The sequence below is a fragment of the Bradyrhizobium pachyrhizi genome (assembly GCF_001189245.1).
Taxonomy (GTDB): domain Bacteria; phylum Pseudomonadota; class Alphaproteobacteria; order Rhizobiales; family Xanthobacteraceae; genus Bradyrhizobium; species Bradyrhizobium pachyrhizi.
In genome coordinates this window covers 15,678-69,759 of the sequence record NZ_LFIQ01000076.1, presented here as the reverse complement: position 1 = coordinate 69,759, position 54,082 = coordinate 15,678, and the positions used below count along the sequence as shown (strand labels likewise).

The 54,082-nt window shown below is 64.5% G+C and carries 52 protein-coding genes and 2 pseudogenes; 12 read left to right on the top strand and 42 right to left on the bottom strand.

Going from position 1 to position 54,082, the window contains the following annotated elements; genetic code table 11:
- From AKL29_RS44880 to AKL29_RS15395, 3 genes and pseudogenes are all read right to left on the bottom strand, one after another.
- Positions 1-399 (bottom strand): annotated as a pseudogene (locus AKL29_RS44880) (porin family protein); the annotation flags it as partial.
- Positions 400-759: 360 nt separating this feature from the next.
- Positions 760-1,185 carry a hypothetical protein gene (locus tag AKL29_RS15400; protein WP_050384775.1) on the bottom strand — a complete coding sequence of 142 codons (426 nt, stop codon included), beginning with the start codon at positions 1,183-1,185 and terminating at the stop codon, positions 760-762.
- Positions 1,186-1,415: 230 nt separating this feature from the next.
- Positions 1,416-1,736: a His-rich protein BRANT gene (locus AKL29_RS15395; RefSeq protein ID WP_038377671.1), complete on the bottom strand. Its 321-nt coding sequence runs from the start codon at positions 1,734-1,736 to the stop codon at positions 1,416-1,418.
- Between the two features lie 284 nt (positions 1,737-2,020).
- Between AKL29_RS15395 and AKL29_RS15390 the strand changes: the two genes are divergently transcribed.
- Complete coding sequence (locus tag AKL29_RS15390; RefSeq protein ID WP_050384774.1) at positions 2,021-2,569, top strand: tetratricopeptide repeat protein; 549 nt, start codon at positions 2,021-2,023, stop codon at positions 2,567-2,569.
- A 167-nt stretch (positions 2,570-2,736) separates the two neighbouring features.
- Here AKL29_RS15390 and AKL29_RS15385 read toward each other — a convergent pair whose 3' ends face one another.
- From AKL29_RS15385 to AKL29_RS15340, 10 genes and pseudogenes are all read right to left on the bottom strand, one after another.
- Complete coding sequence (locus AKL29_RS15385) at positions 2,737-4,692, bottom strand: acyltransferase family protein (RefSeq protein ID WP_050384773.1); 1,956 nt, start codon at positions 4,690-4,692, stop codon at positions 2,737-2,739.
- Positions 4,693-4,943: 251 nt separating this feature from the next.
- Positions 4,944-5,855: an NAD(P)-dependent oxidoreductase gene (locus AKL29_RS15380; protein ID WP_050384772.1), complete on the bottom strand. Its 912-nt coding sequence runs from the start codon at positions 5,853-5,855 to the stop codon at positions 4,944-4,946.
- 130 nt (positions 5,856-5,985) lie between these two features.
- Positions 5,986-7,168 (bottom strand): annotated as a pseudogene (locus AKL29_RS15375) (MFS transporter).
- A 118-nt stretch (positions 7,169-7,286) separates the two neighbouring features.
- The gene (locus tag AKL29_RS15370; RefSeq protein WP_038381721.1) at positions 7,287-7,565 is read right to left on the bottom strand and encodes a hypothetical protein; all 279 of its coding nucleotides are present in this window, start codon (positions 7,563-7,565) and stop codon (positions 7,287-7,289) included.
- A gap of 146 nt (positions 7,566-7,711) precedes the next feature.
- Positions 7,712-8,461, bottom strand: coding sequence for a cation efflux transmembrane domain-containing protein (locus AKL29_RS15365; RefSeq protein ID WP_050384771.1), 750 nt, complete (start codon positions 8,459-8,461; stop codon positions 7,712-7,714).
- 151 nt (positions 8,462-8,612) lie between these two features.
- The gene (locus AKL29_RS15360) at positions 8,613-8,915 is read right to left on the bottom strand and encodes a copper-binding protein (RefSeq protein WP_050384848.1); all 303 of its coding nucleotides are present in this window, start codon (positions 8,913-8,915) and stop codon (positions 8,613-8,615) included.
- Positions 8,916-8,944: 29 nt separating this feature from the next.
- Entirely contained in the window at positions 8,945-9,418 is a 474-nt protein-coding gene (locus AKL29_RS15355) for a cupredoxin domain-containing protein (protein ID WP_028335355.1), read from the bottom strand.
- A gap of 41 nt (positions 9,419-9,459) precedes the next feature.
- Complete coding sequence (locus tag AKL29_RS15350; RefSeq protein WP_050384847.1) at positions 9,460-10,815, bottom strand: multicopper oxidase family protein; 1,356 nt, start codon at positions 10,813-10,815, stop codon at positions 9,460-9,462.
- Positions 10,816-10,827: 12 nt separating this feature from the next.
- Positions 10,828-12,252: a TolC family protein gene (locus tag AKL29_RS15345; RefSeq protein ID WP_050384770.1), complete on the bottom strand. Its 1,425-nt coding sequence runs from the start codon at positions 12,250-12,252 to the stop codon at positions 10,828-10,830.
- A gap of 9 nt (positions 12,253-12,261) precedes the next feature.
- Entirely contained in the window at positions 12,262-12,486 is a 225-nt protein-coding gene (locus tag AKL29_RS15340; RefSeq protein ID WP_317247383.1) for a hypothetical protein, read from the bottom strand.
- Between AKL29_RS15340 and AKL29_RS43670 the strand changes: the two genes are divergently transcribed.
- Entirely contained in the window at positions 12,473-13,021 is a 549-nt protein-coding gene (locus AKL29_RS43670; RefSeq protein WP_193395220.1) for a hypothetical protein, read from the top strand. The two genes, AKL29_RS15340 and AKL29_RS43670, sit on opposite strands and share 14 nt — an antisense overlap.
- Before the next feature lie 210 nt (positions 13,022-13,231).
- Here the strand turns inward: AKL29_RS43670 and AKL29_RS15330 are convergent, their stop codons facing one another.
- The 6 genes from AKL29_RS15330 to AKL29_RS15305 all read right to left on the bottom strand — a co-directional run bounded on the left by AKL29_RS15330 (position 13,232) and on the right by AKL29_RS15305 (position 21,481).
- Positions 13,232-16,399, bottom strand: a complete 3,168-nt coding sequence (locus AKL29_RS15330; protein ID WP_050384768.1) for an efflux RND transporter permease subunit — start codon at positions 16,397-16,399, stop codon at positions 13,232-13,234.
- A complete protein-coding gene (locus tag AKL29_RS15325; protein WP_050384767.1) occupies positions 16,396-17,838 on the bottom strand; it encodes an efflux RND transporter periplasmic adaptor subunit in 1,443 nt (480 codons plus the stop codon). Before AKL29_RS15325 ends, AKL29_RS15330 begins: the two co-directional genes overlap by 4 nt.
- 11 nt (positions 17,839-17,849) lie before the next feature.
- Complete coding sequence (locus tag AKL29_RS15320; protein WP_050384766.1) at positions 17,850-18,251, bottom strand: FixH family protein; 402 nt, start codon at positions 18,249-18,251, stop codon at positions 17,850-17,852.
- A 99-nt stretch (positions 18,252-18,350) separates the two neighbouring features.
- Positions 18,351-18,752: a hypothetical protein gene (locus tag AKL29_RS15315; RefSeq protein WP_050384765.1), complete on the bottom strand. Its 402-nt coding sequence runs from the start codon at positions 18,750-18,752 to the stop codon at positions 18,351-18,353.
- An 86-nt stretch (positions 18,753-18,838) separates the two neighbouring features.
- Complete coding sequence (locus tag AKL29_RS15310) at positions 18,839-21,016, bottom strand: xanthine dehydrogenase family protein molybdopterin-binding subunit (protein ID WP_050384764.1); 2,178 nt, start codon at positions 21,014-21,016, stop codon at positions 18,839-18,841.
- Between the two features lie 3 nt (positions 21,017-21,019).
- Positions 21,020-21,481 carry a (2Fe-2S)-binding protein gene (locus tag AKL29_RS15305; protein WP_028335347.1) on the bottom strand — a complete coding sequence of 154 codons (462 nt, stop codon included), beginning with the start codon at positions 21,479-21,481 and terminating at the stop codon, positions 21,020-21,022.
- A 181-nt stretch (positions 21,482-21,662) separates the two neighbouring features.
- Here AKL29_RS15305 and AKL29_RS15300 point away from each other — a divergent pair, with 181 nt between their 5' ends.
- Together AKL29_RS15300 and AKL29_RS44875 are read left to right on the top strand one after the other, a co-directional pair.
- Positions 21,663-22,544 (top strand): LysR substrate-binding domain-containing protein, encoded by an 882-nt coding sequence (locus AKL29_RS15300; protein WP_028335346.1) that lies wholly within the window; start codon positions 21,663-21,665, stop codon positions 22,542-22,544.
- 371 nt (positions 22,545-22,915) lie between these two features.
- The gene (locus tag AKL29_RS44875) at positions 22,916-23,422 is read left to right on the top strand and encodes a hypothetical protein (RefSeq protein WP_244482053.1); all 507 of its coding nucleotides are present in this window, start codon (positions 22,916-22,918) and stop codon (positions 23,420-23,422) included.
- Between the two features lie 141 nt (positions 23,423-23,563).
- Here AKL29_RS44875 and AKL29_RS15285 read toward each other — a convergent pair whose 3' ends face one another.
- The 9 genes from AKL29_RS15285 to coxB form a co-directional block, all read right to left on the bottom strand.
- Positions 23,564-25,117, bottom strand: coding sequence for a winged helix-turn-helix domain-containing tetratricopeptide repeat protein (locus tag AKL29_RS15285; protein WP_050384762.1), 1,554 nt, complete (start codon positions 25,115-25,117; stop codon positions 23,564-23,566).
- A 154-nt stretch (positions 25,118-25,271) separates the two neighbouring features.
- Positions 25,272-25,709, bottom strand: a complete 438-nt coding sequence (locus AKL29_RS15280) for a DUF5658 family protein (protein ID WP_028335342.1) — start codon at positions 25,707-25,709, stop codon at positions 25,272-25,274.
- Between the two features lie 150 nt (positions 25,710-25,859).
- Positions 25,860-26,024, bottom strand: a complete 165-nt coding sequence (locus AKL29_RS43345; protein ID WP_167350399.1) for a hypothetical protein — start codon at positions 26,022-26,024, stop codon at positions 25,860-25,862.
- Between the two features lie 452 nt (positions 26,025-26,476).
- Positions 26,477-27,385 carry a heme o synthase gene (locus tag AKL29_RS15275; protein WP_050384761.1) on the bottom strand — a complete coding sequence of 303 codons (909 nt, stop codon included), beginning with the start codon at positions 27,383-27,385 and terminating at the stop codon, positions 26,477-26,479.
- A gap of 140 nt (positions 27,386-27,525) precedes the next feature.
- Positions 27,526-27,933, bottom strand: coding sequence for a cytochrome C oxidase subunit IV family protein (locus AKL29_RS15270; RefSeq protein ID WP_050384760.1), 408 nt, complete (start codon positions 27,931-27,933; stop codon positions 27,526-27,528).
- Positions 27,934-27,941: 8 nt separating this feature from the next.
- Positions 27,942-28,664: a heme-copper oxidase subunit III family protein gene (locus tag AKL29_RS15265; protein WP_050384759.1), complete on the bottom strand. Its 723-nt coding sequence runs from the start codon at positions 28,662-28,664 to the stop codon at positions 27,942-27,944.
- A gap of 14 nt (positions 28,665-28,678) precedes the next feature.
- Positions 28,679-29,383 (bottom strand): cytochrome c oxidase subunit 3, encoded by a 705-nt coding sequence (locus tag AKL29_RS15260; RefSeq protein WP_050384758.1) that lies wholly within the window; start codon positions 29,381-29,383, stop codon positions 28,679-28,681.
- A complete protein-coding gene (ctaD, locus tag AKL29_RS15255; protein ID WP_028335337.1) occupies positions 29,380-31,155 on the bottom strand; it encodes a cytochrome c oxidase subunit I in 1,776 nt (591 codons plus the stop codon). The genes AKL29_RS15260 and ctaD overlap by 4 nt, the downstream gene beginning before the upstream one ends.
- An 83-nt stretch (positions 31,156-31,238) precedes the next feature.
- Positions 31,239-32,072 carry a cytochrome c oxidase subunit II gene (coxB, locus tag AKL29_RS15250; protein WP_028335336.1) on the bottom strand — a complete coding sequence of 278 codons (834 nt, stop codon included), beginning with the start codon at positions 32,070-32,072 and terminating at the stop codon, positions 31,239-31,241.
- A 546-nt stretch (positions 32,073-32,618) separates the two neighbouring features.
- Here coxB and AKL29_RS15245 point away from each other — a divergent pair.
- On the top strand, positions 32,619-33,515 hold the full coding sequence (locus AKL29_RS15245) for a DUF2189 domain-containing protein (protein WP_028342674.1): 897 nt from the start codon (positions 32,619-32,621) through the stop codon (positions 33,513-33,515).
- Positions 33,516-33,890: 375 nt separating this feature from the next.
- On the opposite strand, the gene AKL29_RS15240 is transcribed toward AKL29_RS15245, so the two are convergent.
- The gene (locus AKL29_RS15240) at positions 33,891-35,501 is read right to left on the bottom strand and encodes a S10 family peptidase (RefSeq protein ID WP_050384757.1); all 1,611 of its coding nucleotides are present in this window, start codon (positions 35,499-35,501) and stop codon (positions 33,891-33,893) included.
- Positions 35,502-35,664: 163 nt separating this feature from the next.
- On the opposite strand from AKL29_RS15240, the gene AKL29_RS15235 reads away from it, so the two are divergent.
- The 3 genes from AKL29_RS15235 to AKL29_RS15225 all read left to right on the top strand — a co-directional run bounded on the left by AKL29_RS15235 (position 35,665) and on the right by AKL29_RS15225 (position 37,681).
- Positions 35,665-36,444, top strand: a complete 780-nt coding sequence (locus AKL29_RS15235) for an NAD kinase (protein ID WP_028336174.1) — start codon at positions 35,665-35,667, stop codon at positions 36,442-36,444.
- Between the two features lie 103 nt (positions 36,445-36,547).
- Positions 36,548-37,093, top strand: coding sequence for a response regulator (locus AKL29_RS15230; RefSeq protein WP_028336173.1), 546 nt, complete (start codon positions 36,548-36,550; stop codon positions 37,091-37,093).
- A gap of 9 nt (positions 37,094-37,102) precedes the next feature.
- Complete coding sequence (locus AKL29_RS15225; RefSeq protein WP_050384756.1) at positions 37,103-37,681, top strand: Hpt domain-containing protein; 579 nt, start codon at positions 37,103-37,105, stop codon at positions 37,679-37,681.
- Between the two features lie 68 nt (positions 37,682-37,749).
- Here the strand turns inward: AKL29_RS15225 and AKL29_RS15220 are convergent, their stop codons facing one another.
- The 10 genes from AKL29_RS15220 to folE form a co-directional block, all read right to left on the bottom strand.
- Complete coding sequence (locus tag AKL29_RS15220; protein ID WP_050384755.1) at positions 37,750-38,931, bottom strand: DUF2336 domain-containing protein; 1,182 nt, start codon at positions 38,929-38,931, stop codon at positions 37,750-37,752.
- Positions 38,932-39,094: 163 nt separating this feature from the next.
- On the bottom strand, positions 39,095-40,099 hold the full coding sequence (locus AKL29_RS15215; RefSeq protein WP_152977614.1) for a transglycosylase SLT domain-containing protein: 1,005 nt from the start codon (positions 40,097-40,099) through the stop codon (positions 39,095-39,097).
- Between the two features lie 92 nt (positions 40,100-40,191).
- Complete coding sequence (locus AKL29_RS15210) at positions 40,192-40,983, bottom strand: c-type cytochrome (RefSeq protein ID WP_028336169.1); 792 nt, start codon at positions 40,981-40,983, stop codon at positions 40,192-40,194.
- Positions 40,980-42,605: a b(o/a)3-type cytochrome-c oxidase subunit 1 gene (locus AKL29_RS15205; RefSeq protein ID WP_028336168.1), complete on the bottom strand. Its 1,626-nt coding sequence runs from the start codon at positions 42,603-42,605 to the stop codon at positions 40,980-40,982. Before AKL29_RS15205 ends, AKL29_RS15210 begins: the two co-directional genes overlap by 4 nt.
- Positions 42,595-43,158, bottom strand: a complete 564-nt coding sequence (locus tag AKL29_RS15200; RefSeq protein ID WP_028336167.1) for a cupredoxin domain-containing protein — start codon at positions 43,156-43,158, stop codon at positions 42,595-42,597. The genes AKL29_RS15205 and AKL29_RS15200 overlap by 11 nt, the downstream gene beginning before the upstream one ends.
- The gene (locus tag AKL29_RS15195) at positions 43,158-43,337 is read right to left on the bottom strand and encodes a hypothetical protein (protein WP_016843914.1); all 180 of its coding nucleotides are present in this window, start codon (positions 43,335-43,337) and stop codon (positions 43,158-43,160) included. The genes AKL29_RS15200 and AKL29_RS15195 overlap by 1 nt, the downstream gene beginning before the upstream one ends.
- 10 nt (positions 43,338-43,347) lie before the next feature.
- Positions 43,348-44,598, bottom strand: coding sequence for a c-type cytochrome (locus tag AKL29_RS15190; RefSeq protein WP_050384753.1), 1,251 nt, complete (start codon positions 44,596-44,598; stop codon positions 43,348-43,350).
- A 13-nt stretch (positions 44,599-44,611) separates the two neighbouring features.
- Positions 44,612-45,223: a c-type cytochrome gene (locus AKL29_RS15185; protein ID WP_082190604.1), complete on the bottom strand. Its 612-nt coding sequence runs from the start codon at positions 45,221-45,223 to the stop codon at positions 44,612-44,614.
- 202 nt (positions 45,224-45,425) lie between these two features.
- Positions 45,426-45,854, bottom strand: a complete 429-nt coding sequence (gene hisI / locus AKL29_RS15180; protein ID WP_050384752.1) for a phosphoribosyl-AMP cyclohydrolase — start codon at positions 45,852-45,854, stop codon at positions 45,426-45,428.
- A 28-nt stretch (positions 45,855-45,882) separates the two neighbouring features.
- The gene (gene folE, locus AKL29_RS15175; RefSeq protein ID WP_028336162.1) at positions 45,883-46,563 is read right to left on the bottom strand and encodes a GTP cyclohydrolase I FolE; all 681 of its coding nucleotides are present in this window, start codon (positions 46,561-46,563) and stop codon (positions 45,883-45,885) included.
- A 240-nt stretch (positions 46,564-46,803) separates the two neighbouring features.
- Here folE and AKL29_RS15170 point away from each other — a divergent pair, with 240 nt between their 5' ends.
- Complete coding sequence (locus tag AKL29_RS15170; protein ID WP_028336161.1) at positions 46,804-47,250, top strand: iron-sulfur cluster assembly scaffold protein; 447 nt, start codon at positions 46,804-46,806, stop codon at positions 47,248-47,250.
- A 74-nt stretch (positions 47,251-47,324) separates the two neighbouring features.
- Here the strand turns inward: AKL29_RS15170 and AKL29_RS15165 are convergent, their stop codons facing one another.
- Positions 47,325-48,257 carry a COG3904 family protein gene (locus AKL29_RS15165; protein ID WP_050384844.1) on the bottom strand — a complete coding sequence of 311 codons (933 nt, stop codon included), beginning with the start codon at positions 48,255-48,257 and terminating at the stop codon, positions 47,325-47,327.
- Positions 48,258-48,539: 282 nt separating this feature from the next.
- Between AKL29_RS15165 and yidD the strand changes: the two genes are divergently transcribed.
- Both yidD and AKL29_RS43340 read left to right on the top strand, forming a co-directional pair.
- The gene (gene yidD, locus AKL29_RS15160) at positions 48,540-48,851 is read left to right on the top strand and encodes a membrane protein insertion efficiency factor YidD (protein ID WP_028336159.1); all 312 of its coding nucleotides are present in this window, start codon (positions 48,540-48,542) and stop codon (positions 48,849-48,851) included.
- Between the two features lie 125 nt (positions 48,852-48,976).
- The gene (locus tag AKL29_RS43340; RefSeq protein ID WP_016843922.1) at positions 48,977-49,144 is read left to right on the top strand and encodes a hypothetical protein; all 168 of its coding nucleotides are present in this window, start codon (positions 48,977-48,979) and stop codon (positions 49,142-49,144) included.
- Positions 49,145-49,226: 82 nt separating this feature from the next.
- Here the strand turns inward: AKL29_RS43340 and AKL29_RS15155 are convergent, their stop codons facing one another.
- A complete protein-coding gene (locus AKL29_RS15155) occupies positions 49,227-50,363 on the bottom strand; it encodes an MFS transporter (RefSeq protein WP_050384843.1) in 1,137 nt (378 codons plus the stop codon).
- Positions 50,364-50,469: 106 nt separating this feature from the next.
- Positions 50,470-51,780 (bottom strand): COG3904 family protein, encoded by a 1,311-nt coding sequence (locus AKL29_RS15150; protein ID WP_050384751.1) that lies wholly within the window; start codon positions 51,778-51,780, stop codon positions 50,470-50,472.
- A 227-nt stretch (positions 51,781-52,007) separates the two neighbouring features.
- Here AKL29_RS15150 and thrS point away from each other — a divergent pair, with 227 nt between their 5' ends.
- Entirely contained in the window at positions 52,008-54,056 is a 2,049-nt protein-coding gene (gene thrS, locus AKL29_RS15145) for a threonine--tRNA ligase (protein ID WP_050384750.1), read from the top strand.
- Positions 54,057-54,082: the final 26 nt, after the last annotated feature.

Here is a 54,082-nt window from a genome sequence, read left to right as displayed (position 1 = left end):
CGGACCCCAGGTGTAGCCGAGGCGGCCGGTCACCGAACCGATCTGGTCGGTGTTGCCGGTCACCAGCGTTCCGCCCGGGAGCAGCACGCCATTGTTCGAGGAGTTGGGCAGCCAAGAATACTGCGCCTCGGCGCCCATCACCCAGTTCGGGGCGAACTGATAGTCGAAGCCGCCCTGCACACCACCCATGAAGCGCGCGTCGCTGCCCATCAGGTTGTTGCCGTCGGTGAACGCGCCGCCGACATGGCCGCCGATATAGAAACCGGTCCAGTTGTAGACGACAGCGGGGGCGGTATAGGGCGGCGGTGCCTTGGTATAGGTGCGGGCCGGCATGTCAGCCGCAAACGCAGGGCCCGCAAGAGCGGCCAGCGCGACTGTGCCGAGCAAAAACTTCTTCATTTCTGATCCCCGTTACTAACGCTGCGCTGTTAAGCCAAACAACGTGACCTCAATTAGGTTGCTTTGGGGCAATGCCGCACCCGTGATGTTTCCGAGCTGTGACAGGGTCGCAACAACGCCCGTTTGTTCCCTGGCACAGAAGGTTTTTTCACCGGTTAAGAAGCCGCATCTCGGCTGGATGTAAGTCGCAGACGGCTAAAGTGAAGTTCAACGCTCCCCGAAAAGTGATCGGAGTTCGCTAACGTTTCGATCAGGCTTGCGACAAGCGGCCGCGCAGAAGCGCAATCAGATCGCGCTTCTGCCACTTGTTCGGGCGTGATCTTTTCGGAGAAACCGCTTCACACTTTTCCGGATCATGCCTTAGCGCGACATCTTTTCCAGTTCCGGAAATGCCGCGTAGGACGCGCCGGCGCAGGGCTCGGCGGGGTTGTCGAGGATGCGGTCGAGCCGGCCGTCGACAAACAGGACACCGCGCTCGCGGGCGGCGCGATAATTGCCGTCGGTATCCTTCGCGCTGTAGCGCAGGCATACGACGTAGCGCAGTCGGCCGCCGACCGTGCGCTGCACCGGCTCGGCGATAGCAGCCTCGCGGACCCCGACCGGATTGTTCAGGTAGGTCCGCATGAAGGCGAGGATCTGGTCGCGGTAGCGGTCCGGGAATGGCTGGTTGGCGACGCCCCGGTCATCGGTGAAGGTGGTGGGCCCGCCGCCGTCGTCGCTGGTGAGGCAGCCGGCGAGCGGAAGCGAGAGCAGCAGGATGGCTGCCAGTTGTGATGAAATCCGCAAACGACGCTGTTCCCTGAGTCCCCGGAGGCGTCTCATAAACTGCCGGGCGGCCAAAGGGAATTCGCAACTCGGTTATTCTTCGCCCGGGTTCACAACCGGAGCCGGACGCACTCCGGCCCGTCGCCATTGGGGAAGCAATGGACGGACGGGCCGGGTCTGTATCCAAAGAGCGCAGCGGGGCAATGTGGATCGAAACTACGCCCTTCGGATCAGATTCAACCGCGCCTGGGTCAGCCGCGTTTGGCTGGCGCGACGTGCTTGGTCGCGACCTTTGCGTGGACGTGCTTGGTCGCATGCTTCGGAGCCTTCACCTTCAGCATGCCCATGTGCTTGTGGTGGCGGTGATGGCGATAGTGCTTGTGGTGCATCTTGGCGTTGGCGTTGCGCACCTTCGACGGCAGCTGCTCGCTCTTGATCACGGGAGCGGCCTTGGTCGCCGGGGCAGTCGTGGTCGCCGGCGCGGGCGTTGCGGCCTTGCCGGTCTCGGCGGCGAGCGCGGGCGCTGCGATCACGGACATGGCGAGCAGCGCGGCGGAAATCGTCTTCAGCATGATGGTCCTCCTCGTCGGGATCGAGAGGTCTCCGGCCGGATGGTCGGCCTCACCGATCAATGCACGTGACCTTATGGGTCGCGCACTGAACCCGTTCTGAAGGACCCTGACGGACTTCATTCATGTGCATGACATCTCTGTCATGTTCTCCTCTACCGCCGGAAAAGCAGGATCACGCAATCGTGGGATCGGCCGGGAATGTTCTGCACCCCTGGGTGTTCAAGTCATCAGGCTTCGGTGTAGGATTACCGAGCACGATCAGGAACGATCAGGAGCAACCAGGAATGAGCAGGAAGACGAAGTTTTTGGGCCTCGCAGTGCTCTCGATGACGCTCGCCTCCGGGCCGGTCATCTCGGCCTATGCCGCGGGCAGCGACAATCCCTCGCCGCCGGCTTCCGACAGCGGCAGCAGCAAGGGCAAGAAGGCGAAGAAGAACAAGAGCTCCGCGATCGACGATCAGAAGTTCCTGGCCGGCTATCGCGCCGCCTACACCACGATCTACGACAAGCACGACTATACCGCCGCGATCGAGCAGCTGAAGGCGCTCGGCCAGGATGATCGCGCCGACGTCGCCAACCTGATCGGCTACTCCTATCGCAAGCTCGGCGACTACAAGGTCTCGCAGATCTGGTACGAGCGCGCGCTGAAGGCCGACCCGGCCCATGTCCGCACCTGGCAGTATTACGGCCTCTGGCAGGTCGAACAGGGCAACCGCGATCAGGCGCAATATCACCTGAACCGCATCGCCCAGCTCGCCGGCACCAACAGTGACGAATATCGCTCGCTCGCCGCAGCGCTGGAGAAGCCCCCGGGCACCGGCCTGGTTTACTGAGTTAAGGCAACCGCTACATCGAGCCGGCGTGGTCGCGACGACTGCGCCGGCTTTTTGCTGTGTAGGATGGGTAGAGCCAACGGGTCCGCGCAAAGCGCGGCCCGACGATGGACTCCGCGAAACCCATCCTTCGCGCGATGGGCACAGACGATAGGTTTCGCTTCGCTCTATTGCAGGACCTGGTCGATGTAGGAGGCGCTAGATCGTACAAATGTCGGCCGAAGGTGCATGGCGTCTCGATAGATCGGATCGCCGGCCAGCGTCAGGGTCGGGCAGCTTTCCCTGTCACAAAGGCTAGGAATGGGGTCGATGATCTTCACACCGGCGGCCTCGAGTGCTGCGCGTAGTGTTTCTGTCAGGCTCAGGCCCTCGCGTTGGGTTGTGAGTTCGATTGGGCTGGGGACGATCTCGAAGGAGGTCAGCTTGCGTCGGATCATGCTCGGCGGGCTCATCAACCCGGAGAGAGGGATGTTCATGATGGCATAGACGGTTCGCCCTTCTTGGGTGAACTCTTTTGCCATCGCCGCCAGCGCGTTGATAGCGCCGGTGCGGCCATCGGGTTTTGATGCGCCCTGATCTTTGTATCGATACGGCGAAGCGGAGTTGAGGTAGCCCCACCAATGCGCGCCGAGCACGACGGTCTTGATGTCCTTGTCGCGGATTGCGGCTTTGGCTGCATCGACGAAGCCGGCGCAATAGGGATGCTGGACATCCGTCAGGTCAGGCATGGGTGGACAGCCGCCGTAAGTGAAGAAGTAAACGCTGTCCCTGTTGAGGCGGTCCTGCGACGCAAGGAACTGCACCCGAGGCCAGTACATCTCCATATTGCTGTCCCCGAAGAACAGCACCGAGTGCGGGCCATTGGAGGATTTGTATTTTCGCAGTACGAAGCCCTTCCACCCCAAGGCTTCAAGGTCGTCGGTTGGATAGGACCATTCGCTTGCGGCGTTGATGATGCGATCGAGGCCATACCTCTGGGCATTTGAGGTGAAGTGGTCTGACGAGATCAACTGTCCGGTGAGACCGATCACGATGCACAGCGTTGCCAAGACGGCTGCTGCCGAGCGCTTGGTGAGGGACGTTCCGAACCGAATTGGGCGTTCGATCAGATAATAGGTAGCCGTTGCGCAAGCGACCGCGGCAGCGACAAGGGTCCAGGTCTCGGCTGTGCCGAGGGAACCTCGATAGATGGTCGCTAGGGACAAGAGCGGCCAATGCCACAGGTAAAGCGGATAGCTGATCAGGCCAACGAAGACCGCGGCGGGATTGGCCAGCAGGATACGGTTGATGAGTGTCGCCGGGCCCGCGGAAATGAGCAGCGCGGCGCCGACGGTCGGAAAGATGGCGCGCCAGCCGGGGAAAAGCTGGTGACTGTCAAACTGCGTTGCGGCGACAGCGATGAGGGCGAGTCCAGAGAGGGCGCGCAGATTGGACGAAAATACCCGCTCAATGGCGGCAAACAGTCGGGCGGTCGCGGTCTCCGACGAGACGTCACGAAAAGCGAGGAGACAGCCGATCAGCAGCTCCCATGCTCGTGTGGTCGGCATGTAGAACGTCTTGACCGGGTCGCCAGCGACGGTCGCGAGATTGAGGGCAAGAGACGCGATCAGCGCGACCCAGATCAGGGTGCCGAGCGCGAACCGGCTGCGATAGAACAGGAGGACGATGACCGGCCACGCCAGATAGAACTGCTCTTCGATGGCAAGCGACCAAAGATGCAGCAGAGGCTTTTGGATCGAGGCCTGGTCGAAGTAGCCGGCCTGACCAAGAAAGACGAAATTCGCGAAGAAGAATGCGCCACCGCGTATCTCCTGACCGAGGCGCAGCCACTCCGCCGGCAAGAGCCACAACCAGCCTACGGCGCACGTCGTGATGAGGACGAGCGCGAGCGCTGGAAAAATTCGACAGATCCTGCGGATGTAGAAGCGCAGGAACGAGAACCGGTAGGCCTCCATCTCGGAGAACACGATGCCGGAGATGAGGAACCCGGAAATGACGAAGAAGACGTCGACGCCGATGAATCCCCCCGGAAGCGCGGTTGGAAACGCGTGGTAAAGCACCACGGTGCCGATCGCGATCGCGCGAAGTCCATCGATGTCTGGACGGTAGGAGTGTTTGTTCATTGAGCCCTGCGGGTGTGGTGCTACCACCCCGGCTCAATCTACTGCAACCCATAATAGACCAACCCAAGCCGCCTTCGAGCGGCTTTTTCTTTGGAAATCCAATGACTGACCTCGTTGCCCTCAAGGCGGCGAATGCGAACCGCTGGGCGAAGGCCCAGCTGACAAAGAGCGCCCGGCGCCCTACGTTTGGTCTGGAACGGGGCACCGTCACCGTGGCACGAAGTCGATGGGTTTCGCTTCGCTCTACGAATTTACGAATCGCGAGCGAGATCGGCCATCCGTGCAGCATACGCATCGAGCACGTCATCGGCGCTGTAGGCCTGGCGACCCGCGAAATCATCGCCCAGGCCGGGCCGCGCCGATGTCCTGAGCCGTGCGGCGGTGGCTTCCGTCATGATCGGTTGCAGGCCGATCTCGCGCAGCCCCTCCGCGACACCATCCATCTCGACGGCGCGGCGCTCGGCGTGCAGCACGTCGGTGCGCACGCACATGTCGACGAATTTGCTGTAGCGCGTCGCGTCCATCGGTTCACAGATGCCGCGCAGCGCTTCGCTGCGCACCCCCGCGAGCGAGGCGGCGGTCAGCGCCTCCACGATCAGCGCCTCCATGCCCTTGGTCACCACGCTGCGCAGCATCTTCACCGCCGCCGCCGTGCCGGCGTCGGGGCCGGCGAGTTCGATCGTGAAGCCCAACGGCGCAAACCACTCGGCGAAGCGCGCGGCGCCGTCGCCCGAGCAGTACAGCGGCACCGCCGCACCATAGATGCTGACCGCGCCCATCAGGTTGGCATCGACGAAGGCACCACCGCTCCCCGTCACGGCATCGCCCACCAAGCGCTTGGCTCGGGGCGTTGAGGCGTTGACATCGACCACCAGCATTCCCGGCCGAACCAGGCCGGCGATGGCTTGGCCGACCGGCGCGGCGGTCGCCACCACGACGGCGGAGAACACGATGTCGGCGCGCGCCATCAGCGCTGGGAGGCTGTCCACCAGTTCCACCCCGCATGCGGACGCCATATCCTGAAACGCGTCCGAATACGGCGGACGATTGGTCTTGCCCTCGCAGAACACCAGCGGCGCGGGACCGCCCTTGCCTGCGAGATGTGTCGCGAAACATTGCGCCGCCTCTCCGAAGCCGACAAAGCCGATCACCTGCTGGGTCATGCCAATGCCCCGTGCCATGTTTCGAGCGCGCGATCACGCCCAACGCATCACAATCAAAAGCAAGCAAAAGTCGTGCCTGGCCTCACGGATTGTACAAAGAGTGGACCGACCTGTCCGGATCATCGTGACGTCACGGCGTGGCGATGATCCCGACCTCACGCCTTCGGCGGCCGAGAATCGCAAGCAACACCAGCGCGCCGACCGAGCAGGCGAATGCGAGTTCGAGCACGGCGTTGCTGCCGACCCGCGTCAGCAGACCGGCCAGAATGGGCGGCGATGCCGCCGAGATCAGGTTGAGCGGCAACGCGATATGCGACGTCGCCTTGGCGAACGCACTCTTGTCGTAGAACACCAGCGGAATCGTCGCGCGAGCGACCGCAAGCGCGCCGCTGCCGAGGCCGTAGATCAGGATGAAGGCCGCGATCGCCAGATGGCTGCCGTGGCCGACGATCAGAAGCAGCATCGCGACTGGCAGCAGCGTGCCGGCGACGAGCCCCGTGGTGATGCCGTCCCAGCGGCCGCCGCCCAAAAAGTCGATCGCGCGTGCCGCCACCTGCACGATGCCGAGCATGGAACCGAACGCGACCGCCTCGGTTGTCGACAGCCCCTGCGCTTTCAACAGTTCGACCAGCACAGCGCTGAACCCGAAGCTAACAAAGGCGTTGAGCGCGATTGCTGCGACCACCAGACAGAACGTGCCCCCGGCCGGAGGCGTCGCCACCGACCGGTCCGACGCCGATGCTGTTTCAGCCTCGCTCGCCACCCGGCGCGGCAGTCCGAATGTGTAGAGCGGCAGGCAGACAAGGACCATCGCCGCGGCATAGAGCAGACAGGTGCTGCGCCAGCCGACGGCTCCAGTGAGGAACGCGGTCGTCGGCCAGAAGATGCTGCTGGAAAGTCCGGTGACCAGCATCAGCGCGCCAATCGCCCCCTTCGCGTTCCGCCCGGCCACCTCGTTCAATACCGAGGACCGCCCACGCGACGAAATAGAGCGCGGCCTGATGCGCGCAGGCCAGCACAACGAAACCGAGCGCGGCAATCACGCTGCCGATCATCATGACGCGCCGCGCGCCGACGCGCCGGAACGGTTCCGCCAGCACCGGCCCGCACAGACCCATTGTCACATACAGGGTCGACGTGCCGGCAAACACCATCGGAAGCGAGATGTGGAGATCGGCCGCAATCCGGTTACCGGCAATGGCCGGCAGGCCGAGGGTCCCCCAGCCGAACACTTGCGCCACGGCAAGGACAAGGAGCACTCCGGCGATCTGCCGATCCATTCCCGGGAATTGGGCCCGGTTCTTCCCCGCCATGAACCTGTCCACCGCGTTTCAGCCAAACGCTTTGGCTAACCGATGCGGCGTGAGATATCATGATTGATCCGGCCGAACCGGCTCGGACCCGGCGAGCTCCCCAGGATTACGGGGCGACTTACGGATAATGCTCGAGGCGACGATCGGGCTTTTGCGGGCGGCTCGCCCCCACCGTGTTGCCCGCAGCGCCGGCATCCGGCTTGGCCGGACGCGCGGCCTTCTCCACCGGCGGCCCGCTGTCGCCGGTCTTCTTGGCGCTGTTCAGCGCCTCGCCGGTGGTGGTCACGTTGGCGGCCTGCCCGGCCCCCGCCGAGCCGGCCGAAGGGCCGGAGCTTTGCGCCAACACGGTTCCCGATAGCACCAATGCCGCCATCAGTATTGCCGCGTTGATTGTCATGGAGGGGGCCTTCTGTGCGCGAATGATGCACAGCAACGCGCCGCTGCCACGGACGTTCCCACGGAGCCATCATTTAAGGTAAATGCGCGGCAAATTTCCGCCCTGGCGCGGCCTGTCGCAGGAAGCACCGGGCGCTTGCGGCTTCCTCAGCCATGCGCCGCTGACGGGCTGCGTAGTGCCGCCTCGCGATATTCGGCCCATGCCTGCCGCAGGATTTGTACCGACGAGGTGAGGAATATCACCGCCATCACGGCGGCGACGGCAAGGTCAGGCCAGGCCGAGACCGATCCCCACACGCCGAGGGCGGCCGCCATCACGATGAGGTTTCCGATCGCGTCGTTGCGCGAGCAGAGCCAGACCGAGCGGACATTGGCATCGCCGTCCTTGTACGGCAGCAGAAGCAGAACCGAGCCTAGATTGGCCGCGAGTGCCAACGCGCCGATGGCGCCCATCACCTCGGCCTTCGGCACGCCGAGCACGAACGTCTGGTAGACGGTCGAGCCGAACACCCACAGCGCCATCAGGCTCAGCGACGCGCCCTTCAACAGCGCGGCGGAGGCGCGCACGCGCAGGCTGGCGCCAATCACCGCAAGGCTCAGTCCATAGGTGACCGTATCGGCAAGGAAGTCGAGCGCATCGGCCTTGAGCGCCTGCGATCCGGCAAGCTGACCCGCGATCATCTCGGTCAGGAACATCGCGCCATTGATGCCGATGACCGTCCAGAGCACGCGCTTGTAGCGCGGATCGAGACCGTCAAAGACTGGAACGCCGCCCGAGCAGCCGCACATATCGGCCGCGCGATCGCGGTCCCCTGCCCTCACGCCGGCCTTGATCGGCAGCGCCAGCGGCGGTGGTGCGCAGCATTCGGCGGTCTTCTGCCCGCAGCAATCGTTCATTGCTCGTCCTTCCAGGCGACAGGATAACGCCGGCCACGTAACGCATTCAAGCCGATCCATCTCGAACAGCTCCGGCGATCATGCGTCGCCGGTTCAAGGGCTGCCGGCTGCGTTTAGGCGGCAGCCCAATCTGCTGATGCGGGCCGTCGCCTCACTTCGCCTTCTGGATCGCGGTGACGGTGTAGCCGCCGTCGCCCTCCTGGGCCTCGAACTGGACCTTGTCGCCGACCTTGACCTGCTTCAGCAGCGCCGGATCCTTGACCCGGTAAACCATCGTCATCGGCTCGTCCATGCCAAGGCTCTTGGCGGGGCCGTGCTTGAGCGTGATCTTGCCCGCGCCCTCATCGATCTTCTTGACCTCGCCATTGATCGCGGCGGCCTGCGCGAGCGCCGCGCCCAGGGTCAGAGCCAGCGCGAACGCGCCGGCGCCGGCAAGTTGGATCATCCTGTTCATCATTGTTGTGCTTTCTTTCGCTGCTGGTTTCATTTCACGATGACGCGGCCGGTCATGCCGTAGTCGCGGTGATCCGGGATCAGGCAGGAATATTCAAACGTTCCGGCCTTGGTGAACTTCCAGACGATCTCCGCACTCTTCTTCGGTGCGAGGCGAACGCCGTTCGGATCGTCATGCTCCATGTGCGGATGCTTCTTCATCACTTCGGCATGCTTCAGATTCTCTTCGGTGGTCGCGAGCAGGAATTCGTGATCCTCGGTGCCCGCGTTGCGGATCACGAAGCGGATCTGCTCGCCGCGCTTGACCTCGATGCGGAACGGCGTGAACTCCATCTCCTTCATCTCGACCTCGACCGTGCGCGAGGGCTTGCTCGGATCGCCGGGCTCGCCGGCCGAATAGGATTCGTGGCCGTGCTTCTCGTGGCCGCGCGACGGCACGGCGGTGACGGACAGCGCAATCAGCACGATGCCTATGCTGGTGAGTTGCTTCACTGGATTCTCCATTCTGTGTTTGATGCTTGTCGTTGGTGAGTGAGCCGGATCCGCTACATCTTCATTCCCTTCATCGATGGCTTGGCTTTTTGCCTGGGCGCCGCCGGCGGCCGGCGCGCGGGCTCGGCGGCGGGCGCCTCGACCTCATAGGCAACCGTGCCCGGCGGATATTTGTACGGTCCGGGGTCGGCGTAATCGTCGCGGCCGAGCCCCTCGCGGATCTTCATCACCGTGAACATGCCGCCCATCTCGATCGGCCCGAACTGCCCGGTGCCGGTCATCATCGGCAGCGTGTTGTCGGGCGCGGGCATCTCCATGTTGCCCATCGCCATACCGGTCGATCCCATTACCATCGCGTCGGGCGCGAGCTTGCCGACCGCCTTGGCCAGATCCTGGCGCGACACGCCGATGAAATTTCTGACGTCGTGGCCCATCGCATTCATCGTGTGGTGCGACTTGTGGCAGTGGAACGCCCAGTCGCCCGGATTGTCGGCGAGCATGTCGAACGCCCTGACCGCGCCGACCGGCACGTCGGTCGTGGTCTCTGGATACTGCGCTGACACCGGCACCCAGCCGCCGTCGGTGCAGGTCACCGCGAAATTATGCCCGTGCACATGGATCGGATGGTTGGTCATGGTCAGGTTGCCGATCCGCACGCGGATCCTGTCGCCGAGCCGGATCGGCATCGGATCGATGCCGGGATAGACGCGACTGTTCCAGGTCCACATGTTGAAGTCGGTCATCTCATTGACCTTCGGCAGATAGGTGCCGGGGTCGATGAGGTAGCTGCTCATGATGAAGACGAAGTCGCGGTCGACGGCACGGAACGCCGGATCGCGCGGGTGCACGATGAACATGCCCATCATGCCCATCGCCATCTGCACCATCTCGTCGGAATGCGGGTGGTACATGAAGGTCCCGCTGTGCTTCATCTCGAACTCGTAGACGAAGGTCTTGCCCGGCTTGATGTGCGGCTGGTTGAGCCCGCCGACGCCGTCCATGCCTGACGGCACGATCATGCCGTGCCAGTGCACCGTGGTGTGCTCCGGCAGTTTGTTGGTGACGAAGATGCGGACCTTGTCGCCCTCGACCGCCTCGATGGTCGGTCCCGGAGCCTGACCGTTATAGCCCCAGAGATTGGCCTTCATGCCGTCGGCGAATTCGCGCACCACGGGCTCGGCGACGAGATGGAATTCCTTCCAGTCGCCGTTCATCCGCCACGGCAGCGACCAGCCGTTGAGCGTCACCACCGGCCGGTAGTCGGGCCCGCTGGTTGGATGTAGCGGCGGCTGCATCACCACCTTGTCCATGGTCGGCGCTTCGGGAATGGCGGCGGCCTGGACGCGGCCGCTGACCGCGCTTGCCGTGACCAGCGCCGCGCTGCCCAGAAATCCTCGTCGCGAAAACATGTGCTGCTCCATTCAGTGACCGCCGCCGGCCGCGGGCTGCGCGGCCGAGGCGATGGAAGACGGTGTCGATGCTGCGCCGGCCGAGCCGCCGCCGTTGATCGCGGTCTGCAGCTCGGACTGCGCCAGAAGGAAGTCGCGCCTGGCGTCGATCGCCGCGCGCAGCGAGGCGAGCCGCTGCCGCGCTTCGGTCAGAAGCGCGAACACGTCGACCTGCATGCTGGAGAAGCGCAGCTGCATCTCCTCGGTGATGATCTGCCGCAACGGCAGCACCTCGCGCTGGTAATGGCGCGCGATGTCGTAGCTCGAGCGGTAGACGCGGTAGGCGTCGCGCGCCTCGGAGCGGACGTTGATCGCCTTCTCGGTCAGGCGGTTCATCGCCTGGCGGTAGGTCTCCGCCGCCTGGCGTACTCGCACCTCGCCGCCGTCGAAGATCGGGATCTGGAACTGGACGTCGAAGCCGCGCTCCCTGAACGGCGGGGCTTCGGGATCGTGCGTCCGCTTGTCGATGCCGGCGACGTCGAGCAGCGTGACGAAGCGCGTCGCCTCGGTGAGATCGAGCGCCTTGGCGAGCGCGACGATCTCCATCCGCGCGATCTGCAGGTCGACGCGATGGCCGACCGCGGCGATCTCGATCGACGGCTGTTCCAATGGCCGCTTCGGCAGCAATGGCAACTTGCCGGGAATCCGGAAGCCGAGATCGTCATCCCACAATCCGAGCAGACGCGCCAGCCGCTCGCGCGAACTCGCCGCATTCTGCCGCGCGCTGGCGAGGTCGGCGGTGATCTCGGCGTAGAACACCTGCTCGCGGGCCTGGTCGAGCTTATTCATGCCGCCGGTCTCGCCGAGCTTTTTGGCGAGCTGCGCGGTCGACTCCGCGGTCGCCTTCGCATCCGTCAGCAGCGCGACCGTCTCGTTCGCGGCCACCGCCGCGACGTGGCTGCGCCGCACCTCGGCGGCAAGCCGCAAGGTAGCGAGTGCGGCCTTGAGCTGCGCCTGGCGGAAGCGCTCGCGCGCGATCTCGGAGCGGGCCGGAACGGTCGCGAGCGCCAGGATGTCGCCGACCACCTGCCGCTCGAGCTCGCTGGCGCCGTTGCCGGCGATGCGGGAGACCGAGAAGGTCGGGTTCGGCGGCAGGCTCTCGGCGACGTAATCGGTCTCCGCCAGCGCCAGCTCGTTATAGGCGGCCTGCAGCCCCTTGTTGTTCAAGAGCGCAACCTGCACGGCGGCATCCGCCGTCAAAATATGCGCGAGCAGCCGCTTCACCGCGGCGTCGACGGTCGCGGCCTCATCCGCAGACCGCACAAAGGCGACGTCCTTGCCGATCGCCTGCTCGGTCACCTCGGAGACGACGCCCATGCCGGTGTCGGGCGAGAACGACGCGCATCCCGCGAGCGCGGATGTCAGCAGCAGGATCGGCGTGATGGCCAGATATCGCATGGCGCCCTCCTACCTGTCCGACTTCGAATTGGCCGGCGGCGTCACGCCGTCATTGCGCTCGCGCCAGGGCAGCGGCGTCGACGGACGCAGGCTGCTGTAGGGCGCGATCGTCGAGCGGTAGCCGACCCCGGCCGTCCCCGCCGCCGGATTTGCCGGGTCACCTGCGACGGCGACCGGCCGGCCGTCGGCCATGCAGCCGGCGAGCGGCGCAGATGTGAGGATGACGGCGGCCATCCGCGACAAGAATATCGATGGCGCGCGCCGGCCCAGCCTGTTGCCAAGCCTGGTGGCCACGGCGGCGAGCCTCGCCCCGAGATGCGAATACATGGATCTGTCCGATCATCCGATGAATAACAGGCGTGCCCACGCAAGCGCGCGGCGCAGCCACGATGTCAACGAAAGATCAGGCGATGGGGGGACGATAGAGCCGCGCCGGCGCCTCGCTTCGCAGACTCTGACGGGCCTCGGAAAGGCGCGTGGCGATCGGATGCTGGGGACCGGCGACGAATGGAAGATCAGCCGGCAGCGCCGATACGCACATCAACGCGCAGCACGGCCCCGGCGGATTCTTGCCGTCGTGGCTGTGCTTCGCAGGTGGTTCAGCGGCATCGGCCGCGCGATGCATATGCATGCCGCCATGATCGTGGACGGCATGATCGTGCACGACGCCTTCGGCATGCGCCATCGGCATCGCATGCACATGCGCCGCGGCGGCGGGCTGCACCTCATCGGTCAGGCACGGAAACGGCGCCCCGAATGCGAGCGCTAAGGACGGCGCGAGCACGCAAAACAGATAGGCCAGGATGATGGAACATCCTGCCCGCACCCGCCCTGCCCTCGTCAATCGCACCAACACCCGCCTCGCGTCTCCAACCACCCGCAAGCTGACCGCAAATCAGCCTGCCGCAAACCGTCCTATATACCCCCTTGGGGTATCATTCAATCCGGTTTGACTCCACGAACAGACGTCATGTTTCCATCACATCCTTGCCTCACGGCGTGCGGCACAGGAAGCAACTTCGCGTACCGACACTTCCGCTTTTATCTTGATGCCCTTCACGACGGCGAAGATCGCGGGAATCACGATCAGCGTCAGCAAGGTCGACGAGATCATGCCGCCGATCATCGGCACCGCGATGCGCTGCATGATCTCCGAGCCGGTGCCGGTGCTCCACATGATCGGCAACAGCCCGGCCATGATCGCGACCACCGTCATCATCTTAGGCCGGACGCGCTCGACCGCGCCCGCGATGATCGCGCGATTGAGATCGTCACGATCGATCGTGCGTCCCTCGGCGGCGCGGCGCGCCGTGATCTCGCCCAGCGCCTGGTTGAGATACATCAGCATCACGACGCCGGTCTCGGCGGCGACGCCGGCGAGCGCGATGAAGCCGACCGCGACCGCAACCGACAGGTTGAAGCCGAGCGCCCACATCAGCCAGAAACCGCCGACCAGCGCGAACGGCAGCGACAGCATCACGATCATCGTCTCCGCCACCGAGCGGAAATTGAGGTAGAGCAGCAGGAAGATGATCGACAGCGTCACCGGCACCACGATCCTGAGCCGCGCGGCGGCGCGTTCCAGATATTCGTACTGCCCGCTCCAGACCACGTAGGTTCCGGGCGGAAACTGCACGCCGGCCTGCACCGCGCGCTGCGCGTCCGCGACATAGCCGCCGAGATCGCGATCGCGGATGTCGACATAGATGTAGGTCGCGAGTTGCCCGTTCTCGGTCCGGATCGTGGTCGGCCCGCGCGCCGGTTTGATGTCGGCGACCTCGCCGAGCGGCACCGCGCCGCCCGCCGGCATCGGCACCAGGATGTCGCTGGCAATCGCGCCCGGATTGTCGCGCAAATCGCGCGGATAGCGCATGTTGACGGTGAAGCGCTGGCGTCCCTCGACCGTCGTCGTCACGCTCTGGCCGCCGAGCGCGGTCGCGATGGTGTCCTGCACGTCCTGCACCGCGATGCCGTAGCGCGACAAGGCCTCACGGTTCGGCGTGATCTCGAGGTAGTAGCCGCCGACGCTGCGCTCGGCATAGGCCGACGAGGTGCCGGGCACGCCCCGCACCACCTGCTCGACCTGTCGGGCGAGCTTGTCGATCACGGCGAGATCGGGACCGATCACCTTGACGCCGACCGGCGTCCTGATCCCTGTCGAGAGCATGTCGATGCGCGCCTTGATCGGCATGGTCCAGGCGTTGGAGACGCCGGGAAATTGCAGCGCCTTGTCCATCTCCGCGATCAGGCGGTCGAGCGTGAGGCCGGCGCGCCATTGCGCTTTCGGCTTCAGATTGATGACGGTCTCGAACATCTCCGACGGCGCCGGATCGGTTGCGGTCGCGGCGCGGCCGGCCTTGCCGTAGACCGAAGCGACCTCCGGAAAGCTGCGGATGATGCGGTCCTGCATCTGCAGCAGCTCTGCCGCCTTGGTCACCGAAATCCCCGGCAGCGTGGTCGGCATGTAGAGCAGCGTACCCTCGTTGAGGTCGGGCATGAACTCGGTGCCGAGCTGCCGCGCCGGCCAGATCGAGACGGCGACGGCGCCGAGCGCCAGCAGGATCACCAGCGTCTTCGCCCGCAACACGCCGTTGATGACCGGACGGTAGATCCAGATCAGAAAGCGATTGATCGGATTTTTGTGCTCGGGGACGATCCTGCCACGGACGAAGATCATCATCAGCGCCGGCACCAGCGTCACCGACAACAGCGCCGCCGCCGCCATCGCGAACGTCTTGGTGAAGGCGAGCGGCGAGAACAGCCGCCCCTCCTGCGATTCCAGCGTGAAGATCGGCATGAAGGACACGGTGATGATGAGCAGGCTGAAGAACAGCGCCGGCCCCACTTCTGCCGCGGCCTCGATCAGGATCGCGACCCGCGACCGGCCGGGCTCGGCGCGTTCCAGGTGCTTGTGCGCGTTCTCGATCATCACGATCGCCGCATCGATCATGGCACCGATCGCGATCGCGATGCCGCCGAGGCTCATGATGTTGGAGCCGATGCCGAGCAGCTTCATCGCGCCGAACGCCATCAAGACGCCGACCGGCAGCATCAGGATCGCGACCAGCGCGCTGCGGACATGCAGCAGGAACAGGATGCAGACCAGCGCGACCACCGCGCTCTCCTCCAGCAGCGTGCGCTTCAGCGTGTCGATCGCCGCATAGATCAGATTGGAGCGGTCGTAGACCGGCATGATCTCGACCGACTTCGGCAGGCTGGTCGCGATCTCCTTGAAACGCTTCTTGACGTTCTCGATCACGTCGAGCGCGTTGACGCCGAAGCGTTGCAGCACGATGCCGCTCGCCACCTCGCCCTCGCCGTTCAGTTCAGCGATGCCGCGCCGCTCGTCGGGGCCGAGCTCGACGCGGGCGACATCGCGCAGCAGCACCGGCGTGCCGCTGTCGGTCTTCAGCACGATGTTGCCGAGATCGTTGATGTCCTTCAGATAGCCCTTGCCGCGAATGACATATTCGAACTCGGAGAGCTCGACGGTGCGGCCGCCGACATCGGCGTTGCTGGCGCGAATTGCATCGCGCATCCGTTGCATGGTGATGCCGCGGTCGCGCATCCGCTGCGGATCGAGGATCACATTGTACTGCTTGACGAAGCCGCCGACGCTCGCGACCTCGGCCACGCCTTCCGCCCGCGCAAGCGCGAATTTCAGGTTCCAGTCCTGGATCGTGCGGGTGTCCGCAAGGTTCAGCTCTTTCGACATCACGGCATACTGGTAGACCCAGCCGATCCCGGTCGCATCGGGCCCGATGGTCGGCGAGACACCGGCAGGCAGCCGCGACGCCGCACCATTGAGGAATTCGAGCACGCGCGAGCGCGCCCAGTAGATATCCGTGCCGTCCTCGAAGATGACATAGACGAAGGAGACGCCGAAGAACGAGAAGCCGCGCACGACCTTCGACTTCGGCACCGTCAGCATCGCCGTGGTCAGGGGATAGGTGACCTGGTCCTCGATCACCTGCGGCGCCTGGCCGGGATATTCGGTGTAGACGATGACCTGGGTGTCGGAGAGATCGGGGATCGCATCGAGCGGCAGATGCAGCAGCGCGTAAAGGCCCGCGGCTGCCGCAAAGCCGGTGCCGAACAGCACCAGCAGCAGGTTGCGCGCCGACCAGGCGATGACACGGGCAATCATCGCCGCTCCCCCGTCTTGTCGCCCTCGCCCGCCTGCGCAGCACCGGCCTCGGCAAAACCCTTGATCGCCGCCTTCAAATTGCTTTCGGCATCGATCAGAAACGTCGCGGAGGTCACGACCGCATCGCCCTCGGCGATGCCGTCGCGGATTTCGACATAGCCCTCGCCGCGCCGCCCGAGCTTGACCTCGCGCGGCTCGAACCGCCCGTTGCCGCGGTCGATCAGCACGCTCTGGCGGCTTCCGGTGTCGAGGATGGAATTATCAGCTACCGTAAGTACCGACGCCGCGCCGCCGGTGTCGATCTCCGCGTCGACATACATGTCCGGCAGCAGCGCGAGGTCGGCATTCTGCAATTCGATCCGCACCCGCGCGGTGCGCGTCTCCTTGTTGACCTGCGGATAGATCACGCTGATCCGGCCGACGAAACCGCGGCCGGGATAGCTGCGCGCGCGTACGGTCACGTTCTGCCCGACCACGATATTGCCGAGATCGCGCTCGGCAACGTCGACCAATGCCCACACGACAGAGACGTCGGCAATCCGGAACAGCACGTCGCCGGGCTGCGCGCGCATGCCCTCGATGGCGGCGCGCTGCAGCACGATGCCGTCGCGCGGTGACAGCCACTGGATCGCGATCGGAACCGTTCGGCTCTTCTCCATCTCGACGATAACCGGTTCGGGAACGTCGAGATTGGTCAGCCGCTGCTTGGAGCCGCGTCCGTAGGGCTCGATGTTGGCAGTCGCCTTCGACGTGATGGTCGCGACATATTCGGCCGCAGCGGACGATATTGCCGGGCTGTAGATCTCCATCAACGGCTGGCCCTTGGTCACCCGGCTGCCGGTCGTGACGTCGGCGACTTTCTGCACGTAGCTCTCGGCGCGCATTGCAATCACCGACACCCGCCGTTCGTCGAGCTGGATCGTGCCGGGTGCGCGGACCAGCGTACGGATGCGGCGCATCTGCGCGGGTTCGGACTTGACGCCGCTGCGCTGGATCCTGCCGGGCGACAGCGTGATCGAGCCGTCGTCGCTATCATCGCCGTCATAGACGGCGATGTAATCCATCCCCATGGAGTCCTTCTTCGGCACCGGCGAGGTGTCGGGAAGTCCCATGGGATTGCGATAATATTTGACCTTGCGCTCGCCTTTCGCGGCAGGCGCGCTCACGTCTGCCGATTGCCCGGGCCCGCCGGCACCTCCCTCGTCATCGGCAAACACCGGCAGATAGTCGCGCCCGTCAGGCGTCTTCTTCGGTGTCGCCGAATAGAACGACTTGCCGTCGGGATCGCGGTAGTAGATCGGCGCAGCAGTCTCCGCCGCCCGCGCGGCGGAGACGATGGCAGCGGTCACTGGCCGCGGCGGCAGGTTGCGGCCGATCCATGCGGCGCCTGCCGCCGCCGCGATCGCAGCGGCAGCGCCGGCCCATGTCAAGGCGCCCATTGCCCGGCGGCTCATTGCTCGGCCGTGACGACGAGCTTGTTCTCGACCGCGCCGGTCTCGCCCTGCACCTTGGCGCCGAGCGACAATTGCCAGCGGCCGGCCATGCCGAAGGTCGCCTTGAACCGGTAGGTGCCCCGTTCGGTGCCCGGTATCGGCGTCACCTTGGTAGCCATCTCCTGCATGCCGTCGGGCGCCATGTCGAGCCGGGTCGAGAAGATGACCGCGTCGGGCACGGCTTTCCCGCTCGTCTTGTCGACCAGCCGCACCGTGACGATGCGATCGGCACCCGCCTTGACGGTCGGCTGCACGAGCTGGAATTCGTAGTTCTTGATCTCGGCGTGGGCAGACATGCCCGTCACGGCAACGCCGATCAGCGCGGCGGCAGTGGCGCGCGCCAGGTGGAAAGTCTTCATCGTTATGATCCTCGATACGTCTGATGAACCGCGTGAGCGGCATGCAAAGGCACGCGCGCCATTGGCGCACGCGTCAGCGATCAGGCGCTGGCGCGCCCGTCAGACGTTGGTTCGAGGCGGATGATCGGGAGGTTTGGCGCCAAGGCCGTCGAGCAGACGGTCGTCATGGGCAGCGATCCGGCTGCGCAGCGGATCGCGCTCGATCAGCGACATGGCGCCGGCGGGCACCGGCAGCGAAACGCTCAACATGCAGAGCGCGAGGAACGGGCAGTCGTCGCAGCCCTTGCTCTTGCCCTGCTCCGGACAGCACGGCATGTCGTCGGCCGTCGCCTGCTCGGACATCGCCTGTCCAGACATGGCGTGATCGTCCGGCATCGCCTGCATCGCAGCGGCCGAGGCATCCGGCATCGTCCGGGCAAATGCCGGCGCCACGGGCGCGAGCAACAGCCCGACCGCGACGAGCAGCAGAATCCAGGGATTGGCGAGCCGCCTCAGATGCATGCCCGCTTCTCGCACGGATCAGCGCACGGCGCAAATCCGTCCGGCTTCACGATCGCGCCAGCACCCGGGGGAGCTCTCACTCGCCCCTAGGTCTGCTTCAACAGCGCCGGATCGACCGGCATCTTGCGCAGCCGCTTGCCGGTCGCCGCGAAGATCGCGTTGCTGATCGCCGGCACGATGCCCGAGGTTCCGGTCTCGCCCATGCCGCCGGGCGGCTCGCTGCTCGGCACGATATGGACCTCGATCGCCGGCGCCTGATCGATGCGCAGCATCTGGTAGCTGTCGAAATTGCTCTGCTCGACGCGGCCATCCTTGAGCGTGATCTCGCCGTAGAGCGCCGCGGTGACGCCGAAGTTGATGCCGCTCTGCAGCTGCGCCTGCACCGTGTCGGGATTGACCACGATGCCGCAATCCATCGCGCAGACGACGCGGTGGACACGGACCGAACCGTCCTTGGCGACCTCAACCTCGGCGACCTGCGCGAGGTAGCTGCCGAACACGAATTGCAGCGACACGCCGCGTCCGCGCCCGGCCGGCAGCTTGCCGCCCCAGCCGGCCTTGGCCGCCGCGAGCTCGAGCGCCGCCTTGGCGCGCGGCGACTTGCCGAGCAGCGCGCGGCGGTAGTCGACCGGATCCTGCTTCGCCGCCGCCGCCAGCTCGTCGATCACGCTTTCGGTGACGAACACGTTGTGCGAGGGCCCGACGCTGCGCCAGAACGCGGTCGGAATGCCCGGCGGCTCGACCCGGACATATTCGACGTGGAAGTTGGGGATGTCGTAGACGAGATCGATCGCGCCCTCGGTCGTGTCGGGGTCGAGCCCGTTGCGGAACGCCGGCGGCGCCCATCGCGCCAGCACCGACGAGCCGGCGAAGCGGTTGTTCCAGGCGACCGGCTTGCCGGATGCATCGAGGCCGACCGCAATCCGGTCGCACCAGTAGGGCCGGTACATGTCGTGCTGGATGTCCTCCTCGCGGGTCCACACCACCTTGACCGGTGCATCGACCTGCTTGGCGATCTGCACCGCGCGAATGACACCATCGACCTCGAGCCTGCGGCCGAAGCCGCCGCCGAGCAGATGATTGTGCACCACCACCTTCTCCGGCGGCATGTTCAGCACCTTTGCGGCCACCGCCTGCGCACGCGAGAGCGCCTGGCTGCCGACCCAGATCTCGCAACTGTCGGAACGCACGTGCACGGTGCAGTTCATCGGCTCCATCGTCGCATGGGCGAGGAACGGCAGTTGATAGGTCGCCTCGACTTTCGTCGCTGCGCCCGCCATCGCCTTGTCGGCGTCGCCGATATTTTGCGCGACCGCGCCCGGCTTCGTGGTGGCGGCTTCGAGCTCGCGCGCGATATCCGATGTGGCGAGCTTCGCGTGAGGGCCCTCGTCCCACTCGATCGTGAGCGCCGCCAGACCCTTCTTCGCCGCCCCCATGTGGTCGGCCACCACCGCGACTGCGTCGTCGAGCGTCACGATCTGGCGCACGCCCTTGACGGCTTTTGCCGCCGCATCATCGACGCGCTTCACCCGCCCGCCGAACACCGGCGACTGCGCCAGCGTCGCGACCTTCACCCCGGGCGGCCGCGCGTCGATGCCGTAGACCGCCGTGCCGTTGATCTTGGAGGGCGTATCGAGCCGCTTGGCCGGCGTGCCGATCAGCTTGAACTCGGACGGGCTCTTCAGCGTGACATTCTCCGGCACCGGCATCTGCGCCGCGTCAGTCGCCAGTTCGCCGTAACCCAGCTTGCGTCCCGAGGCTGCATGATGCACCTCGCCGTTCTCGGCGCGGCATGTCCCAGGCTCGACGTTCCAGCGCTTCGCCGCGGCCGCGACCAGCATCGCTTTCGCGGTGGCGCCGGCCTTGCGCATCGGCTGCCAGGCGCCGCGCATTGCGTTCGAATTGCCGGTGGCCTGCACGCCGAGCAGCGGGTTGGCGTAGAGCTTGTCACTCGGCGGCGCGTGTTCGAGCCGGACCTGCGTCAGGCCGATCTCTAGCTCTTCGGCGATCAGCATCGGGATCGAGGTGTAGGTGCCCTGCCCCATCTCGACATAAGGCATGGTCAGCACGACCTTGCCGTCGCCGCCGATCCGGACAAAGGCGTTCGGCGCGAAGCCGTCGGAGGCCGCCGCCTCGCTCTCGCGGCTCGCGAACGGCAGGCTCACGCTGAGCAGCAGGCCGCCGCCCGCGATCGCGCCGGCGCGGAGGAAGTTGCGCCGCGACAGGTCGGCGGCGCGCTCGGACAGATTGTCGATCAGCGTCATGGCTCAACCTCCCGACTGCGCGGCTTGCTTGATGGCTTCGCGAATGCGCACATAGGTGCCGCAGCGGCAGATATTGCCTGACATCGCTTCGTCGATATCGGCATCGGTCGGCTTCGCCTTGCCCGCGAGCAGCGCGGACGCCGACATGATCTGCCCCGACTGGCAGTAGCCGCATTGCGGCACCTCATGCGCGAGCCAGGCGTCCTGGATCTTCTTGCCCGCCGGCGTTTTGCCGACCGCCTCGATGGTCGTGATCTTGGAGTCGCCGATGCTGTCGATGGTCGTGATGCAGGAGCGCACCGCGGTGTCGTCGAGATGCACCGTGCAGGCGCCGCACAGCGCCATGCCGCAGCCGAACTTGGTGCCGGTCATGCCCAGCACGTCGCGCAACACCCAGAGCAGCGGCGTGTCGCCGTCGGCATCGACCGAATGACTGGTCCCATTGATCGTGATCTGGAAGGGCATCGTGACACTCCTGTCCTGGTTCGAGACGTGCGCGGACGACGCCCCTCCGGGCGCGTCCGGGCCAGATTCCAAGGGCATGGCGCAGGATCGCGCCAATTGCTCACTCATGGTAATAAATGCAGTTCCCACGCCCTATAAGTGGCGCTTTCATCCGCAGTGAAATAACCATTGGTTTATAATCATGGACCGACTGACCAGCATGTCCGTGTTCGCCCGCGTCGCCGATCTCGGCTCCTTCACCGCCGCCGCCAAGGAGTTGCGGATGTCGCCGACCATGATCGGCAAGCATATCCGCTTTCTCGAGGACCGGCTCGGCTCGCAATTGATCAACCGGTCGACCCGACGGCAGGGCCTCACCGAGCTCGGCCGCAGCTATCTCGATCACTGCAAGCAATTGCTTGAACAGGCCGAGGCCGGCGACGCGCTGGTCGAGGAGGCCCTGAGCGCGCCGCGCGGCAAGCTCCGGGTCGCGACCTCGGTCGCCTTCGGGTCGTATAGCCTGGCGCCCGCGCTGGTCCGCTTCATGAAGAAATATCCGGAAGTCTCGGTCGACCTCATCCTCAGCGACAGGATGGTCGATCTGCTCGAGGAAGGGCTGGATGCAGCGATCCGGGTCGGCACGCTGACCGACTCCACCATGATGTCGCGCTCGCTGTCGCCCTATACCGGCGTGGTTTGCGCAGCGCCGAGCTATCTCGCCGAACGCGGCACGCCGACCCATCCGGCAGATCTCGCCCGCCATGAATGCCTGCGCTACCCGGGCTGGTCGGACGGGCAGCGATGGACATTCTCGGGGCCGGAGGGCGAAGTGCATGTCGATGTCGCGAGCCGCCTCTTCATCAACAGCGCGTTCGGCATCCGCTATGCGGCGCTGGCGGGCGCCGGCATCGTGCTGATGCGCGACGAGCTGCTGGCCGACGATATCGCCGCGGGGCGGCTGCAGGTCCTGCTGCCAAACTACACGACGCAGACCCGCGCACGCCAGATCCTGTGGCCGAAGCACCGCAAGATGACACCGAAGCTGCGCGCGCTGATCGACTTCATCGTGGAGACGTACGGGTGAGACAGATCGCCGCGGCCAAACCGCTCAACGCGACTGGCCAAGGTTGTGACATCGCGACGGAGCGCGTAGGATGAGAATGTGCAATGAGGCCGTCGCGCCGATGCCGGGCGGCTTCCGTTCAAGTGAGGCGCGACATGCTGCCTGCCGAGGTTTGGACGCGCCTTCCCAGCTCGAGAATTGAAGATCTAAGCGACGCCGTTCGCGGCGCGCGCCTTGACGCGCCCCAGATGTCCAGCGGTCATCTCTCGGGCAGTCTCGTCTTTTCGAACTCGGACGGCATCGAGTCCAGCAGCGGGCTGATCGACGGGGGACAGTGCCGCGCCCACCGGATCGATCGGTGGACGTAGCCGAATTTAGCAGGAGATACACTGATGCTTGACTTGAAGCGTACTACGATGCTTGCAGCGTCCATCCTGACCGCCTCGATCATTGCGACGATGCCGCTTGAATCGGCGTCCGCAACGCTGCTCGGCGCGATGCCGATCGGTAATCACGTCGCGCAGTCATCCGACGTCGTTGCAGTCCGCGCGGCCGGCCGCCGTGGCGGCGCAGCGGTCGGTCCCCGCGGAGGTGCCGTCGTTCACCGTGGCGGCGCGGCCGTTGGGCCGCGCGGTGGCGCCTATCGCGGCCGCACCGCCGTCGTCGGGCCGCGCGGCAACGTCGCGGTTCGCGGCCGAACGGTGGTAGGAGGTGGCGGATGGGCGCGTCCGGGCCGGTATTACTGGCCAAGGGGCGGCGCAATCGCGGCCGGCGCTGCCATCGGGGTCGTGTCGGCGGCAACGGCTGCGGCGTGGGCCGGTGCCGCGCCGGCACCCGGCATGTGCTGGTACTATACCGATCCGTCCCGGACGCAGGGGTTCTGGGACTACTGCCGGTAATCGCCGCAGCGGGCGAGCCGATGTTGCGCCAGTGATGTCTCGCGCCTGCCCTGGCGGAGGCACCACTGGTTGGGTCACGAACATTCGGCTCTCGCGAATGCGCGCCCTATAGATCAGCCTGTCGATGCAGACGAGCACGGCTCACTCGGTCAATCCCGCTTTCCGAAAACCCTCGATCATCAGCTTCGCCGTTTTCGATAGCTGGCTCCGGGCGATCCACGCCGATATCGTGAACGCAGGATCGATCTCAAGCATGCGAGCCGCCGCCTCACGGGCTTCAGCGTCCCGTCCGAGATGGGCGAAAGCGGATGCGAGGCAGCGGTATGGCCCTGGATAGGAAGGGTTCTGACGGAGGGCTTTCTTCCCTGCAATGATGGCCTCGTCAAAGCGACGAAGCTCGATAAGGGCAAATCCCATCCCGGTAAACGCCGTGTATAGTTGCGGGTCTACCGGGCTCATGCGCATCGCACGTTCAAAACTCCGGATCGCTTCCTCTGGCTGCCCCGCAATCTTGTAGACCCAGCCTCTGCAGTTCCACGCGCGATATGAATTCGGGTTGAGCTTAACCGCCTGGTCGGACATCTCGATCTCAGTCTCACGATCGCCGACCAAAAGTGCCGAGGTCAAGGCAGCACTTGCCAACGTGCTTGGATCACCATCGTCGAGGCTCAATGCCAAGCGCATCAGCCGAATGGCTTCCTTGCGGTCGAATTGAGGATCGATAGCATAGCCCCTAACCACGTTTTCCGTGTGAGAGGCTCCTGCCAGGACAGCGGCCTCGGCAAACCCAGGGTCAAGCTCCAAGGCCCGCTGGACCAGTCGGACCGCCTTGGCCAACCCTTCGCGGGTCGCTGGCCGCACCTGCTGTATAGCCCGCAGATAGAAATCATATGCGGTGAGGTCTTCCGGTCGCCGCCGCGTTGCCATCGCAATTTCTGCTTGAAACAGCTTTGGCTGAATGGCTGAGACAACGGCGGCCGTGACTTCGTCCTGCAACGCGAAAATATCCGTCATGTCACGCTCGAACTTGTCCGCCCAGATGTGTGCGCCCGTAGCCGCTTCAATCAACTGGCCGGTGATGCGGACCTTCCCCGACGCGTTGCGCACTGCCCCCTGAAGGACATAGCGCACGCCAAGCCGGCGCCCGACTTCCTTGATGTCGACGGCCTTGCCCTTAAAGGTGAAGCTCGAATTGCGCGCGATCACGAACAACCATTTGAACCGCGAAAGCGCGGTCGTGATCTCCTCAACCATCCCGTCCGCGAAGTACTCCTGCTCGGGATCGCCGGACATGTTCGCGAACGGCAGCACGGCGATGGAGGGCTTGTCGGGTACCGCAGGGGCGCTCTCGGGCGCATCGCCCGGATCCGGACCTGCAACCTCTCGCGCCTCCTGCACCTGTCCGACGAAACGGAATCCCTTGCGTGGCAACGTCTTGATCAGCCGCTGCTCCTCCCCGGTATCGCCGATTGCGCTTCGGGCGACATTCAGCCGGGTCGTCAGTGCCGCATCCGAAACGCTGCGCCCGTTCCAAACGGCATTGATGAGGTCGTCCTTGCTGACGACGCGCTCCCTGTTGCGGATCAGATAATCGAGCAGATCGAACACCTGCGGTGCGATGCGGACGACGTCCGCCCCGCGATACAACTCGCGCCGGTCAAGGTCGAACGCGTAATCCTCGAAGAGATAGCGCAAGATGCGAATCCCCCTGGATAAGAGCCCCCGATAATTGGGTAGCGCCTTGGGCTGGCCGGAAATCGCAGAATAAGCTGCAGGTGAGGAAAATGTAAGCCACCGGTCAAGCCTACCCGGCGCTCTCGCGGCGACCTCGTGCCGGCTATGACGCGCCCTACTTCGTGCTTGCTATGATGAGAAGATTATTGAGTACGGGCGTGCAGCAAAACGCCGCCACGATCGCGATATTGTAAGGGTTGTTGCTGCGCCAAAGCAGCCACATCATGAAATAGGTCAAACCGAGCTTCGGGATCAGCCACCAGGGGCCGAGCCATGTCTGAGCGACATGCATGAACGGGTTCAACTCGCCGAGGCCGAGATTCAGGATCGTGTTGGTGGTGTAGAGATCGGCGATGCCAAGAAGCAGCACGGACAGCACGAGGAGCGTCTTGGCCAGGTAACGTGGCCCCAGAATAATCTCGTAAGCAAATGCGACGCCCTCCGGTACGTTTCGCTTGAACCACGACTGCGCGGCGTCATTGGTCGCGAAAATCTTCAGATGCTCCGGCTCGCCAACGGGCTTGCTTGTGTCGGTATAGACCCAGACTTTCATACGATTGCTCAAATATCTCTTTTCAAACCACAAAAAAGTATCATCTGCCGAGATGGTCATCTCGGGAGACCAAGGTAGCTCTGCCGTCGCCGTAAGGGTGATTCCGGAGAGTGGCGTTGCGTTGGCCTCGAGGTGCCGCCTCAGGGCGGTTCAATCGTTGCGGCGCTTCAGGTCCAAGCGTCCGATGCGTTCATCAATCAGTCGATTTAGCTTCTCGTCCCGCAGTGAATTCTTCCTAAACAGCCCGCCATGCAGCCGATAGGCAAGAAGGAGCAGGACAATAGCAGTGCCCCCGAGATAGTAGGACCAGTCCATTCTTGAACCGCGCCTGGTTGCTGCAATGGGCGAAGCTTAGGGCGAGCCTGTCCTGCTTGTCCAACGCTATCCTGTGCGCCGCACCTCTCCGTGCCCGAATGGATTGGCCTGATTTATGCTTGGAAATGACCGCATGCGGAGGACGCGCGATGAGGCGGGACCTTTTGGTTATTTGCGGCGGAATGCTGGCCACGGGCGCTATCGCCTGGATCCTGTTGGGCAACCCGGCGACCGGGCCACATATGCACGGGCTCCAGACGATGTCGGCAGATCAAGACTTGAGACTCGTCTCCCAGCGAAGTCCATATATGCGGGACGAGCGCTAGGGGCGTCCCTGGCAGGTGCTTCGCGAAATTCAATCACTGAGTTGCCCAACGGCGCAGGCCCGCTCGGCAACAATACTCGCTTTTTCCGAATATTGTCCTGCGGGCTGTCGATTCGAATGCGTTCAGTCAGTGGGACTGAGCGTAGGGAGCAGCACTCATCAGCAGCCCCCCGAAAAGCAGGACCAGATAGAGCATCGAAAACACAAACAAGCGACGAGCAGGCCGCCTTTCCTTGTCGTCGCTCCGGCGCAACTGCCATGCGAGAAAAATCATGATCGCTCCCAGCGTCGCCGCCGCCGCGCCATAGGCGGCTCCCGCGAACCCCAGCGCACAAGGCAGCAGTGAGATCGGAATCAAGAGCGCGCAATACAGAAGAATCTGGCGCTTTGTTTCGGTCCTGCCAGCCACGACCGGCAACATCGGCACACCGGCACGGGCATATTCTCCAGCAAGATTGAGCGACAGTGCCCAGAAATGGGGTGGCGTCCAAAGGAAGATGATCAGAAACAGGATAAGCGGCTCGAGCCCGACATGTCCTGTGACCGCAACCCAGCCAATCACCGGAGGGAGCGCACCGGCGGCCCCGCCAATGACGATATTCTGCGGCGTTCGGCGTTTGAGCCACATCGTGTAAACGACGACGTAGAAGAAGATTGTGAAAGCAAGCAGCGCGGCGGCGGCCATGTTCAGCAAGGTTCCGAGGGCCAGGACGGCGCACGTGCCGAGCATCAATCCGAAGACCAATGCTTCCGGGCGCGATACGCGGCCGCTGGGAATTGGACGGATGGCGGTACGCGCCATCACCGCATCGATGTCGGCGTCGTACCACATATTGAGCGCACCTGCGGCGCCGGCTCCCGCGGCTATGCAAAGAAGAGCAGCGAACCCGGTGAAGGGATCGATGCCGCCGGGTGCGACCATAAGACCGACCAGTGCGGTAAAGACGACCAGCGACATCACGCGCGGTTTCGTCAGCGCGACATAGTCTCCGATGTTGGCATAGCTCCGGCGAAGAATTGAACGATTGATTTGCACGAGACTAATTCCTCGTCGGTTCGAAAATGCCATCGGTTGAAGGCCTGCTTCGCAGGGTTCCGGACGATGTGGCGTGTCCTCCGCCTTCGGGACACCTTGCCTTATCCGGCATGACCCACGCGGTCATGGCCGTCCCGTTCTTAGCTTGCTGACGCGAAGAACATGACCCGAAGCAGATGCGTATAGTCGGATTCGAACATCATGATCCCGACAAAAACCAGCACCAGCACCGGCGGCAACAGGATGGCGTAGGCCAACGCCAACCGCTCCCAGGCCATGTGCATGAACACAGCGACGATCAGCCCGGCCTTCAGCACCATGAACAGCAGGATCAGCGACCATCGCAGGTGGCCGTGGATACCGAAATAGTCGACGAGATAGGAGCAGGTGCTGAGCACGAACAGCCATCCCCAGACCACCAGATAGAGCTTGATCGGGTGCTGCTGGCCCTCCGCATGCGCGGCGCCCGATGCCACCGCACCATGCACATAGCTGTGTAGCGCATGCTGTGCTGCCTGCCCTTCCACATGTACCGCTGCTTCTGTCATGCGCGACCTCACCAGAGATAAAAGAAGGCAAAGATGAACACCCAGACCAGATCGACGAAATGCCAGTACAGACCCATGATTTCGACGATCTCGTAGTAGCCCTTGCGGCTCGTGAAAAAGCCGCGCCGCTCGACGTCGAAGTCTCCCCGCAAGACCTTTCGCGCGATAGCGATCAGGAAGATCACACCGATGGTCACGTGGGTGCCGTGGAAGCCGGTGATCATGAAGAAGCAAGCGCCGAATTGCGGTGCGCCCCACGGGTTGCCCCAGGGCCGCACGCCCTCCATGATCAGCTTGGTCCATTCGAAGGCCTGCATTCCGACGAACGTCGCGCCGAATGCCGCGGTGGCCAGCATCAAGGCTGCCGTTTTGACGCGATCCCGGCGGTAACCGAAGTTGACGGCCATCGCCATCGTCCCGCTGCTGCTGATCAGGATGAAGGTCATGATCGCGATCAGGATGAGCGGGATGTGCTGGCCGCCGATGTTGAGTGCGAAGACCTCGCTGGGATTGGGCCACGGCACGGTCGTCGACATTCGCGCCGTCATGTACGACAGCAGGAAGCAGCTGAAGATGAAGGTGTCGCTCAGAAGGAAGATCCACATCATGGCCTTCCCCCAGGACACGTTCTTGAACGCGCGCTGGTCGGAGGCCCAATCGGCGGCGATGCCTCGCAATCCGGGTATCGTTCCGGGCCGCGCCTTGGGGGTTGCGAGTGTGGTTTCGGTCATCGCTTCCTGCCTCGCTAGGTGAGCAACTGGCGACAGATGTCGACGAAATTGTCGGTCCAGCCCGTCAGCAGACCGAGCAGGACCAGCCACACCAGCAACAGAAAATGCCAGTAGATGGTACAAAGCTCGACGCTCAGGCGCATCTGCGTCATCGGCGCACCGCGCCACAGCTTTACGGTCGCCCTGCCGAGCGCTACCAGGCCGCCGGTCACGTGCAGCCCATGGAGCGCGGTGATCAGATAGAAGAAGGAATTGGCCGGATTCGACGCCATGACATAGCCGGCGATGTTGAGCTGCTGCCACACCACGAGCTGCCCGATCAGGAACATCACGGCCGATGCACCGCCGACCAACAGGCCCGCGATCAGGCCGTCATGGTCGTCGTGGCGAGCGGCCGTCAGCGCCCATTGTAGCGCCACGCTGCTGATGACGAGGACGCCGGTGTTGAACCACACCAGCCTCGGCAGCGGCAGCTCGCGCCAGTCCACCATGGTGGTGCGCATCGAATAGGCGCTAATCAGGAGCGCGAACAGCGAGCCGACCACCGCGAGGAAAACACCGAGGCCGATTTTCGCCGCCGGCACCGAAGAGCCGCGCTCGCCGCGAAGATCGACGGCAATGCCCTGCTCCAGCCACGGCTTGGCGGCCAGCCGTTGCTGCGAGAGCCACCACCCCGCGATCGCTGCAATCGTAGCAATGAACAGGACGATGGCACTCACGGATGGGCTCCCTGGGCCAGCACCTTGGCCGGCGGTTCATTCTGCGGGATGAAGTCCCTCGCGGCACCGGGCACGCTGTAGTCGTAGGCCCAGCGATAGACGACGGGGAGCTCCTTGCCCCAGTTGCCGTGGCCCGGCGGGGTCTCCGGCGTCTGCCATTCCAGCGAGGTGGCGCCCCAGGGATTGCCGCCCGCCTCTTTTCCTTTGAACAGGCTCCAGACCAGATTGAACAGGAAGACGAGCTGAGCGAAGCCGACAATCAGCGCCGCCACGCTCATGAACGCATTGAGGTCATGGGCGGATGCCGGGACGAAGGTGGTCTCGCCGATGTCGTGATAGCGGCGCGGCATCCCGAGCAGGCCGAGATAGTGCATCGGGAAGAACACCGCATAGGCCCCGATGAACGTCACCCAGAAGTGGAAGCGTCCGAGCGCGTCATTGAGCATCCGCCCGGTGACCTTCGGATACCAATGATAGATTCCGCCGAACACGGCCATGATCGGCGCAATCCCCATCACCATGTGGAAGTGCGCGACGACGAACATCGTATCGGACAGCGGAACGTCGACGACAACGTTGCCGAGGAACAGCCCGGTCAGGCCGCCATTGACGAAGGTGACGATGAAGCCGAGCGCAAACAGCATCGGCACCGTGAGATGGATGTCGCCGCGCCAAAGGGTCAGCACCCAGTTGTAGACCTTGATCGCCGTCGGGATCGCGATGATGAGCGTCGTGGTGGCGAAGAAGAACCCGAAATACGGGTGCATGCCGCTGACGTACATGTGGTGCGCCCACACGACGAAGCTCAGCGCCCCGATCGCCACGATCGCCCAGACCATCATGCGATAGCCGAAGATGTTCTTGCGCGCGTGCGTACTGATCAGATCCGAGATGATGCCGAACGCCGGCAGCGCGACGATGTAAACCTCGGGATGGCCGAAGAACCAGAACAAATGCTGGAACAGGATCGGGCTGCCGCCGCCGTACTTGGTCAGCTGGCCCATCTCGACCAGTGTCGGCATGAAGAAGCTGGTTCCAAGGAGGCGGTCCAGCAGCAGCATGACCGAGGCCACGAACAGCGCCGGGAACGCCAGCAGCGCCATCACGGTGGCGGTGAAGATGCCCCACACCGTCAAGGGCATGCGCATCAAGGTCATGCCGCGTGTGCGGGCCTGCAATACTGTTACCACGTAATTGAGCCCGCCCATCGTGAAGCCGATGATGAACAGGATCAGCGAGGCCAGCATGAGAACGATGCCCCAGTCCTGCCCGGGGGTACCGGAGAGAATCGCCTGGGGTGGATAGAGCGTCCAACCGGCGCCGGTCGGCCCGCCCGGCACGAAGAACGTCGCGGCCAGCACCAGCACGGCGAGCAGGTAGACCCAATAGCTCAGCATGTTCACGTAGGGGAACACCATGTCCCGCGCGCCAACCATCAGCGGGATGAGGTAGTTGCCGAAGCCGCCAAGGAACAACGCCGTGAGCAGGTAGATCACCATGATCATGCCGTGCATGGTGATGAACTGAAGGTACTGATTGGCATCGATAAAGGAGAACGTGCCGGGAAATCCCAGTTGCAGCCGCATCATCCACGACAGCACCAGCGCAACCATTCCGATCGACATCGCCGTGATCGAGTACTGGACGGCGATCACCTTGGCGTCTTGCGAAAAGACGTACCTCGTCCACCAGCTGTGCGGATGATAGAGCTCGACCTCAGCGACTTCGGCGGGCGGAATGCCTGCGACCTGATCAAACGGGATATCGACCATCGGAATACCCTCCTTGGTCTTCCGCTCAGCGACGAGTTCACTTCATATCCGGCAGAACATCCGGCCGATCCTCGTCGGCATGTTCATTCACTGCCAGTCTTGTACGCGGCCTTCGCGACGTTGCGCTGGCCGGACAAGGCGGCGAACGTGTGCTGCTTGTCCAGCCACGCGTGATATTCCTTCTCTTCTTCCACGACGACCTTGCTGCGCATCTGTGCGTGCGCGGCACCGCAAAGCTCCGCGCAGAGGACGTCGAAGGTTCCGGTGCGGGTCGGCGTGAGCCAGTAGTAGGTCACCGAGCCAGGGATCATATCCATCTTCGCCCGGAACTCGGGCACGTAGAAATCATGCAGGACGTCGATCGAGCGGAGCAGCACCTTCACCGGCTTCCCGACCGGCAGATGCAGATCCTCGTTTTGCACGACGATGTCGTCCTGCCCGTTCGGATCATTGGGATTCAACCCGAGTGGATTGTCGGAGCTGATCAGGCGCGCATCTGACGTGCCGAGCCGGCCGTCCTTTCCCGGAAGCCGATAACTCCACATCCACTGTTGTCCAACGACCTCGACGTCGGTCGCGTCGGCGGGAACGGTGACGAACTGGTGCCAGACGATGAGGCCCGGCGCCAGCATGGCGACGACGCCGATCGCGGTGCCGATGCTGAGCCACCATTCGAGCTTCTTGTTCTCGGGATTGTAGTGGGCGCGCCGTCCCTCGGTGTGGTGAAAGCGCAGGACGCAATAGGCCATGAACGCGATCACCGCGCAGAACACCGCTCCGGTGATCCAGAATGTCAGGTTGATCGTGTGGTCGATATAGCTCCAGTTCGAGGCAATCGGGGTCCACCACCAGGGGCTGTAGAGGTGGAACAGCACCGAGGCGACGGCAACCAGGAGCAGTAAGATCGCTACAACCATCCCTCATTCCTCCTTGCCATTGAAGGCTGCGGAGACGAACGAAAGGGCGGAGCTCACGTCAGAGGGATGGTCTCACGTTCACCATCACCGTGGCTTTTGCCTCGCCCATTCTGCCGGTCGCGATGCTGGGACATGACAAAAACTCAACGTCACGGCCGCAACCTCATCGGAGCTGGGGGCGTCAAGCATCAACATGGTACCCATCGAGCCAGACGTCAATAGAGGAGTAATGCCCGCCGCTGTCGGGCACGTGTTGGCGGGAATGCATTGGATGCCGCGAACACTGATCGGTCCTCCCCTATCGCATGGTGCATCGCAAGATCTCGTTTGTGCATCTGCACAATTCTCCCGACCGCATTCGTCACCTTGCTTCTGCCGCGCATCGGACTAGTTTTACTGGACCGGTTGCGACCGATGTCGTCCGGCAAGCTCCTTCTGGTTGAATCTGATTTGCCGGACTCAGTCGCGATTTTCGCGCATGAGGCGGATGTGCGTGTATTGATGGCGCTCCGTTCCCCTGCGGCCACAAGCAAGGAGACCGGAGCCATGACCACGGTGTTCGCACGACCCAAACTGCAATTGTTTGGCGTCTCTACCGCCTTCGTCGTTCGCAAGATCAGCCTTTCCGACCTGGGCGACGCGCTTCGCCTCGGCTGGGAAGACTTCAAGGCCATCCCGACCCACGCAATCGTCCTGTGCGTGATGTATCCCGTCCTCGGACTTGTCTTGTTCAGACTTGTGCTTGGCTATTCGGTGCTGCCGCTGCTGTTTCCGCTCGCCGCCGGCTTCGCCCTGATCGGTCCTTTCGCCGGCCTCGGCCTCTACGAACTGAGCCGCCGACGCGAACGCGGAGAGGAGCCGGGAGCCTGGGATGCAATGCAGGTGCTGCGCGCGCCGTCGTTCGGCGCCATGTTCGAACTTGGCGTTCTCCTGCTCGTTCTGTTCGGGGTCTGGATCGCCACCGCGGACGCGATCTACATCATGACGTTCGGCTATGCGCCTGCTGCGAGCATCCCTGATTTCGCAAAGCGCGTGTTGACGACGCCCGAAGGCTGGTCGCTCATCATCGTCGGATGCGGCGTCGGCTTCCTTTTCGCCCTGGTTGCCCTGTGCGTCAGCGTCGTCTCATTTCCACTGATGCTCGACCGACATGCGACCGCGATCGATGCGATCCGCACCTCGATACGGGCCGTGATGATGAATCCAATTGAGATGGCCGCGTGGGGATTGATCGTTGCGGTATTGCTGGCGGTGGGCTCACTGCCATTCTTCGTCGGTCTCTGCGTCGTTCTGCCGGTGCTTGGTCATGCGACCTGGCATCTTTACAGGAAGGTGGTCGAGCCCGACCGGAATCCTCCGCAAGAAGAGCCCCGCCCGCCGATCGGTCACCGCTACGCGGCCGATTTCCCGGCCTCCCTCTTCCCGTGGAGCCGTGAGCGCTAAGCGGTTTCGCGCGAATCATGTCGCGAGAATGCGGGTGCATGGCACCAATGCCGCAACAATTCAGCGTCGTCCCGGCCCAGTGCGCAATTGCGCACGGGGGGCCGGGACGACGAATGTGGATGTCGGCCGTGCCACACAATCGATGTCGTCCTGGCTTTCGCCAGGACGACGAGAATATTTGCCCCGGGCATCCCAACAAACTCACTGTCGTCCCTGCGAAAGCAGGGACCCATAATCACAAATGTTGATTGTTGCGCGACGTTGGGACGACGAGTCCCGATCACAACACGAGCCGCGGCGCATGAGTCCCGGCTTTCGCAGGGACGACGGCTGCGGGCGTGGCGCGGGTGACTTTATCCGAACTGCCACGCCCCCTCACTTCATCAGCGCCTCGACCTCCTTGCGGAACGCCTGGCGCGAGCCGTCGCGGGAGTAGAACATGTGGCCGCCGGGATAGACCGCGAGCCTGGTGCGGCTCGGGCCCGCGAAGGCCGGCAACTGATCGAGGATGATCTTCGAGGCGAAGTACGGCGTGGCGAGATCGAACAGGCCGTGGCCGACCAGGAGTTTCAGGTTGGGGTCGAGCGCCAGCGCCTGGCGAAGCTGCGTCACCGACTCCGCCGGACTGATGCCGTGACCGAACTCCCAGGCCTTGTTCACGCTTTCGCTGAGCAGGTGATAGGAGCCGTCCGGCCGCCAGTTCAGCTTGCGCGTGGTGAGGTCGACGGCGGCACTGGTCAAGGGCGCCATCAGCGGATCGCCGGACGGATCGTTGAAACGGAAATAGCTGGAATCCGGATAGGGATCGAAGCCCTCGATGGAGGCGTCGTAGCGGCCGGTCACCTTGCCGTTCTTGCGATCGAACTCGCGGCGGAATTCGCCGATGTCGAAACGGCCGGCGAGCCTGCGGCTCACCGCCTGATCGATCCCGGTCAGGCTTGCGACCTTGTCGGCGAGCCGCGTGGTGGCCTCGGTGTCGGCCTGACCCTTGACGAGGTCGAGCAGGAAATCGCCGCGCGCGTAGCTCTCGACGTCGGCGAGATCCTCGCGCGTCACCGGCCCCTTCGTCTGTCGCGCCACCGCCGCCATGGTCGGCAGGCTTGCGACATATTGCAGGAGGCTGGAGCCGGTATATTCGCGGAAATCGAGCACCGGCGAGATCAGCACCAGGCCGCGGACGCCGACGCCCTGCTGCATTTGCAGATTGCGCACCACCTTGGGCCCGCGAATGCCGCCATAGCTTTCGCCGACGAGATATTTCGGCGAGGTCAGCCGGTCGTATTTCTCCAGCCAGCGGCGGATCACCAGCGCGACCGAATTGGCGTCGCCGTCGACGGTGAAGAAGCGCTTGCGCGCCTCCTCCGACGTCGTGACGAAGCGGCTGTAGCCGGTGCCGACCGGATCGATGAAGACAAGATCGGTGAAATCGAGCCAGGTGTCGGCATTGGCCTGCAGCTCGGGCGCGGCCGAGGACACCGCGCCGTCGAACGGCAGCCGCCACGGCCCGACATTGCCGAATTGCAGCCAGGCCGACGCGGAGCCCGGACCGCCGTTGAACAGGAAGGTCACCGGCCGGTTCGCCTTCTCGGCGCCGTCGAGCTGGTAGGACGTATAGGCGATGTCGGCGAGCGGCTCGCCCTTGTCGTCGAACACGCGGATCGAACCCGCGGTCGCGCTGAAGTTCAGCGTGCGGGAAGGCAGCGCGACCGATTGCTTGGTCGTGGAGTCCGGCGGCAGGCGGTGCTGTTCGGCGGCAGCCGCATTGGCAGCAGTGCCGGCGCCGGCCTCGCCTCCGCGCCCTGCCCGCCCCTTCTGGCCGCTCGGGTTCTGACCACCTGGGTTCTGGCCGCTTGGGTTCTGGCCGCCTGGGGTCTGCGCGCTCGGCGACGGCGATGGCTGCGGGACGTCATCGTCGGCTCGCGCCGCGGTCGCAAGGCAGGCCACCAGCAACGCCGCGGCGAGCCGTGTCGCAAGACTGTTAGCCATATCGTTCACTCCCTGCGCCCCGATTTACGCAATCCAGCAGCAAACTGCGCTAGTTTGGCGGCGCCGGCGTGGCATGCGGTCCGTTCCCGGACCATCTCGACAAGGCCGCCCGGGATGTATAGACGAGCGCGGCGTGTTCCGTGCCAAACGAGTTCGTGAGCGAATGGCCAGCTCCAAGCGGTATGACAAGATCGCCTTCGTCGCCAGCGCGAGCGTGGAAGCGCAGTCGGCGCTCGAGCAGCTGACGGAAATGTACGGCAACCATCTACCCGCGGATGCCGACGTCGTTGTCGCGCTCGGCGGCGACGGTTTGATGCTGCAGACGCTGCACGCCAACATGCGCAGCGGCAAGCCGATCTACGGCATGCACCGCGGCACGGTCGGCTTCCTGATGAACGAATATTCGACGCATGATCTGCGCACCCGGCTTGCCGCCGCGCGGGAGTCGCTGATCAATCCGCTGTTGATGCGCGCGACCGACATCCACGGCGCCGTGCATCTGCATCACGCCATCAACGAGGTCGCGTTGTTCCGGCAGACCTACCAGGTCGCCAAGCTGCGCATCCTGATCGACGAGCACGAGCGGATGCCCGAGCTAATGGCCGACGGCATCCTGGTGGCAACGCCGGCCGGATCGACCGCCTACAACCTCTCCGCCCAGGGGCCGATCCTGCCGATCAACGCGGCGCTGTTGGCGCTGACCCCGATCAGCGCGTTCCGGCCGCGGCGCTGGCGCGGCGCGCTGCTGCCGAATTCCGCCTTCGTGGTGATCGAGGTGATCGAGGGCGAGAAGCGCCCGGTCGCCGCGGTCGCCGACCATGACGAGGTCCGCGACGTCCGCCGGGTCGAGGTGCTGTCCGACAAGACGATCGCGATGCGGATGCTGTTCGACCCCGGCCACTCGCTGGAAGAACGCATCCTGCGCGAGCAATTCGGCTACTGACGGCGCCTGCCCCTGCCCGGCAACCAATCATTAACCCCGGACGGGATATGGTTAACGTCGGGTAATACCGCATTGGCCCGGTATGCCCTATCAGGGCCGGACCATGTATCGCATCGACTTCAACAAGCTGCGATTTTTGATTTGCGACGACAATCCGCACATGCGCCGCATCCTGCGGACGCTGCTGCATTCGTTCGGCGCGCGCGAGGTGTATGAGGCCGAGGACGGCGCCACCGCGCTCGAGATGTATACGCACTACGTGCCCGACATCGTGATCACCGACTGGTCGATGCCGATCTTCGACGGGCTCGAGCTTGCGCAGATGATCCGGCAGCCGGAATCCAAGGGCAACCCCTACGCGCCGATCATCATGCTGACCGGGCATTCCGAGAAGCGCCGCGTCACGGTGGCGCGCGATGCCGGCGTCACCGAATTCTTGGCCAAGCCGATCTCGGCCAAGGGCCTCTACCAGCGCATCATGAACGTGGTCGCCAACCCGCGCCCCTTCATCAAGACCAAGACCTATTTCGGCCCCGACCGCCGCCGGAACACCACCAACACCTATATCGGCCCCGAACGCCGCGGCAGCGGCGAGGTCGAGGTGCTGCAACAGCCGTCGCTGCTCGAAAAGGCGCGCTCGGCCATCTAGGACATCGCCATGGCGAAAGACAAACCCGGGACGATCGAGGTCAAGAGTTTCGGCACGCACCACGTCATCACGCAACCCAATCCGCTGCGCAAGATGCTGCTGCGCGTCCCCGAGAGCGATCTCGACGATCCGGTCGGCCGCGCCGAACAGGCGCTCGCCGGGCTGTCGGGCGAGTTCAAGGAGTGGATGACGATCGAAGCCGACCGCCTCTCCGCCGCACACGCCACCGTGCTGCGCGAGGGCTTCAGCGACAAGACGCGCGAGGAGCTGTTCCGCGCCGCGCACGACATCAAGGGTGATGCTGCGACATTCGGCTATCCGTCGGCGGCCGCAGCCGCGGAGAGCCTGTGCCGCATCATCGAGCACGCGCCGGATCTCGGCGCCGTGCCGCCGCAGCTGATTGCGCACCACATCAACGCCGTGCAGGCGATCGTGCGCAACCGCACCAAGCTCGACACCGCGGTCGTCGCCGGCGTGCTGAGCAAGCAGCTCCGCGGCATCGCCGATGAATTCCTGACCCACGCCAACCGCGACCGTCCCGAGCACCTCGAGGCGATCCTCGCTCCGAGCATCGTGCCAGGCGAATAGCTGCGCGGCCGGCTGCTCGCACTGCGGCAGCCACTCAAGCATCCATCAATGGGAAGGAAACGCGGCCTTCAGGCCGCGATGAGATCGTCGTCGTAGGGCAGCACCGCGATCGCGTCTTCCGCGGCGATCTCCTCGCAGAACATCCGCGCGTCCTCGCGGGCCGATTCCGTCGCGAAGCGGCGCAGCAGGATCAGAAGCGGCTCGGCCGCCGAATGATCGGTCTCGCAATGCGTCAGCACCCGCTCCACCATGCGGCGATGCAGCCGCGCCGCGCCGTCACCGCTGTCGACATAGCCGACCTCGTGGCTGGCCTCGAGCGCGACGCGGAACGCGGCGTAGGTGGATTCAGGCAGGCCGGCGCGGCGCAGCAGCGCCTGCAGGCCGTTGCCGCCGCGGTCGTTCAACAGTGCGGAGACGCGGCCATATGGCAGCCCGGACAGTTCGGCGAGCGCCGCCCCGAACAGATCGAGATTGCCCGACAGCAGCGCGCGCAGGATCAGCCCGGCCGTCAATTGCCCGGTGGCGCGCAGATGCGTGATCAGGTTCTGCATGTCGTCGCCGAAGGCGCGCGCGGCGATGTTCACCGTGGAGCGTTCCCTGGCCTCGCCGGCGATCCGGTCGGCCCGTTCGCTGCCGAGCCAGTTTCGCGCGACGACGAACTGCGCCAGTGTGTCGGAGAGCTTTGCGACCAGCGCCAGCCGCGTTGCCGACGGCAGGTCTTCCAGCTGCAGCATCGATTCCCTGATGGCGGCGAGATGGCCGTGGCGTTCGACGATGCGATCCCAGGAGAACGGCGCGAGGCCGGCGTAAGGATTTTCGATCAGCTCCAGCGCGGCGGCCGCCGAGCCGACCTCGGCAATCGCGGCGGCGACGGAGGCCGGCAGATTGATGCGGCGCGCGATCGCGCACTGCATCTCGTCGGAGCCGGTGGCGACGATGTCGACGAGGTCGGCATCGATCAGGAGCGGTGAATGCTCCAGCACCGGCAGCGCGATCGCTGGCTGGTCGGCCGACAGCGCCTGCACGATCGCGGCAGGCGCGTCCGCGCTGCGCGCGAACACCTCGGCCATCGCCTGCCGTACCAGCGGCGAGGGGTCGTCGAGCAGCATCAACAGCGCGCCTTCGGCTGCGATGCGGTCGTCCTCGGTGAGATCCGAGATGAGCCAGGCCCGGGCCAACGCCCGTGTTGCCTCTGCTCGCTCACCTGCTGGAGCGGTCCTAATCCAACTAATAAACTGCCGAACGATCATGGTCCTTCCGGCTTACGCAACGAAACGGCATCGACATACGACGCCACTGCAAGGAAAAATAAACCATGACGCTTAACAAAGGGTTCACCATAAACGTTTGGGATTATTGACGTTTCGTTAAAGCCGTAACGACGCGCGGCTTCGCGCGCGCAGCAAGGCAGCGCTAGCCGTTGCTGTAGGTGCCGCTCGGATCGCTGAACAGGTCAAGCAGCCCGGGCGCGCGGACCTTCGGCGTCGCCGACGCGGTCAGCGAAGCGGAATTGCCCCACAGCTCCTGCACCGCCGGCGAGATCGGCTCCGAGCGGTCGCCGGCCTGATAGAGCGAGCGGAAGGTCGGCGCCGGCTGCGCCGATGCCACAGCCGAGGTCGCAGCGACGGGCGCGGCCGACCGGGAGTCCGGGAAGGTCGAGAGATAGGACGCGGTATCCATGGTCAGCGCCGTGGTCGGCGCGGCGCTTGCGATCGCGTAAGGCGACATGGCGTCGCCGCCCGCCGCCGCGAAGGCGGTGCGCGTGTCCTTGGAGTTTGCGGCCGCGGCGTACCGCGTGGTCAGCACCGAATAGACCTGACTGACGCTGCGCGCGCTGCCCGACCTGTCGTAGAAGATCGACTGGTTGGCGGCCGCCGCCTTCGGAAACATCGCGGCCGCATTGGCGCTCGGGCTGTCCTCGGCGCTCGAGATCAGCTTGCCGGCGCCGCCGACGCCCATGAAGTGGGCCATGTAGAGTTCGGCATCGGTCGGACGGCGGCCGAGCTTGCCGGTAAGCTTGAAGCTGTTGGACTGCGTCAGCACCGCCGCCATCGAGGACGCCGCGTCTGGATCGTCGCGCAGCTTCATGACCGCAGCGCGCGCCGAGGGATCGCTGACCGAATAGCTGCCGTCGGAATTCCTGGTGATGGCGTCGGCATACTGGCCATAGCCGAGCTGGCTTCCGGCCTCCTTGACGGTGCCGAGCCAGGTCTGGTCGATGAATTGATAAAGTCCATGCGCCGACGAGGTCGTGGCGCCGGCCCGCGGATTGAAATTGGATTCCATCTTCGCGGTCGTGAGCAGGTATTCGAAGCTCGTGCCGGTGGTCGCGGCCGCCTGCTTGATCGAGCTCGCGACCTTCAGGCGCGAGGAATCGACACCTGCCGAAGCCGTCGCGTTGAAGAGGTCGACCGCCATCTGTCCGGGTGCCTTGCCGGGCGCCGGCAATCGGCACCCATGTCCCGTCAAGGTGCCGTAATTATGGTTAATGGCGCGTTAATAGCGTCGGTTCAGGGCTGGGCCTCGTAGTAATGCGCGACCTGGTCGATCTCGTCGGCCGTCATCTGGCGCGCGATGTTGCGCATCTGCTGGCTGATGTCATTGCGGCGGGCTCCGGATGCAAAGGCCTCGAGCTGTGCCTTGATGTAGACCGCCGACTGGCCGCCGAGCCAGGGGCTTCCCGCCTTGTTGTCGACATCGCCGTGGCAGGAGCCACAAGGCGCGATGTTGCGCATCGGGGCGCCCGTCACCACGATCACCGGCGCGGGACGCCCGGTATCCAGATTGTTCGAAGGCACCCGCGGCAGATAGGCGTAATAGGCCGCAACGTCCTTCATGTCCTGATCGCTCATCGCCGCGGCGAACGGGCTCATCACCACGCTGACCCGCGCGCCGGTCTTGAAGTCGTTCAGTTCCTTGTAGGTCACCGCGGCAAACTGCCCGGCGAGGTTCGGTGAATGGGCGTCGCTGACGCCCTGCGGTCCATGGCAGATCGCGCAGCGCTGCGCCAGCGTCGCGCCCCGCCCGATCGAGACCTGATTCACCTTGGTCAGCATTTCCGACGTCATGACGACATTGGACGTCTTGAAATCCGGCTTGATGCCGGTCTCCTGCACGGCGGCACGCGGAACGCCGGCCGCGCTGCAGATGGCATCCCAGACCCCAGCAAGCTTCAAATTGGGTTGCGCCAGCGGCAACCAGATCAGGCCTGCGACGGCCGACAACACGGCGATCGCGGCCGTGATGCCGACGCTGGCGCCGAACCACGGATTGCGCAGCGAGAACAGCGGCTGGTCGCTCATCGGCCTGCTCCGACATAGACCGCGGGCACGCTGGTCTCGTTCAGCGCCATCAGCTGCGCGATCGGGAAACCATAGTTCACCACGGTGAGACCGACCATCAATGCGAGCCACAGGCCGAATGAGTTGAGCGCGACCGGAATTCGCTCGGGCATGTGCAACGGCACCGCGAAGCGGTACGCACCCGCCTCGCCTCGCGCGCCGAACTGCCCGCGGATCAGCACCAGCAGGAACAGCAGGCCCGACAGAAGCAGGATGAAGCCGCCGATTGCCGACATCGTGACCGACAGGGCCTGCGGCGAGATCGCCGGGTTGGCATAGTCATAATAGGCCATGCGGCGCGGCATGCCGAGGATGCCGACATAGTGCCACGGGAAGGTGGTCACGATCATGCCGATGAACCACAGCCAGAGCTGCGTGCGCATCAGGCCAAAACTGTCCAGCGCACGGTCGGTCAGATGCGGCCACAGATCATAGGCGATGGCAAAATACATGATCACGATGGCGCCACCGAAGATCAGGTGGAAATGGCCGGTGATCCACTGCGTGTTGTGCACGGTGGCGTCGAGCTGGTAGCTCATGTTGATCAGACCGCCGGCGCCGCCGAAGCCGAGCATGACCAGCGACAGCGCCGTCGCCAGCATGATCGGATTGGACCACGGCAGCGCGCCGATCCAGCCGAAGGCGCCGCGGCCGCCACGCAGGCGGCTGGCAATCTCCGCCGACGCGCAGATCGTGAACACCGTGAGCAGCGTCGGCAGCGCGACGAGGCCGGTGAACACCGAGTGCATGAACTTGAATCCGGCGCCGACCTGCGGGTCGGCAAACAGGTGATGCACGCCGATCGGCATCGCCACCACGACGAACAGGATGAACGAAATCCGCGCCATCGCGTCGCTGAAGAGCCGGCCGCCGATCGCCCGCGGGAAGATCGTATAATAGGCGATGTAGGTCGGGATCAGCCAGAAATAGACGATGGCGTGCAGCGTCCAGGAGAAGAAGACGCGGGCCAGCCCCGCATCGATCGTCGACTTCAGCCCAAGCGCCACGGGCAGGATCTGGAACAGGATCTCCAGCGCCGCGCCGACCGCGGTCCAGCCCCAGAGCAAAGAGCCCGCGACGTTGGCGTACATCGCAAGCGGCACCGGCTTGCCCGGGTTCTCGCGCTTCCAGATCACGAAATTGGTCACCATCAGCGCGACCCAGATCCATGAGCCGACCACGACCATGACGACGCCGATGTAATAGAAGGGATTGCCGACCATCGGCGGATAGAAGGTGTAGAGCACCGAGGCGAGCCCGAGCGACACCGGGATCATCGCGACGACGGCACCGACGGCGACCAGGAAGAAGCCCACCCAGGCCCAGCGCCGTCCAACCAGCTCTTTCTCGAGTGAGGCTTCGGTGATCGCGTAGCCGAATCCCATCGCAATCAGTGTCGGGAATACGTATCCCATCGCCGAGCCATGGGCGGTAACCGAGCGATAATAGAACTCCGGATTGAAATGCCAGGCGTTCAACGGGCTGCGCACGAACATCTGCCAGGCGCCGAGCACCAGCGCGACGCCGAACACGATGAAGGCAAGCCAGAAATGCGCCGCGATCAGCCGCTTGTTAATCAACACAGGTCAGCCTCCGCTTCGCTGCCGCCATGTCACGGAACGCAGCCTTGTCGATCACCTTGACCTTGCCCCACATGCCCTGGTGGCCGATGCCGCAGAATTCCTGGCACGGCATCACGTGATCGCCCGGCGCCTTGAAGCGCACCGGCAGGTCGGTGACGTAGCCCGGCACCAGCATCGTGTTGATGTTGGTGCCCTCGATCAGAAAACCGTGGACGACATCGGCGCTGGTGGCGCGGAAGGTGATCGGCGTTTCCGCGGGCACCACGATGCATTGCGGTGTGAAGGAATATTGCTGGCCAATCGCGCGCACGGTGACCGATCCGTCGGCCTGCATTTCGCTGCCGAGATTGCTCTCGACGAATTCGCCCGACAGATGCAGCGTCTTGGGATCGGCGGTTTCGACCCGGCCCTGCGGCATCGTCGCCTGATGGATGCCGATATAGGTCGCCATGCCGACCAGGACGCCGACAATGACGATCGACAGCGTCGCCCAGCGCCGCTCGATCCGTGCGGCAACGGCCTCGCCGAGGCTGTGATCGGTCTCGCTCGCCATCAGGGAACGCTCCGCGGCAGGAAGACCAGCAGATAGAAGGCAAACCACAACCCGACCACGACCGCCGTCGCAATACCCGCGACCGCGACCGCGCCGCCCGGACCGGCGCGCACAATGGTCTCGACATCATCGTCTTCCGAGCCCGATGCCGGCGGTTGCGGCGAAGACGAGTTGATCATGATCGCACCCCTAGTTCAGCGTTGCTGCCCGCAGTTCGTTGGCCTGCCGCGCCGACACCGGCTCGCCGCGATTGCCCCAGGCCGTTCGAATGTAGGTCACGACAGCCGCGACCTCGTCATCCGACAGCTTCTGCGCGAACGGCGGCATGCCGTGGGGCATCGGATTGCCCGACGTCCCCGGCGGATACCCGCCATTGAGCACCATCCGGATCGGGTTCACCGCGGAGACCATCTGGATCGACTGATTGCCGGCAAGCGGCGGATAATCCGGCGGCATGCCCTGCCCGGTCGCGCCATGACAGCTTGCGCAGTCGCGGTCATAGATCGACTTGCCAAAGGACAGCAGCAGGCTGCTCTCGGCCGACGGCAGCGAAGTCGACGCCTTCTCCGGAGGACCGCCCTGCGCAAGGCCCTTCAGGTAGACCGCCATCGCGCGCGCATCATCATCATTGAGAAATTGCAGGCTGTTGTAGACGACCTCGGCCATCGGCCCGTACACGGCGCCCTTGGCGGACACGCCCTTGCGCAGATAGTCGACGATCTCCTCGATCGTCCAGTCGCCGAGCCCGGTCTCCTTGTTGGAGGTCAGCGACGGCGCGTACCAGTTCTGCATCGGGATCAGGCCGCCCTCGAAGGCCTGCGACTGCTTGCTGCCGCCGAGCGCATTGATCGGGGTGTGACACATCCCGCAATGACCCAGCCCCTCGACCAGATAGTTACCTCTGTTCCACTCTGCCGACTTCGTTGGATCAGGCTTGAACTCGCCTTCCCTGAAGAACAGCGTGCGCCAGCCGAGGATCAGCGAGCGGTTGTTGAACGGGAATGTCAGGTCGTGCGGCTTGTTGAGCTGCCTGACCGGCGGTACCGTGCGCAAATAGGCGTAGATCGCGTCGCTGTCCTCGCGCGTCACCTTGGTGTAGGACGCGAACGGCATCGCCGGATAGACCAGGCCGCCATCGGGAAAGCGGCCGTTATGCATCATCTGGTAGAACTGATCGGAGGTCCACGTGCCGATCCCGGTCTGCGGGTCGGGCGTGATGTTCGACGTGTAGAGCGTGCCGAATGGCGTCTTCATCGGGAGGCCGCCGGCGAAGGTCTTGCCTTCGCGCGCGGTGTGGCAGGCGATGCAATCGCCGGCGCGTGCGAGATACTCGCCCTTGGCGAGGACGGCCGGATCGGCCGCCTTCTGCTGCGCCGAAGCCCCAATTGGCGACAATGCCAGCATCAATCCGACAAGCAGTCCTGTTAAGGTTCGCGACATCGGCACGATCCCTTCAATGCGGTTCGCTGCCGCATTCGAGCGGCATCGGAAGACTGCCTCGCGGCGCGAAGGATGGATCCGCCGGCGCCGGACGCGAGGACAGGTAGGCTGCCACCGCCTTCACGTCGTCCTCCGTCAGCAGGCTCGCGACGATCTGCATGCAATCGGGAGCGAACGCGGTCCGCGTGCCGTAGCGCCAGCCACCGAGCTGGCCGCTGATATAGGCCGCGCGCAGGCCAAGTAGGCCGGGAATGCCGGGCTCCATGCCGCCCAATGTGGGACCATGGCAGGCTGAACAGGGCGGAATGCCGTGCTGCGGATCGCCGTTCTTCACGATCGTCTCGCCGCGCGCCAGAATCTCCTTGCTGTCGACCGGCGGGACCGGCGGCGGAAATGCCGGCCTGAGCGAGGCGAAATATTCGGCGATCTTCTTCAGGTAATCGTCGGTCTGAAACTCCAGCAGGTAGTTCATCGGCGGATATTTCCGCCGTCCATCCCGGAATGCGATGAGCTGGTTGTAGAGATAGCCCGCCGGCTTGCCGGCCAGCCGCGGGAAATAGGCGTCGCTGGTGCCCTCGCCTTCGGCGCCGTGACACGGCGCACAGGCAAGGACGCGCGCGGCCATAGTATCGGGCGCACGCTCGGTCGTTTGCGATTGCGCCGCGCCGATCGGCCACACAGCCCAGGCAAAAAATCCAAGAAGCGGTATCAGGCGACGCGCCACAGTTCACCCCCAGTGACGACCATGCGCAACGGCTTGCGCATGGCGTAACAAGGGCCACGAAGTACACGACTTGGCCGCGCTGTACTTGATTCAGATCAATGATCTATTTGCGATAGACCTGCGCCGGATCGAACAGCTTCTCGGCGTCGACAAAGGACAGGCTGACATTGCCACCCTCGTCCTTCACCGCGCGATAGAAGCAGGAGCGCCGTCCGGTGTGGCAGGCGGCGCCGACCTGCTCGACCTTGATCCACACCGCGTCCTGATCGCAATCCATCCGGATCTCGACCACGCGCTGGGTCTGGCCCGAGCTCTCTCCCTTGCGCCACAGCGCATTGCGCGAGCGGCTGAAGTACCAGCCCTCGCCGGTCGCGATCGTCTTGCGCAGGGCTGCGTCGTTCATATGCGCGACCATCAGCACATCGCCGGTCGCGACATCGGTCGCGACGCAGGTCACAAGGCCTGCCGCGTCGAATTTGGGCTGGAAGGCCAGCCCCTCCTCGCGGTCGTGATCGTGGGTCGCTGCGGACACGGAAAACCTCGCTCGGGAAAATGCGAGGTTACCGGTTCGGTCCTCGCACCAGGGACAGGAAACGCTGCTGCTCCGCCGGATTGTCGCGGAACATGCCGGTGAAGCGGCTGGTGAAGGTCGATGCACCATGCTTGGCAACGCCGCGCACCGACATGCAGGTATGCTCCGCCTCGATCAGCACGGCAACGCCGCGGGGCTTCAGCACCTCGTCGATCGCAGCAGCGACCTGCGCGGTGAGATGCTCCTGGGTCTGCAGACGGCGGGCGAAGATGTCGGTCAGCCGCGCCAGCTTGGAGAGGCCGACGACGCGCTCCACCGGCGTATAGGCAATGTGCGCCTTGCCGTAGAACGGCATCATGTGATGCTCGCACTGCGAGGTGAACTCGATGTCGCGGACGAGGACGAAATCGTCGTAGCCGGCGGTCTCGCCGAAGGTGCGGTTCAGCACCTCGGCCGGGCACTGGTGGTAGCCCTGATAGAGCTCGTCATACGCCTCGACGACCCGGCGCGGCGTGTCGAGCAGGCCCTCGCGGCCGGTGTTCTCGCCGATATAGGCGAGCAGCGTCTTCACGGCGTCCTCCGCCTCCGCCCGCGACGGGCGCGGCTGGTCGGCACGAACGGCCGCCGTCATGAATTCTGAGGGGTCGAGCTCGCCAGGCTTGGCGTCGGCCGGCTTGCTGGGGCGAATCGATTTGATCAAGGCGTCCATGTCTTCTCCGTTCGACCGGCCCTCGGATTTGACCTTGGTCCGGATGTGTCACCGGGCAGACGGGGCGGATGGTTCGACCGCCGGACGCCTGAGTCCCACAATTGTAGCACCGCCGCGGCGGAGGTGGGCCGCGGTGGCTGCATGGCCGGGCTATGTTTCCGGCGTTGCCGTCCATATATAGGACGGTGCAACCCAGCCGCCAAGAGCGCCCGGCACGGCCGGAACCAGGCATCTGTCCCCATGCTGAACGACATTTACAACAAGCGGATCATCGAGTTGGCCGGCAATATTCCGCGCCTCGGACGGCTGGCCGACCCGGACGCCAGCGCTACCGCCCACTCCAAATTGTGCGGTTCGACTGTGAAGGTCGACCTCAAGATGGACGGTCCCGTGGTGACGGACTTCGCCCATGACGTGAAGGCTTGTGCGCTCGGCCAGGCCTCCTCCTCGATCATGGCGAGCCGGGTGGTGGGCTCGACCGCGGACGAGCTGCGCGAATTGCGCGAGACTGTCCGCAAGATGCTGAAGGAAAATGGCCAGCCCCCGCAGGACGGCAAATGGGCCGATATCGCGCTGCTCGAGCCGGTGCGCGACTACAAGGCCCGCCATGCCTCGACCATGCTGACCTTCGATGCCGTGGTCGATGCGATCGGCCAGATCGAGGCCAAGGCGTCGCAGCCGGCGTAGGATTCCACCTCGAGGTCCCCGATGCGCAATTGCGCATCAGAGGTCCGCTTACGCATCCACGAACGAGACGAAGCTTACTGCGCGGGCTGGACCGGCGCCGGCGCCGGCGCTGCGCTGCCACCGGTCGGCACCACGGCCTCGGCGGTCTTGGTCGCCCTCGCCGCCTGCGACGCCTCGCCCTCCATCGCGCTGCTCACGAAGCGATCGTTGTTCTTCGGCTTCGCCTCGGCGACGGGAATTGCGTTGTCCTTGGTGTTGTCCTGCCGTGGCAGCACGTCGGCAACCGCCTCGGTGGTGATGAGATTGGTCAGCCGCAATTCCGCCGCCGACAATTCGTGCAGGTCTTCCCATGGCGGCACGCTCAGCGAGAGCGCCAGCAGATCCCCCGCGCCGCCCATATCGAAGGTGTACTTGGCAAGACGGCCGATATCGCGCTCGACGATCATCAGGTCCTGCGCGGTGTAGCTCGCGGCCTTGGCGTCGTCAGCGCGATCGCCCATCCAGATCTGATGCACACGGACATGGGCGGCCGGCGGAACATAGCGCGTCTTGCCCGACAACAGCAGGAACACGCACATCGACTCGCAATAGGCATCCGGCAGAACGCTCGCGCGGCCGCTCTGCGCGGCCTGATTGACGACGCTGGTGCCGACCGTGGTCAGCACGCCGAGACCGCGGAAGCGGCGGCCGAGCGCGATCGCGTCGTTGACCGAGCCGCCGCTGGAATCGAGCACGATGGTGGCGCCGTTGAGCTGGCGGCCGCGCGCGAACTCGTCGAATTCCCTCGGACTATCGGCCGTGATGATACCGACCGCGGACACCCAGCCGCGGCAATTCGGCTGGCAGGCGATCCAGCTGAACTTCATCGGCAGCTTGCGCTCTTCGAGGGTCGAATTGGCCTGCGCGGAACCGCCCGCCATGGCGGCGGTGCCGGAAACCGCGAAGCAAAGAGCAACGGCGCCGGTAAGCGCCCAACTGCGCAACGAGAGCGACTTGACGAGCCTCAATTTGGTTCCTTCCCCCAAGCCCTTGGTGATGCGAGCGGTGGCAATGGCCCCATGGCAATGCGCCACGATTCTGTCAGCGGCGCGTGATGGGAACGGTAGCGTTGCTGACCCGGACCGTCCATAGAGCCCTTGCTGCAGCGCCATCGGTGCTGTGCAATAATAACGAACTGTGGCGTAAATATCTGCAACAAAACAGTTCCTTGGCTTGGAACCCCCGCAAGACTACGTACATACTTGCGTATGCCGCCGACAGACCATTCAACGACACACCATCCACGATGCATGGACTGTGCCAGCACCATGCGCCGCTTGCCGCGCAACCTCGGCCGCGCCCTGATCTGGATCTACCGGCACACGCTGTCGCCGCTGGTCGGCTACAACTGCCGGCATCTGCCGACCTGCTCCATCTATGGCGACGAGGCGATCGAACGCTTCGGCCTGTGGGGCGGCGGCTGGATGACGCTGGCAAGGCTGCTGCGCTGCCAGCCCTGGGGCACATCCGGGATCGATAATGTCCCGCTGACGAAGCCGCCCGGGGCACGCTGGTACCTGCCCTGGCGCTATGGCCGCTGGCGCGGCGTCAACGAAGGCTGACGCGGCGTCAACGACAATTGATCGATTGCTGCGGCACGTCCAAGCGCGGCGCGCATTGCTGCCCGGCGGAACTGTGGCGATAGTTGGCGCATTGTTTCATTGCCCCCTTTGGGGAGGAAACAACAATGCGCTGGAAAATCAGCCACAACGGTCATGATCCCCGGCAGATCGACTTGCTGGCCGTGCTTGCCTTGCTCGTCGTGATCGTCGCCGCCTACGGCTACTTCACCCACAATCCGAACAAGCCGAGCACGACGGCGTTCATCGTGCCCAGTCAAAGCGTGAGGTGGTGACGCGCAGTCGAGTTCCCGGATGTTCCTCGCGCGGATCGTTGCTTGGGATGCTCTCGCGAACACAAGCGTGAAAGCCAACCGTTCACTCGGCCGCGGCGGTGGCGGCCGTCCGTCGCGGCCGCGTGATGACCACGACCGCAAGCGCCGCCGCGACGAAGGCCGTGGCCACGTAGCCCGCGCTGTGCAGCCATTCGCGGGCGAACAGCAAGCCACCGATCGCGGAGCCGATGGCCTGGCCGATATACAGCACCGAGGTATTGAGCGAGACCGACGCTGAAGCGAGCGCCGGTGCCGCACCGACCAGGCGTACCTGCTGCATCGAATTGGTCGATGCAAAGCCGAGGCCCCACACCGCGACGGAGGCGGCCATCAGGGCGTAGGCGCCGGCGCTCAGCGCCCAGCCGGCGACGCCTGCGAGCAGCAGCACGGTGAACAGGACCGAGGTCTTCCAGGCGCCCCAGGAATCCACCACGCGCGTTGCGATCACGATGCCGACGAACCCGAAGATGCCGTAGAGCGCGAACACGATCCCGACGGCGTCCGCATTGGCGCCGGTCAGCTTGGCGAGCAGCGGCCCCATGAAGGTGAACACCACGAACTGGCCGGACATCTGCAGCGTCGTGATCGACAGCAGCAGAATGACCATCGGATTGCGGCCGAGATCGACCCAGGTTCGGAAATCAACCGGCGCGCCGTGCAATCCGCCTGGCAGCCGCCACCACAGCAGTAGGGAGCTGACGAGCCCGGTCAGCGCGATCGCGCCATAGGTCGCGCGAAAGCCGTAGCGGCTTGCGATGAAGGTGATCAGCGGCAGCCCGATCGCGGCGGCCAGCGACCAGCCGAGGAAGATGTAGGCAATCGTGCTGCCGCGCTTCTCCACCGGCACGATCAGTGCCGCGGTGCCTGCCGCCTGCGGCGTGTAGAGCACGCCGACCGCGAGCATCACCAGCCGAATGATCAGGAGGCTGTCGTAGTTCGGCACGAAGGCAGAAGCAGCATTGGTCAGGGTCAGCACCAGCAGCGTCGCCGTCAGCAAGGCCCGCCGCTCGGTCCGGCTGGTCAACCACGCCGTCACCGGCGAGCCCACGCACAGCACGATCGCGCCGAAGGTGATCAGGAGACCCGCGGTGTGGATCGTGACGCCTAGTCCGTCGGACAACTCCGCCAGCATGCCGGCCGGCGCGAGCACCGAGCAGCCGGTGACGATGTTGCCAAGCATCAATGCGGTGGGAGCGAAGCGTTTCACGCCGCGTTGTTAGCAGACGCCGAGATCGATGCAACTGCATCTAAATGCATGGCACCTGATCGAACGGCGCCTCTTGCGCTCATGGCGACGGCGATGCCGCCGGCACCGCACTGACGCTCGGCGACACGGCGGCCGGCAACGGGCTCGCAGGCTTCGGACCAGCGGTCGCCGCCGGGCATGATGCCAGAAGCTGCGTCCAGCCCCGCTCCAGCCCGGTGGTGCCGATATCGAATGTCGCAAGGCCGGACTTGGTGTCAGACTTGACGTCAGACTTGGCGTCAAGCTTGGCGTCAAGCTTGGCGTCGGCTGCCGGCGGGCTTTCGCCGATCTGCAGATGCGGGGCCGCGAGCATCGCCTTGACGGTGTCCGAGGTCACCGCCTCGCTCCAGACCTCGTATTTGCCGAACCGCGCCGACCGGCCGAATGCGACGGTTCTGGTCGCGCCGGCCATCATCACCACCGTGCCCTTGCCGGCTGCCCCCTCCTCGAACTCGCGCACGAACATCAGCCGCCCGCGATCCTTGCTCTCGCAGAACAGCCGCCACTCCATCATGCGGAACGCGCTGCCGTCGGCTCTTTTCTGCTGCACGATCTTGCGAACATAGGGCCGTGTCTCCTTCTCCACCGCCCAAAGGGTTTCCGGCAGCGGCCGCGTATCGATGCCGAATCGATAGAGCTCCGGCCGCGTCAGCACGTGCAGGTCCTCGAACTTCACGGACTTGATGAGGTCGCTGAGCTCATGGCTGATGCCCATCGCCGCGAGGAATACATTGCGGTCGCGATCGGCGCTCACCATCTCGCGCCGCCTGAAGTCCGCGACGACCTGCGCAGGCGGATGCCCGTGGACGACGAACATCAGCTTGGAGTTATGCACCGCGAGCACCGAATCGGGCGCCACTTCGCGGCTGGTCGCGCCCAGGAACAGATAGGCGCAGGCCGAGACGCACATCGCGTTGCGCGTGGTGAGTTCGGCCTCGACCTCTCCCTTGGCGGCCTTGATCTTCAGGCAGGCGGCGTCGATCTGCGTGCCGGTGGAACAGGCCGGCACGATGGTACGGCCGACCCGGGCGATTGCCTTGTGCGCGCGCAGGAACCGCGCGATCCCATAGGACTGCTCGACGTTTCCGCCCGGCGAATGAAGGTAGATCGGAAGCTGCCTGTCCTTGTTGGCAAACAGGAAGGTGCGAATCCGCTGCGCGGCTTCCCGATCGATCTCGCCTTCGATCGCGATCCAGCGATCGCAGCCGGCGCCGCAGGCGTTCGCCGGCCCATGGGCGAGATAGATGGTCAGCTTTTTCGCAAATCCGGCCTTCTGGACCGGTGTTTCTTCCGCCCGCAACACGCCCGGGATCAGAAGCAACGCCACGAAAAACAGGAGACGGGAAAACATGAACCTTGCGGATCGCGCGATGGCGGAAAACGGACGCCGGACGTTAGACGATGATCAGCAGCGTCGCAACGATCCGTGGCGTCAGCTGCGGCCGAGCCTTGTTCAAATCCGTGCGGCCGGAGGCCCATTTTCTTGATATTGCCGGATTGCAGGCGTCAAATCCCCTGCTATACCGCTGCTTTCCGCTTACCTGCGCTCGTTCGCAGGAGTGAGCTACAGGAGACACCATGGCCGATACGCCACCCAAATCCGAATCCGGATTCCAGTACAGCCTCTCTAACCTCAAACCCGCAGAACCCGTGAACAAGATCGCCCTCACCTTCCCTGATGGAGCGAGGCGCGATTTCCCGAGAGGGACCACCGGTCTCGACATCGCCAAAGGCATTTCGCCCTCGCTCGCCAAGCGCACCGTCGCGATGGCGCTCGACGGCACGCTTGCCGACCTCAATGATCCGATCGAGGCCGACGCCAAGATCGAGCTGATCGGCCGCGAAGACCCGCGTGCGCTGGAACTGATCCGGCACGATACCGCGCATGTACTGGCGGAGGCCGTGCAGTCGCTGTGGCCGGGCACCCAGGTCACGATCGGCCCGGTGATCGAGAACGGCTTCTACTACGACTTCTTCCGCAACGAGCCGTTCACTCCGGAAGATTTTGCCGCGATCGAGAAGCGGATGCGCGAGATCGTCGCGCGCGACAAGCCGTTCACGAAGGAAGTCTGGGATCGCGAGAAGACCAAGCAGGTGTTCCGCGACAAGGGCGAGGCCTTCAAGGTCGAGCTGGTCGACGCCATTCCCGGCAACGAGCCGATCAAGATCTACTTCCAGGGTGACTGGTTCGATCTCTGCCGCGGCCCGCACATGACCTCGACCGGCAAGATCGGCAACGCCTTCAAGCTGATGAAGGTGGCGGGCGCGTATTGGCGCGGCGACTCCAACAATCCGATGCTGACCCGCATCTACGGCACGGCATTCGCCAAGCAGGAAGACCTCGACGCCTATCTCAAGCAGATCGAGGAAGCCGAGAAGCGCGACCATCGCAAGCTCGGCCGCGAGCTCGACCTGTTCCACTTCCAGGAGGAAGGCCCGGGCGTGGTGTTCTGGCACCCCAAGGGCTGGACCATCTTCCAGCAGCTGATCGCCTATATGCGGCGCCGGCTGCTCGGCGATTACAACGAGGTCAACGCCCCGCAGATCCTCGACAAGGCGCTGTGGGAGACCTCGGGCCATTGGGACTGGTACCGCGAGAACATGTTCGCGGCGCAGTCCGCCGGCGACGAGGCCGAGGACAAGCGCTGGTTCGCGCTGAAGCCGATGAACTGCCCCGGCCATGTACAGATATTCAAGCACGGGCTGAAGAGCTACCGCGACCTGCCGTTGCGGCTCGCCGAGTTCGGCGTCGTGCATCGCTATGAGCCGTCGGGCGCGATGCACGGCCTGATGCGGGTGCGCGGCTTCACCCAGGACGACGCCCATGTGTTCTGCACCGAGCAGCAGCTCGCCGACGAGTGCCTCAAGATCAACGACCTGATCCTGTCGACCTACGCCGATTTCGGCTTCGACGGCGAGCTCACGGTCAAGCTCTCGACGCGGCCGGAGAAGCGGGTCGGCACCGACGAGATGTGGGATCACGCCGAGCGCGTGATGGCGACGGTGCTGTCGGAGATCAAGGCCAAGGGCAGCAACCGCATCCGGACCGAGATCAATCCGGGCGAAGGCGCGTTCTACGGACCGAAGTTCGAGTATGTGCTGCGCGACGCCATCGGCCGCGACTGGCAGTGCGGCACGACCCAGGTCGACTTCAACCTGCCGGAGCGGTTCGGCGCGTTCTACATCGATCACGACGGCTCGAAGAAGGCACCCGTCATGGTGCACCGCGCGATCTGCGGTTCGATGGAGCGCTTCATCGGCATCCTGATCGAGCACTATGCCGGCAACTTCCCGCTCTGGCTGGCGCCGACCCAGCTCGTGGTCACGACCATCACCTCCGAAGGCGACGAATACGCCAAGGTGGTGGCGGCCGCCGCGCGCCGCGCCGGGCTGCGCGTCGAGATCGACCTGCGCAACGAGAAGATCAACTACAAGGTCCGCGAGCACTCGCTGGCCAAGATCCCGGCCCTGCTCGTCGTCGGCAAGAAGGAAGCCGAGACCCACTCGGTCTCCGTCCGCCGCCTCGGCAGCGAGCGGCAGACCGTGATGCCGACCGATGAGGCGATCGCCGCTCTGGTGGATGAGGCGACGCCGCCCGACGTGAAGCGGGCGCGATCCGTCGCCTGATCTTCAAAATCGGTCTAAACTGGCTT

What these genes read in the sequence shown, in the direction of transcription:
- AKL29_RS15395 (WP_038377671.1), bottom strand. Translation starts at nt 1,736, where the DNA reads ATGCTGAAGACGATTTCCGCCGCGCTGCTCGCCATGTCCGTGATCGCA.
- AKL29_RS15390 (WP_050384774.1), top strand. Translation starts at nt 2,021, where the DNA reads ATGAGCAGGAAGACGAAGTTTTTGGGCCTCGCAGTGCTCTCGATGACG.
- AKL29_RS15385 (WP_050384773.1), bottom strand. Translation starts at nt 4,692, where the DNA reads ATGAACAAACACTCCTACCGTCCAGACATCGATGGACTTCGCGCGATC.
- AKL29_RS15380 (WP_050384772.1), bottom strand. Translation starts at nt 5,855, where the DNA reads ATGACCCAGCAGGTGATCGGCTTTGTCGGCTTCGGAGAGGCGGCGCAA.
- AKL29_RS15370 (WP_038381721.1), bottom strand. Translation starts at nt 7,565, where the DNA reads ATGACAATCAACGCGGCAATACTGATGGCGGCATTGGTGCTATCGGGA.
- AKL29_RS15365 (WP_050384771.1), bottom strand. Translation starts at nt 8,461, where the DNA reads ATGAACGATTGCTGCGGGCAGAAGACCGCCGAATGCTGCGCACCACCG.
- AKL29_RS15360 (WP_050384848.1), bottom strand. Translation starts at nt 8,915, where the DNA reads ATGAACAGGATGATCCAACTTGCCGGCGCCGGCGCGTTCGCGCTGGCT.
- AKL29_RS15355 (WP_028335355.1), bottom strand. Translation starts at nt 9,418, where the DNA reads ATGGAGAATCCAGTGAAGCAACTCACCAGCATAGGCATCGTGCTGATT.
- AKL29_RS15350 (WP_050384847.1), bottom strand. Translation starts at nt 10,815, where the DNA reads ATGTTTTCGCGACGAGGATTTCTGGGCAGCGCGGCGCTGGTCACGGCA.
- AKL29_RS15345 (WP_050384770.1), bottom strand. Translation starts at nt 12,252, where the DNA reads ATGCGATATCTGGCCATCACGCCGATCCTGCTGCTGACATCCGCGCTC.
- AKL29_RS43670 (WP_193395220.1), top strand. Translation starts at nt 12,473, where the DNA reads ATGACGGCGGCCATCCGCGACAAGAATATCGATGGCGCGCGCCGGCCC.
- AKL29_RS15340 (WP_317247383.1), bottom strand. Translation starts at nt 12,486, where the DNA reads ATGGCCGCCGTCATCCTCACATCTGCGCCGCTCGCCGGCTGCATGGCC.
- AKL29_RS15330 (WP_050384768.1), bottom strand. Translation starts at nt 16,399, where the DNA reads ATGATTGCCCGTGTCATCGCCTGGTCGGCGCGCAACCTGCTGCTGGTG.
- AKL29_RS15325 (WP_050384767.1), bottom strand. Translation starts at nt 17,838, where the DNA reads ATGGGCGCCTTGACATGGGCCGGCGCTGCCGCTGCGATCGCGGCGGCG.
- AKL29_RS15320 (WP_050384766.1), bottom strand. Translation starts at nt 18,251, where the DNA reads ATGAAGACTTTCCACCTGGCGCGCGCCACTGCCGCCGCGCTGATCGGC.
- AKL29_RS15315 (WP_050384765.1), bottom strand. Translation starts at nt 18,752, where the DNA reads ATGCATCTGAGGCGGCTCGCCAATCCCTGGATTCTGCTGCTCGTCGCG.
- AKL29_RS15310 (WP_050384764.1), bottom strand. Translation starts at nt 21,016, where the DNA reads ATGACGCTGATCGACAATCTGTCCGAGCGCGCCGCCGACCTGTCGCGG.
- AKL29_RS15305 (WP_028335347.1), bottom strand. Translation starts at nt 21,481, where the DNA reads ATGCCCTTCCAGATCACGATCAATGGGACCAGTCATTCGGTCGATGCC.
- AKL29_RS15300 (WP_028335346.1), top strand. Translation starts at nt 21,663, where the DNA reads ATGGACCGACTGACCAGCATGTCCGTGTTCGCCCGCGTCGCCGATCTC.
- AKL29_RS44875 (WP_244482053.1), top strand. Translation starts at nt 22,916, where the DNA reads ATGCTTGACTTGAAGCGTACTACGATGCTTGCAGCGTCCATCCTGACC.
- AKL29_RS15280 (WP_028335342.1), bottom strand. Translation starts at nt 25,709, where the DNA reads ATGAAAGTCTGGGTCTATACCGACACAAGCAAGCCCGTTGGCGAGCCG.
- AKL29_RS43345 (WP_167350399.1), bottom strand. Translation starts at nt 26,024, where the DNA reads ATGGACTGGTCCTACTATCTCGGGGGCACTGCTATTGTCCTGCTCCTT.
- AKL29_RS15270 (WP_050384760.1), bottom strand. Translation starts at nt 27,933, where the DNA reads ATGACAGAAGCAGCGGTACATGTGGAAGGGCAGGCAGCACAGCATGCG.
- AKL29_RS15265 (WP_050384759.1), bottom strand. Translation starts at nt 28,664, where the DNA reads ATGACCGAAACCACACTCGCAACCCCCAAGGCGCGGCCCGGAACGATA.
- ctaD (WP_028335337.1), bottom strand. Translation starts at nt 31,155, where the DNA reads ATGGTCGATATCCCGTTTGATCAGGTCGCAGGCATTCCGCCCGCCGAA.
- coxB (WP_028335336.1), bottom strand. Translation starts at nt 32,072, where the DNA reads ATGGTTGTAGCGATCTTACTGCTCCTGGTTGCCGTCGCCTCGGTGCTG.
- AKL29_RS15245 (WP_028342674.1), top strand. Translation starts at nt 32,619, where the DNA reads ATGACCACGGTGTTCGCACGACCCAAACTGCAATTGTTTGGCGTCTCT.
- AKL29_RS15240 (WP_050384757.1), bottom strand. Translation starts at nt 35,501, where the DNA reads ATGGCTAACAGTCTTGCGACACGGCTCGCCGCGGCGTTGCTGGTGGCC.
- AKL29_RS15235 (WP_028336174.1), top strand. Translation starts at nt 35,665, where the DNA reads ATGGCCAGCTCCAAGCGGTATGACAAGATCGCCTTCGTCGCCAGCGCG.
- AKL29_RS15230 (WP_028336173.1), top strand. Translation starts at nt 36,548, where the DNA reads ATGTATCGCATCGACTTCAACAAGCTGCGATTTTTGATTTGCGACGAC.
- AKL29_RS15225 (WP_050384756.1), top strand. Translation starts at nt 37,103, where the DNA reads ATGGCGAAAGACAAACCCGGGACGATCGAGGTCAAGAGTTTCGGCACG.
- AKL29_RS15220 (WP_050384755.1), bottom strand. Translation starts at nt 38,931, where the DNA reads ATGATCGTTCGGCAGTTTATTAGTTGGATTAGGACCGCTCCAGCAGGT.
- AKL29_RS15215 (WP_152977614.1), bottom strand. Translation starts at nt 40,099, where the DNA reads ATGGCGGTCGACCTCTTCAACGCGACGGCTTCGGCAGGTGTCGATTCC.
- AKL29_RS15210 (WP_028336169.1), bottom strand. Translation starts at nt 40,983, where the DNA reads ATGAGCGACCAGCCGCTGTTCTCGCTGCGCAATCCGTGGTTCGGCGCC.
- AKL29_RS15200 (WP_028336167.1), bottom strand. Translation starts at nt 43,158, where the DNA reads ATGGCGAGCGAGACCGATCACAGCCTCGGCGAGGCCGTTGCCGCACGG.
- AKL29_RS15195 (WP_016843914.1), bottom strand. Translation starts at nt 43,337, where the DNA reads ATGATCAACTCGTCTTCGCCGCAACCGCCGGCATCGGGCTCGGAAGAC.
- AKL29_RS15190 (WP_050384753.1), bottom strand. Translation starts at nt 44,598, where the DNA reads ATGTCGCGAACCTTAACAGGACTGCTTGTCGGATTGATGCTGGCATTG.
- AKL29_RS15185 (WP_082190604.1), bottom strand. Translation starts at nt 45,223, where the DNA reads ATGGCCGCGCGCGTCCTTGCCTGTGCGCCGTGTCACGGCGCCGAAGGC.
- folE (WP_028336162.1), bottom strand. Translation starts at nt 46,563, where the DNA reads ATGGACGCCTTGATCAAATCGATTCGCCCCAGCAAGCCGGCCGACGCC.
- AKL29_RS15170 (WP_028336161.1), top strand. Translation starts at nt 46,804, where the DNA reads ATGCTGAACGACATTTACAACAAGCGGATCATCGAGTTGGCCGGCAAT.
- yidD (WP_028336159.1), top strand. Translation starts at nt 48,540, where the DNA reads ATGGACTGTGCCAGCACCATGCGCCGCTTGCCGCGCAACCTCGGCCGC.
- AKL29_RS43340 (WP_016843922.1), top strand. Translation starts at nt 48,977, where the DNA reads ATGCGCTGGAAAATCAGCCACAACGGTCATGATCCCCGGCAGATCGAC.
- AKL29_RS15155 (WP_050384843.1), bottom strand. Translation starts at nt 50,363, where the DNA reads ATGCTTGGCAACATCGTCACCGGCTGCTCGGTGCTCGCGCCGGCCGGC.
- AKL29_RS15150 (WP_050384751.1), bottom strand. Translation starts at nt 51,780, where the DNA reads ATGTTTTCCCGTCTCCTGTTTTTCGTGGCGTTGCTTCTGATCCCGGGC.
- thrS (WP_050384750.1), top strand. Translation starts at nt 52,008, where the DNA reads ATGGCCGATACGCCACCCAAATCCGAATCCGGATTCCAGTACAGCCTC.